The organism is Pseudacidovorax intermedius (assembly GCF_003350475.1).
Taxonomy (GTDB): Bacteria; Pseudomonadota; Gammaproteobacteria; order Burkholderiales; family Burkholderiaceae_C; genus Xenophilus; species Xenophilus intermedius.
The window spans coordinates 333022-386840 of record NZ_QQAV01000004.1; the positions used below are offsets into that span (position 1 = coordinate 333022).

The 53819-nt window shown below is 69.6% G+C and carries 51 protein-coding genes (1 of these 51 running past the window's edge); 28 read left to right on the forward strand and 23 right to left on the reverse strand.

Annotation, left to right across the window (positions count from 1 at the left end):
• The 5 genes from gstA (DFR41_RS13665) to DFR41_RS13685 form a co-directional block, all read left to right on the forward strand.
• Positions 1-277: the 3' end of a glutathione transferase GstA gene (gstA, locus tag DFR41_RS13665; protein WP_017759580.1), read on the forward strand. It extends 350 nt beyond the left edge of the window; only the last 277 of its 627 coding nucleotides appear in the window; the start codon falls outside the window, past its left edge; its stop codon occupies positions 275-277.
• Positions 278-369: 92 nt separating this feature from the next.
• Positions 370-1029, forward strand: a complete 660-nt coding sequence (gene gstA, locus DFR41_RS13670) for a glutathione transferase GstA (RefSeq protein WP_114803073.1) — start codon at positions 370-372, stop codon at positions 1027-1029.
• Between the two features lie 29 nt (positions 1030-1058).
• Entirely contained in the window at positions 1059-2033 is a 975-nt protein-coding gene (locus DFR41_RS13675; protein WP_114803074.1) for a Bug family tripartite tricarboxylate transporter substrate binding protein, read from the forward strand.
• Between the two features lie 27 nt (positions 2034-2060).
• On the forward strand, positions 2061-3050 hold the full coding sequence (locus DFR41_RS13680) for a Bug family tripartite tricarboxylate transporter substrate binding protein (RefSeq protein ID WP_114803075.1): 990 nt from the start codon (positions 2061-2063) through the stop codon (positions 3048-3050).
• Positions 3051-3083: 33 nt separating this feature from the next.
• Positions 3084-4082, forward strand: coding sequence for a Bug family tripartite tricarboxylate transporter substrate binding protein (locus tag DFR41_RS13685; RefSeq protein WP_114803076.1), 999 nt, complete (start codon positions 3084-3086; stop codon positions 4080-4082).
• 68 nt (positions 4083-4150) lie between these two features.
• On the opposite strand, the gene DFR41_RS13690 is transcribed toward DFR41_RS13685, so the two are convergent.
• Complete coding sequence (locus DFR41_RS13690) at positions 4151-4948, reverse strand: IclR family transcriptional regulator (RefSeq protein WP_231394282.1); 798 nt, start codon at positions 4946-4948, stop codon at positions 4151-4153.
• 110 nt (positions 4949-5058) lie between these two features.
• On the opposite strand from DFR41_RS13690, the gene DFR41_RS27390 reads away from it, so the two are divergent.
• The 4 genes from DFR41_RS27390 (at position 5059) to DFR41_RS13705 (ending at position 11192) form a co-directional block, all read left to right on the forward strand.
• Complete coding sequence (locus tag DFR41_RS27390; protein WP_147284357.1) at positions 5059-5478, forward strand: hypothetical protein; 420 nt, start codon at positions 5059-5061, stop codon at positions 5476-5478.
• Positions 5479-5907: 429 nt separating this feature from the next.
• Positions 5908-8859 carry an autotransporter outer membrane beta-barrel domain-containing protein gene (locus tag DFR41_RS13695; RefSeq protein ID WP_170159369.1) on the forward strand — a complete coding sequence of 984 codons (2952 nt, stop codon included), beginning with the start codon at positions 5908-5910 and terminating at the stop codon, positions 8857-8859.
• A 160-nt stretch (positions 8860-9019) separates the two neighbouring features.
• The gene (locus tag DFR41_RS13700) at positions 9020-10021 is read left to right on the forward strand and encodes a YcjF family protein (protein WP_114803078.1); all 1002 of its coding nucleotides are present in this window, start codon (positions 9020-9022) and stop codon (positions 10019-10021) included.
• 187 nt (positions 10022-10208) lie between these two features.
• Positions 10209-11192: a sensor domain-containing diguanylate cyclase gene (locus DFR41_RS13705; protein WP_114803079.1), complete on the forward strand. Its 984-nt coding sequence runs from the start codon at positions 10209-10211 to the stop codon at positions 11190-11192.
• A gap of 37 nt (positions 11193-11229) precedes the next feature.
• Here DFR41_RS13705 and DFR41_RS13710 read toward each other — a convergent pair whose 3' ends face one another.
• From DFR41_RS13710 to DFR41_RS13735, 6 genes are all read right to left on the reverse strand, one after another.
• A complete protein-coding gene (locus tag DFR41_RS13710) occupies positions 11230-12945 on the reverse strand; it encodes a YadA family autotransporter adhesin (protein WP_114803080.1) in 1716 nt (571 codons plus the stop codon).
• A gap of 41 nt (positions 12946-12986) precedes the next feature.
• On the reverse strand, positions 12987-15239 hold the full coding sequence (locus DFR41_RS13715) for a phosphocholine-specific phospholipase C (protein ID WP_114803081.1): 2253 nt from the start codon (positions 15237-15239) through the stop codon (positions 12987-12989).
• A 61-nt stretch (positions 15240-15300) separates the two neighbouring features.
• Complete coding sequence (locus DFR41_RS13720) at positions 15301-15513, reverse strand: hypothetical protein (RefSeq protein ID WP_017760803.1); 213 nt, start codon at positions 15511-15513, stop codon at positions 15301-15303.
• 170 nt (positions 15514-15683) lie between these two features.
• On the reverse strand, positions 15684-16721 hold the full coding sequence (gene phnE / locus DFR41_RS13725; protein WP_114803082.1) for a phosphonate ABC transporter, permease protein PhnE: 1038 nt from the start codon (positions 16719-16721) through the stop codon (positions 15684-15686).
• Positions 16718-17563, reverse strand: a complete 846-nt coding sequence (locus tag DFR41_RS13730; RefSeq protein WP_114803083.1) for a phosphonate ABC transporter ATP-binding protein — start codon at positions 17561-17563, stop codon at positions 16718-16720. The genes phnE and DFR41_RS13730 overlap by 4 nt, the downstream gene beginning before the upstream one ends.
• A gap of 44 nt (positions 17564-17607) precedes the next feature.
• Complete coding sequence (locus tag DFR41_RS13735; protein ID WP_114803084.1) at positions 17608-18543, reverse strand: phosphate/phosphite/phosphonate ABC transporter substrate-binding protein; 936 nt, start codon at positions 18541-18543, stop codon at positions 17608-17610.
• On the opposite strand from DFR41_RS13735, the gene DFR41_RS27875 reads away from it, so the two are divergent.
• On the forward strand, positions 18542-18679 hold the full coding sequence (locus DFR41_RS27875) for a hypothetical protein (protein WP_211322587.1): 138 nt from the start codon (positions 18542-18544) through the stop codon (positions 18677-18679). The genes DFR41_RS13735 and DFR41_RS27875 overlap by 2 nt on opposite strands.
• Positions 18680-18734: 55 nt before the next feature.
• Positions 18735-19565: an HAD-IIA family hydrolase gene (locus DFR41_RS13740; RefSeq protein WP_114803085.1), complete on the forward strand. Its 831-nt coding sequence runs from the start codon at positions 18735-18737 to the stop codon at positions 19563-19565.
• Here the strand turns inward: DFR41_RS13740 and DFR41_RS13745 are convergent.
• Complete coding sequence (locus tag DFR41_RS13745) at positions 19552-20475, reverse strand: MurR/RpiR family transcriptional regulator (RefSeq protein WP_244917743.1); 924 nt, start codon at positions 20473-20475, stop codon at positions 19552-19554. The genes DFR41_RS13740 and DFR41_RS13745 overlap by 14 nt on opposite strands.
• 97 nt (positions 20476-20572) lie before the next feature.
• Between DFR41_RS13745 and DFR41_RS13750 the strand changes: the two genes are divergently transcribed.
• Positions 20573-20770, forward strand: a complete 198-nt coding sequence (locus tag DFR41_RS13750; protein WP_017762369.1) for a hypothetical protein — start codon at positions 20573-20575, stop codon at positions 20768-20770.
• A 73-nt stretch (positions 20771-20843) separates the two neighbouring features.
• On the opposite strand, the gene DFR41_RS13755 is transcribed toward DFR41_RS13750, so the two are convergent.
• Positions 20844-21857 carry a TerC family protein gene (locus tag DFR41_RS13755; protein WP_052383661.1) on the reverse strand — a complete coding sequence of 338 codons (1014 nt, stop codon included), beginning with the start codon at positions 21855-21857 and terminating at the stop codon, positions 20844-20846.
• A gap of 107 nt (positions 21858-21964) precedes the next feature.
• Between DFR41_RS13755 and DFR41_RS13760 the strand changes: the two genes are divergently transcribed.
• Positions 21965-22861, forward strand: a complete 897-nt coding sequence (locus DFR41_RS13760; RefSeq protein ID WP_017762371.1) for a LysR family transcriptional regulator — start codon at positions 21965-21967, stop codon at positions 22859-22861.
• 54 nt (positions 22862-22915) lie between these two features.
• Here DFR41_RS13760 and DFR41_RS13765 read toward each other — a convergent pair whose 3' ends face one another.
• The 4 genes from DFR41_RS13765 to DFR41_RS13780 form a co-directional block, all read right to left on the reverse strand.
• Positions 22916-23269: a VOC family protein gene (locus tag DFR41_RS13765; protein ID WP_017762372.1), complete on the reverse strand. Its 354-nt coding sequence runs from the start codon at positions 23267-23269 to the stop codon at positions 22916-22918.
• Positions 23270-23410: 141 nt separating this feature from the next.
• Positions 23411-24010, reverse strand: a complete 600-nt coding sequence (locus DFR41_RS13770; RefSeq protein ID WP_114803086.1) for a DUF938 domain-containing protein — start codon at positions 24008-24010, stop codon at positions 23411-23413.
• A gap of 31 nt (positions 24011-24041) precedes the next feature.
• Positions 24042-25229 carry an acetyl-CoA C-acyltransferase family protein gene (locus DFR41_RS13775; protein WP_114803087.1) on the reverse strand — a complete coding sequence of 396 codons (1188 nt, stop codon included), beginning with the start codon at positions 25227-25229 and terminating at the stop codon, positions 24042-24044.
• Positions 25230-25268: 39 nt separating this feature from the next.
• Positions 25269-26054, reverse strand: a complete 786-nt coding sequence (locus DFR41_RS13780; RefSeq protein ID WP_114803088.1) for an enoyl-CoA hydratase/isomerase family protein — start codon at positions 26052-26054, stop codon at positions 25269-25271.
• Positions 26055-26251: 197 nt separating this feature from the next.
• Between DFR41_RS13780 and DFR41_RS13785 the strand changes: the two genes are divergently transcribed.
• Positions 26252-27034, forward strand: a complete 783-nt coding sequence (locus DFR41_RS13785) for a transporter substrate-binding domain-containing protein (protein WP_114803089.1) — start codon at positions 26252-26254, stop codon at positions 27032-27034.
• Positions 27035-27210: 176 nt separating this feature from the next.
• Here the strand turns inward: DFR41_RS13785 and DFR41_RS13790 are convergent, their stop codons facing one another.
• The 3 genes from DFR41_RS13790 to clpB all read right to left on the reverse strand — a co-directional run bounded on the left by DFR41_RS13790 (position 27211) and on the right by clpB (position 31732).
• Positions 27211-28557: an amidase gene (locus tag DFR41_RS13790; RefSeq protein ID WP_114803090.1), complete on the reverse strand. Its 1347-nt coding sequence runs from the start codon at positions 28555-28557 to the stop codon at positions 27211-27213.
• Between the two features lie 51 nt (positions 28558-28608).
• On the reverse strand, positions 28609-28956 hold the full coding sequence (locus tag DFR41_RS13795) for a hypothetical protein (RefSeq protein ID WP_234197022.1): 348 nt from the start codon (positions 28954-28956) through the stop codon (positions 28609-28611).
• A gap of 154 nt (positions 28957-29110) precedes the next feature.
• Positions 29111-31732: an ATP-dependent chaperone ClpB gene (clpB, locus tag DFR41_RS13800; RefSeq protein ID WP_114803091.1), complete on the reverse strand. Its 2622-nt coding sequence runs from the start codon at positions 31730-31732 to the stop codon at positions 29111-29113.
• A gap of 232 nt (positions 31733-31964) precedes the next feature.
• On the opposite strand from clpB, the gene DFR41_RS13805 reads away from it, so the two are divergent.
• The 7 genes from DFR41_RS13805 (at position 31965) to DFR41_RS13835 (ending at position 40763) form a co-directional block, all read left to right on the forward strand.
• Positions 31965-32921 carry a Bug family tripartite tricarboxylate transporter substrate binding protein gene (locus tag DFR41_RS13805; RefSeq protein WP_244917749.1) on the forward strand — a complete coding sequence of 319 codons (957 nt, stop codon included), beginning with the start codon at positions 31965-31967 and terminating at the stop codon, positions 32919-32921.
• Positions 32922-33238: 317 nt separating this feature from the next.
• A complete protein-coding gene (locus tag DFR41_RS13810) occupies positions 33239-33742 on the forward strand; it encodes a type IV pilin protein (protein ID WP_269214823.1) in 504 nt (167 codons plus the stop codon).
• Positions 33742-34371, forward strand: coding sequence for a GspH/FimT family pseudopilin (locus DFR41_RS13815; RefSeq protein ID WP_081682259.1), 630 nt, complete (start codon positions 33742-33744; stop codon positions 34369-34371). Before DFR41_RS13810 ends, DFR41_RS13815 begins: the two co-directional genes overlap by 1 nt.
• Entirely contained in the window at positions 34365-34841 is a 477-nt protein-coding gene (pilV, locus tag DFR41_RS13820) for a type IV pilus modification protein PilV (RefSeq protein ID WP_114803093.1), read from the forward strand. The genes DFR41_RS13815 and pilV overlap by 7 nt, the downstream gene beginning before the upstream one ends.
• Positions 34838-36031: a PilW family protein gene (locus DFR41_RS13825; RefSeq protein WP_114803094.1), complete on the forward strand. Its 1194-nt coding sequence runs from the start codon at positions 34838-34840 to the stop codon at positions 36029-36031. Before pilV ends, DFR41_RS13825 begins: the two co-directional genes overlap by 4 nt.
• Positions 36025-36657 carry a pilus assembly PilX family protein gene (locus DFR41_RS13830; RefSeq protein WP_017762203.1) on the forward strand — a complete coding sequence of 211 codons (633 nt, stop codon included), beginning with the start codon at positions 36025-36027 and terminating at the stop codon, positions 36655-36657. Before DFR41_RS13825 ends, DFR41_RS13830 begins: the two co-directional genes overlap by 7 nt.
• Positions 36654-40763, forward strand: a complete 4110-nt coding sequence (locus DFR41_RS13835) for a pilus assembly protein (RefSeq protein WP_147284358.1) — start codon at positions 36654-36656, stop codon at positions 40761-40763. Before DFR41_RS13830 ends, DFR41_RS13835 begins: the two co-directional genes overlap by 4 nt.
• Positions 40764-40826: 63 nt before the next feature.
• Here the strand turns inward: DFR41_RS13835 and DFR41_RS13840 are convergent, their stop codons facing one another.
• Positions 40827-41306 carry a molybdenum cofactor biosynthesis protein MoaE gene (locus DFR41_RS13840; RefSeq protein WP_017762205.1) on the reverse strand — a complete coding sequence of 160 codons (480 nt, stop codon included), beginning with the start codon at positions 41304-41306 and terminating at the stop codon, positions 40827-40829.
• Positions 41307-41658: 352 nt separating this feature from the next.
• Between DFR41_RS13840 and DFR41_RS13845 the strand changes: the two genes are divergently transcribed.
• Positions 41659-42606: a dihydrodipicolinate synthase family protein gene (locus DFR41_RS13845; RefSeq protein ID WP_211322588.1), complete on the forward strand. Its 948-nt coding sequence runs from the start codon at positions 41659-41661 to the stop codon at positions 42604-42606.
• A gap of 86 nt (positions 42607-42692) precedes the next feature.
• Here DFR41_RS13845 and moaD read toward each other — a convergent pair whose 3' ends face one another.
• From moaD to DFR41_RS13875, 6 genes are read right to left on the reverse strand one after another with little or no spacing between them, the layout of a single operon-like run.
• A complete protein-coding gene (gene moaD / locus DFR41_RS13850) occupies positions 42693-42950 on the reverse strand; it encodes a molybdopterin converting factor subunit 1 (RefSeq protein WP_017762208.1) in 258 nt (85 codons plus the stop codon).
• Positions 42947-44242 carry a molybdopterin molybdotransferase MoeA gene (locus DFR41_RS13855; protein ID WP_170159370.1) on the reverse strand — a complete coding sequence of 432 codons (1296 nt, stop codon included), beginning with the start codon at positions 44240-44242 and terminating at the stop codon, positions 42947-42949. The genes moaD and DFR41_RS13855 overlap by 4 nt, the downstream gene beginning before the upstream one ends.
• Positions 44235-44780 carry a molybdopterin-guanine dinucleotide biosynthesis protein B gene (gene mobB / locus DFR41_RS13860; RefSeq protein ID WP_114803098.1) on the reverse strand — a complete coding sequence of 182 codons (546 nt, stop codon included), beginning with the start codon at positions 44778-44780 and terminating at the stop codon, positions 44235-44237. Before mobB ends, DFR41_RS13855 begins: the two co-directional genes overlap by 8 nt.
• Positions 44777-46195 carry a threonine synthase gene (gene thrC / locus DFR41_RS13865; protein WP_114803099.1) on the reverse strand — a complete coding sequence of 473 codons (1419 nt, stop codon included), beginning with the start codon at positions 46193-46195 and terminating at the stop codon, positions 44777-44779. Before thrC ends, mobB begins: the two co-directional genes overlap by 4 nt.
• Before the next feature lie 10 nt (positions 46196-46205).
• The gene (locus DFR41_RS13870; RefSeq protein ID WP_017757302.1) at positions 46206-47528 is read right to left on the reverse strand and encodes a homoserine dehydrogenase; all 1323 of its coding nucleotides are present in this window, start codon (positions 47526-47528) and stop codon (positions 46206-46208) included.
• A 52-nt stretch (positions 47529-47580) separates the two neighbouring features.
• The gene (locus tag DFR41_RS13875) at positions 47581-48804 is read right to left on the reverse strand and encodes a pyridoxal phosphate-dependent aminotransferase (protein WP_017757303.1); all 1224 of its coding nucleotides are present in this window, start codon (positions 48802-48804) and stop codon (positions 47581-47583) included.
• Positions 48805-48872: 68 nt separating this feature from the next.
• Between DFR41_RS13875 and DFR41_RS13880 the strand changes: the two genes are divergently transcribed.
• The 6 genes from DFR41_RS13880 (at position 48873) to DFR41_RS13905 (ending at position 53586) form a co-directional block, all read left to right on the forward strand.
• Entirely contained in the window at positions 48873-49259 is a 387-nt protein-coding gene (locus tag DFR41_RS13880) for an Mth938-like domain-containing protein (RefSeq protein ID WP_114803100.1), read from the forward strand.
• Between the two features lie 153 nt (positions 49260-49412).
• Positions 49413-49889: a peroxiredoxin gene (locus DFR41_RS13885; RefSeq protein WP_017759323.1), complete on the forward strand. Its 477-nt coding sequence runs from the start codon at positions 49413-49415 to the stop codon at positions 49887-49889.
• A gap of 193 nt (positions 49890-50082) precedes the next feature.
• The gene (locus DFR41_RS13890; RefSeq protein ID WP_114803101.1) at positions 50083-51819 is read left to right on the forward strand and encodes a PhoH family protein; all 1737 of its coding nucleotides are present in this window, start codon (positions 50083-50085) and stop codon (positions 51817-51819) included.
• A gap of 173 nt (positions 51820-51992) precedes the next feature.
• Positions 51993-52364 carry a VOC family protein gene (locus DFR41_RS13895; protein ID WP_114803102.1) on the forward strand — a complete coding sequence of 124 codons (372 nt, stop codon included), beginning with the start codon at positions 51993-51995 and terminating at the stop codon, positions 52362-52364.
• A gap of 4 nt (positions 52365-52368) precedes the next feature.
• Positions 52369-52872 (forward strand): EVE domain-containing protein, encoded by a 504-nt coding sequence (locus DFR41_RS13900; RefSeq protein WP_244917744.1) that lies wholly within the window; start codon positions 52369-52371, stop codon positions 52870-52872.
• A 12-nt stretch (positions 52873-52884) separates the two neighbouring features.
• The gene (locus tag DFR41_RS13905; protein ID WP_114803103.1) at positions 52885-53586 is read left to right on the forward strand and encodes a helix-turn-helix transcriptional regulator; all 702 of its coding nucleotides are present in this window, start codon (positions 52885-52887) and stop codon (positions 53584-53586) included.
• Positions 53587-53819: the final 233 nt, after the last annotated feature.

A 53819-nucleotide genomic window follows, 5' to 3' on the forward strand; every position in this document is an offset into this window, starting at 1 on the left:
GCCGCCCGAGTACCGGCCCATCGCCATCGAGAACGTGCAGCGCCGCCTGGCCTGGCTCGACGAGGTGCTGGCCACGCGCGAGTTCCTGCACGGCGAGGGCTTCACCGCCGCGGATGCCCATGCCTATGCCGTCGTGAGCTGGGCCGGGCTGCAGGCCATCCCGCTCGGGGCCTGGCCCCACCTTCAGGCCTATGTGCAGCGCATCGAGGCGCGGCCCAGCGTGCAGGCCGCCCGCGCAGCGGAGCGCGCCGAGATCGCCCGGCGCGCCAGCGCCTGACCCTGACAACGAACGAGCCCGCCCTGCCCGCCCGTCCTGCCGGAACACGCCGGATCCATTCGCACCTTGCGACCCCTTCCACGGAGAACCCCATGAAGCTCTATCACGAAGTCCGCGGCTGTTCGCTCGCGGTCGACATCGTCGCGCGCGAACTGCAGCTGCCCCTGGCACTCGAATGGGTGGACATGAAGACCAAGCGCCTGGAGGACGGGCGCGACTACTTCGGCGTCAACTCCAAGGGCACCGTGCCCACGCTGGAGATGCCCGACGGCCAGCACCTGAGCGAGGGCTGCATCGTGATGCAGTACCTGGCCGACCAGTGCCCCGGCAACACGCTGCTGCCGGCCGCAGGCCTGCCGCGCTACCGCGTGCTGGAGTGGATGAGCTTCATCGCCGCCGACCTGCACAAGGGCGGCTTCATGCCGCTGTTCAAGGCCGTGACGCCGCCCGAGTACAAGGCCATCGCGCGCCGCATCGTCGAGGCCAAGCTGCAGTGGGTGGACGAACAACTGGCCGGGCGCAGCTTCCTCACCGGTGAGCACTTCACCATCGCCGACGCGCACTGCTACACGATCGCCATGTGGACCCGCGCCCATGCCATCGACACGCAGGGCTGGCCCCGCCTGGAGGCCTACCTGGCGCGCTGCGGCGCCCGCCCGAGCGTGCGCGCCGCCGAGGCGGCCGCTGCCGCGCAGGGCGTGCGGGAGCGCGAACGGGCCGCCGCCCGAGCGGCCGCCGCCCCAGCCCATTGATCCGGATTCCACTCCTCCAAGGAACGACCATGCCGTTGTCGCGACGTCTTCTTCTGTCCTGCCTGGCCGCCCTGGCGCCGGCACTGGCCTGCGCCCAGCCGGCCGCCTACCCCTCCGCGCCGGTCCACCTGGTGGTGGCCTTTCCGCCCGGCGGCGGTACCGACGGTGCGGCCCGGCTGATCGCCGAGAAGCTGGCGCCCGAGCTCGGCCAGTCCGTGGTCGTGGACAACCGCGCAGGCGCAGGCGGCACCATCGGCGCGCAGTCGGTCGCACGCGCCCGGCCCGACGGCCAGACGCTGTTCTTCGGCACCGGTGCCGAACTGCTCATCAACCCCGTCACCCGCAAGACCGCCCCCTACGACCTGCTCAAGGACTTCGTGCCGATCACCGAGGTGGGCATCGTGACCTTCGTGCTGGCCGTGCCCGCGGGCTCGCCGGTGCAGAACGTGCAGGAGCTGATCGCCCGGGCCAAGGCGCAGCCGGGCAAGCTCAACTACTCATCCTTCGGCATGGGCTCGACCAATCACCTGATCGGCGAGCTCTTCCTCCACGCCACCGGCACGCGGGCCACGCATGTGCCCTTCCAGGGAAGCCAGCAGGCCATGTCCTCGCTGCTGGCCGGCGACGTGGACTTCACCTTCGACACCACCGCAGTGGCGCTGCCGCAGATCAAGGCCGGCAAGCTGCGCGCCCTGGCCACGCCCTCACCCACGCGGTTGCCCAGCCTGCCGGAGGTGCCCACGTTGCAGGAACTGGGCTACGACGGCCTGGTCGCCGAAGGCTGGATGGGCGTGTTCGCGCCTGCGGGCACGCCCCCGGCCATCGCCAAGACCGTGGGCGCGGCGCTGGACAAGGTGATCCGCACGCCCGACATGGAAGCCCGGCTCAATGCCCGCGGCGTGGTGGTCACGGCCGCAGACGGCGCCCAGTTCCGCATCAAGCTGCAGGCCGAGCTGGACAAGTGGCGCCGCGTGGCCCGCGAGGCCAACGTGTCGCTGGACTGACACCTCCCTCGGTTGCAGGAGTCCGACATGCCCCTTCGTCATGCCACCCGCCGCCGCGCCGGCCTTTTCCTCCTGTTGGCTGCCGCCAGCCTTTTCGCCAGCACCGCTGCCCCGGCCGCCGACAGCTGGCCGGCGCGCGCCATCACGCTCATCGTCTCGTTCGAGCCCGGCGGCTCGACCGACATCTCGGCCCGCGCCGTGGCGCAGGCACTGTCGGTGGAGCTCAAACAGCCGGTGGTGGTCGAGAACCGCACCGGCGCGGGCGGGCGCATCGGCACCAAGGCCGCCGCACTGGCCCGGCCCGACGGCTACACCCTGTTGTGGGGCAGCGGCAGCAGCCTGACCGCCGCGCCGGTGCTCTACCCCGACCAGGGCCATGTGGCAACGCTGGTGCCGGTGAGCCTGGGCGCCACCCAGTCCTTCGTCTTCGTCACCAACCCCTCACTCGGCGTACGCACCGTCCAGGAATTCGTCGCGCTGGCCAAACGGCAGCCGGGCCAGCTCAACTTCGCCTCGGCCGGCATGGGCTCCAGCAACCACCTGCTGGGCGAGATCTTTCTGGCCGCCACCGGTGCACCCGTGGTGCATGTGCCCTACAAGGGCGCGGTGATGGCCAAGGACGCTGTGATCCGCGGCGAGGCCCAGTTGATGGACGAAGTGACCTCGCCCCTGATCGGCGCCTTGCGCGCCGGGCAACTGGTGCCCCTGTTCATGACCGGTGAGCGGCGCGACCCCGCCTTCCCCGACATCCCCACCGCCGCCGAAGCGGGCCTGCCCGAGATGACCATCCAGGGCTTTTTCGGCCTGCTGGCGCCGGCCGGCACGCCACCGGAGATCGTTGCACGGCTCAACGGAGCGATGCGCACGGCCCTGGCCTCAGAGCCCGTGGCCAGGGCCTTCGGCAACCTGGGCTTCACCACGGTCTACAGCACGCCCGAACAGATGGCCGCCCGCATCGCCGAGGGCCGCGCCACCTATGCGCGCATCGTCAAGGCGCGGCAGATCCACGTCGACTGACGGCTCCCCACTCTCCTGTTCTCCAGACCTTCCATGCCTTCTTCACGCACAACCTTCTTGCCGCAGCGCCGCCAGGCGCTGGCCACCCTGGCCGCACTCGCCGCGGCGGGCTGCGGCCTGGCCCGCGCCGCGGCCTGGCCCGAGCGCCCGATCAACCTCGTGGTGCCTTTCGCCGCCGGAGGCGGCACCGACACCGTGGCCCGGCTCATTGGCCAGAAGCTGCAGGCGGCGCTCGGCGGCACGGTGGTCATCGACAACCGCCCCGGCGCCAACGGCCTGATCGCGGCCCGCGCCGTGCTGCAGGCGCCGGCCGATGGCCACACGCTGATGTTCGGCAGCAATTCCACCCATGTGATCGCCGCCCTGGCCTCCAAGCAGTCGGTGGCGCCGGGCAAGACCATGCAGGAGGCCTTCACCATCGTGAGCGTCATGGCCAATGCGCCGCTGGTGCTGGCCGTGCGTACGGACAGCCCGGCCCACGACCTCCGCGGCTTTCTGCAGCGGGCCAGGGCCAACAAGCTCAGCTACGGCAGCTTCGGCGCAGGCTCGTCGGCCCACGTGATGGGCGAAGTGCTGGCCGAATCGGCCGGCATCGATCTGCTGCATGTGCCCTACAAGGGCTCCGCCCCCGCCCTGACGGACCTGATGGGTGGGCAGGTGGATGCGGTGCTCCTCACCGTCGCCGCGGTCGAGGCCATGGTCACGGCCGGTTCGGTGCGACCCCTGGCGGTGACGGGAGTGCGCCGGGTGCGCTCCCTGCCGGCGGTGCCCACTTTCGAGGAACTGGGCGTGCGCGACATGGGCAATGCCGGCTGGTTCGCCGTCTTCGCGCCGGCCGGCACGCCCGCGCCGGTGGTGAGCACGCTCGCCACAGCGCTGCAAGCCATCGCCGCCGATGGCGACGTGCAGGCCCGCATGGTCGCCCTGGGGCTGGAGCCGGTGGTGAGCACGCCGGCCCAGGCGCTGGAGACCTGGCGTCGCTCGCTGGCGGCGGCAGCGCCCATCGTCAAGAAGGCGAACATCGTCTTCTGAGCCTCACGCGGCAGGCCCTGCATCGCGCCAGCGGCCTGGCGATACGAAGCGGGCTGCACCGCGGCCGGCTACAGGTGGCCGTCCGCCGACAACCGCACGCTGATCATGTGGGCCGTTCGCTGCACCAGTTCGGCAATGGCTTCGGCGTCGAACAGCGCCAGCCGCGCATCGCTGCCCAGCGCCGTGACGCTGGCCACCACCAGCCGCCCGCGACCGAAGATGGGCGCCGACACGCCCGTCTTGCCCACATTGAGTTCGCCCGAGGTTCGGCAGTAGCCCTCGCGGCGGATGCGTTGCGCCTCTTCGTAGAAGGCCTCCCAGGGCAGCGTGTCCGGCGATTCGCTCGCCAGCTCCTGGTGCAGCCGCCGCAGCCGCGCCGCCGGGAGAAAGGCCACCAGCGCCTTGGCACTGGCACCGCGCGAGACGGGCACCGGCCGGCCGCGGCCATAGCGCAGATGCGGCAGCGGGTCGTTGAACTCGGTGTGCACCGTGATGATGGAATGGCCGTAGAGCTTGGACAGGAACACGTCCAGCCCCGTCTGCTCGGCCAGCTCGCGCATCGGCGGCGCCGCGGCGCGGATCACGGGGTCGGACTCGCGGATGCAGCGGTCCAGCTCGATGATCCGCGGACCCAGCGTGATGCTGCGGTCCAGGCGCACCAGCAGGCCCACCTTCGACAGCTCCTGGATGTAGCGGTAGGCCGTGCTCTTGGGCACGCCCAGGCGGGCGGCGATCTCCTCGACCGTGAGCGAGGGGGAGTCGGTGGAGAACAGGCCCAGTGTGCCGAGCAGGCGGGACAGGCTGGATTCGCTGGCCGCACGCGATGCGGGCTCGGCGCCGGCCTCGTCCAGAGCATCAGTCTGCACGTGCCGTTCCGGCCCTTCATCTTCATCCATCTGTACCGGGCGCGCGGCCGGCTCGACTGGTTCCTGCAGCGCCTTGCGCCGGCCTTTGTGCGCCATCGACTCGACTTTCCTTGTACATCACTGCTTCACACGATGGTAGCGAAGGCGGCACAGGCAGAGGTTCCACCGCAAGCGCAGCCGGCCGGCCACAGCAGCGGCATCCCGGTTGCGCGGCTGAGCCAGCGCATCGCCGCGCTGCAGCGCCAGACAGCACGCCCCGCCCGGAGGAACGCGAGGTCGTCGGGCGGATTGCCGGCCTGAAATCTTGCGCCGCCCCGCCAGAAATTCCAGATGCAAATTCACCGTTTCAATTAATCACGATCAATTGTGAAATTGACCGTGAACAACAGGCGGGAAAAAATATTTGCCTCCTGCGCGCCGACAACATACGCTATGGCGCTCCCGGATTGAAAGCCGATTTATTCGCTCACCGGGATGCGGGCCGCCAGTTCCGTGGCGGATCCCGACGATCCATGAATCAAAAACAATGAGTCTCCGGAGGGGGCATGAGCCGTCGATCTGCAGTCCTTGAAAGCTGCATCCCACCTCGCCATGAAGCGAGCGTTCTTCCCTGGACGAACACACCCGCCGGTACCGGGGCAGGCACCCCTCGGCCAACCCGGAAAGCGGTGCGCATGGCCGCAGCGCCCCGAGTCGCGGGCCCCGACGCCGCCTGGCAGCGGGGCAATTCCTTTTAAATTCATTTCGCGCGAGCCATTGCCTTTGCGCCACGGCTCGGTGCGCCTGCCAATTCAATTTCCCAGCCAATTGATCGGACCCAACGCCAATGTCCGGTCTTCACCAAGGAGATCACGCCCATGGCCCCACATTCAGCAAAGCGCCCGCCGCAGCCGAAAGGCACGAAATACGCCCTGCGGAAAAAAGTATTCGTGCGGCTGCCAAAACGCCTCGCTCTTCCGTTGCTGCTGGCGTCCATCTGGGGGCTGCCCGCCCATGCCGCCGACATCAGCTGGTCGGGCACCAGCGGCAGCAACTGGTCCACGGCCGGCAACTGGATCGGCGGCGCGGTCCCCGGCAGCACCGACACGGCCGTGCTCAACGGCACGGGCAGCATCCTGATCGCCGACCCATCGGTCACCCTCAGTGCCTTCTCGCTGGCCACCAGCCTCGCGGACACGACGCGCCTCACCATCAGCGGCGGTGGCCGACTGACCGTCGCCCTCGGGGTGATCGGCGCCACGGGGGGCAGCGGCAACGTCGTGGTCAGCGGGCCCGGCTCGACGCTGACCAACACCTCGGAGATGACCATCGGCCGCAACGGCACCGGCTCGCTCACCGTCACCGGCGGCGCGCACCTGGTGTCTCGCCGGCTGGCCCTCGGCACGCCGACCTGGGAGGTGGCCGGCGGCACGCCCGCAGGCGGCTCGGGCTCGCTCACCGTGAGCGGCGCCGGCACGCTGTGGGAGAACACCGCGGGCGTCGACGTCGCGCGCAACGAAAGCCCGGGGTCCACCGGCGCCCTGACCATCTCGGACGGTGCCACGGCACGCATCCGCAGCACGGGCATCTACACCGGCGCGGGGGCCACGCTCAACTTCACGGGCGCCGGTACCCGCGTCGAGATCGGCGACCCCACCGACCCCAACGATCTTCAAGCCACGTCCTCGGGCTGGCTGAGCGCCGATGGCGGCAACATCCAGGTCTCGGGCGGCGCCAGCCTGTACACGAGCGGCACCTACGTCGGTGCGAGCGGCGCCTGGGCCACCACCATGACCGTGACGGGCCAGGGCACCAGCTTCATCGGCGAGCAGCGCATCTATGTCGGCGGGCAGAACGGCTCGCGCGACGTCGATCCGGTCAACGGCAATGGCCTGCTGACCATCGCGGACGGCGCCACCGCCTGGGGCGGCACGGTGGGCGTGGGCATGGACCCCCATTCCAAGGGCGTGGCCGTGGTGACTGGCAACGGCTCGCAGCTCTGGGCCAAGGCCAACACGGCGCTGACCACGCCCACGCGCGGCAACTTCTACGTCGGCTACGCGGGCGACGCGCTGGTCGTGGTTTCGGACGGCGGCACCATCAAGGCCGACAACGAGGTGCGCATCGCCTACGACAGCGGCTCTGGCAAGCTGGTCATCGGCGCCCAGGAAGGCCAGGCCGCGGCCGCACCCGGCAACGTGATCGCCGCCAACGGCATCGTCTTCGGCGACGGCGCGGGCGAGCTGGTCTTCAACCACACGGGCACGGGCCTGCTGTTCGGCAGCACGCTGAGCGGCAACGGCACCCTGAAGGCGCTGGCCGGCACCACGATCCTGAGCGGCGACAGCTCGGCCTTCACGGGCAGCACCGCCGTCAAGGGTGGCGAGCTGCGGGTCAACGGCTCGCTGGCCGGCTCCGCGGTGACGGTGGGCAGCGGCGCGCGCCTGTCGGGCAACGGTACGGTGGGCAGCCTGAGCCTGCAGTCCGGTGCCACCGTGGCGCCCGGCAACAGCCCGGGCACGCTCACCGTCGCCGGCAACTACACCCAGGCCGCCGGCTCCACCTACGAGGCCGAGTTCGTGCCTGGCTCCGGCACCTCCGACCGCATCGCCGTCAAGGGTACGGCCCAGATCGCCGATGGTGCCGTCCTGCGCGTCTCGCGCTACGGCAGCACGGCGCCCTTCAGCCTCACCGACCGCTACACCGTGCTCACCGCCGACGGCGGCGTCGCCGGCCGCTATGTGCTGACCGGCGACACCGGCATCTCCAGCTTCTACGCCCTCACGACCGGTACCGATGGGAAGAGCGTCTACGTCGCCGCCCAGCAGGTGCGGGCCTTCACCAGCGCGGCGCTCACGGCCAACCAGATGACCACGGCCGGCGCGCTGCAGAGCCTGGCTGCCGGCGGCGCCCTGCGCACCGCCATCGGCTACCTGCCGGACGACGCCCAGGCTCGCGTCGCCTTCGACCAGCTCTCGGGCGAGATCCACGCCTCCATCCGTGGCGCAATGGTGGAGGACAGCCGCTTCGTGCGCACGGCCGCCATCGACCGGCTGCGCGCCGCCTCCGGCGCCCCCGCCGGGACGCCGGGCGCCAGTGCCGACGCCAACGGCCTGGCCGTGTGGTCCCACGTCTACGGCACCTGGGGCAAGACGAGCGGCAACGGCAATGCCGGCTCGCTCTCGCACGACACGGGCGGCTTCGTCGGCGGCGCGGACCTGCCCGTCTTCGACACGGCCCGGGCCGGCGTGCTGCTGGGCTATGGCCATGCCTCTTACGACAGCGACGGGCGCAACGCGTCGGGCTCATCCAACGGCTACACCCTGGGCGCCTACGGCGGCACGCAGCTCGGCGGCGTCGGCGTGCGGCTGGGCACGGCCTACACCTGGAGCGACGTGAGCACCCATCGCGACGTCGTCTTCAGCGGCTTCGCCAACGGCCTTTCGGCAAAGTACGACGCCCGGACCTTCCAGGCCTTCGCCGAGGCGGGCTACCGCATCGACGCCGGCGCGGTGGCGCTCGAGCCCTTCGCCGGCCTGGCGCATGTGGCGGTGCGCACCGACGGCTTCACCGAGCGCGGCGGCCTGGCGGCCCTGACCTCCGACAGCAGCAACACCGACGTCAACTTCTCCACCCTGGGCCTGCGCGGCTCGGGCGAGTTCAACCTGGGTGGGCGCACCCTGACCGCCAGCGCCTCGCTGGCCTGGCGCCACGCCTTCGGCGACACCACGCCGCAGGCCAGCTTCCGCTTCCTCGGCTCGGACGCCTTCGGCGTGAGCGGCGTGCCCATCGCGAAGAACGCCGCCCTCGTCGAGGCCGGCGTGTCCACGCAGATCGCACGCAATGCCTCGCTGCGCCTGTCCTACACCGGGCAGTTCGGCAGCCACGCCCGCAGCCAGGGCCTGCGCGGCAATCTGGACTTCCGGTTCTGAGCGGCACCCCGGCGCGCGGTTCGGGCGGCCCGGTCGCCTCCGCCGGGGGCCGGGCGCCAGGGCCGGGCCGCGCGCCCGCAAGGCCCGCCCTTGGCCTGGCGGAAACTTTTCTGCCTGACCATGACCTGACTGGCATTCTTCTCCCAGAAAGGATGCCTTCATGGACACCTCCGCCCTGCGCGCCACCCTGTCGCTCAGCCTGATGGCGGCCTTTGCCGATGGCGACAAGCACGAGCGCGAGCGCGAAGAGATCCGACGCATCGCCGAGGGCCTGGGCGCCGATGGTGCGGTGCACCTGCCCACGCTCTACCAGGATGTGCTGCTGCAGCGCGTGACGCTGGCCGACGTGGCGCGGGCTCTGCCAGAGCGCGGTCCCCGCCAACTGGCCTACGAGATGGCCGTGTGCGTGTGCGACGCCGACGGTGCCGTGTCCCCCCGTGAGCAAAGCTTCCTGGCCGAGGCCCGCCGCGCCCTGGCGCTGGACGTCGCCGCCGAGGCCTTCGAGGCCGAGGCCCGCACGCTGGCCGAGGCACCCCTGGCCGGCCCGACCGCGCTGGCGCCGGCCGCTTCGGCAGCAGCGGTGGCTACGGCCGTTGCACCGGAACCGCCCGACGAAGCCCCCACGCGCCCGGCCGCCACGGTGGACAACGCCGAGATGGACGACCGCATCCTCAAGACCGCCATCACCTGCGGCGCCCTGGAACTGCTGCCCGAAACCCTGTCCACGCTGGCCATCATTCCGCTGCAGATGCGGCTGGTCTACACCATCGGGCAGGCCCACGGCTACGAGCTCGACCGCGGCCACATCAAGGACTTCCTGGCCACCACCGGGGTGGGCCTGACCTCGCAATACCTGGAGCAGGCCGGCCGCAAGCTGATCGGCGGCCTGCTGGGCAGGATGGGCGGCGGCTTGCTCGGCGGCGTGGGCCGGCAGGCCGTGAGCTCGGGCATGAGCTTCGCCACCACCTATGCGCTGGGCCACCTTGCCCGGCGCTACTACGCCGGCGGCCGCAGCTTCTCGCCACAGATGATCAAGGACAGCTACGCCAGCATCCTTGAACAGGGCAAGGGCCTGCAGGGCCGCTACCTGCCGCAGATGCAGCAGCAGGCCAGCCAGATGGACCTGGGCAAGGTGATGGCCCTGGCCAAAGGCTGGCGCTGAGGCGCCCACGCGTGCGGCCGTAAGTAGCGCTTTCGGCTGATCTTGCCGCGTGTGGGACACGGCCCGCAGAATTGTTCGCTTCGTGGCCCGTCCCAGGCCGGCCGCTCCCCCCCCGCTCCTTGGAGACATCACACCGCGCAAAGCCGACGGCGCCTGCCTGCCGTGGCCGCCGCGCGAAGCCGCGCCCATGATTGCAGCCCCGATTCCCCCCGATGACGCCGCCCGCGTGCGCGCCCTCCACGCCCTGGGCGTGCTGGACACGCCGCCAGAGGAACGCTTCGACCGCGTCACCCGCCTGGCACGCCGCATGTTCCAGGTGCCCATTGCGCTTGTTTCGCTGGTCGATACCGAACGCCAGTGGTTCAAGTCCTGCCAGGGTCTCGAGACGCCGCAGACGCCGCGCGACATCTCCTTCTGCAGCCATGCCATCCTGCAGGATGAGGTCATGGAGGTCCCCGACGCCACCTGCGACGAGCGATTCCACGACAACCCGCTGGTCATCGAAGCGCCCCATGTGCGCTTCTACGCCGGGGCGCCCCTGGTGGACAGGCAGGGCCAGCGCCTGGGCACCTTGTGCATCCTCGACCACAAGCCGCGTCGCCTCAGCGAGGAAGATCGCGCCCTGCTGCGCGACCTGGCCGACATGGTGCGCGAGGAACTGATCGCCGCCCACGCGGCCACCACCGACCATCTGACCCAGCTCAGCAACCGGCGCGGCCTGGAACTGCTGGGTGGGCATGTGCTGAAAGTGTGCGAACGGCTGGCCATGCCCGCGCGGCTGCTCTTCCTTGACCTGGACGGCTTCAAGCAGATCAACGACCGCTTCGGCCATGCAGAGGGCGATGCAGCGCTGCAGCGTTTTGCCGAGGCGCTGCGGCGGGTCTTCCGCGCGGCCGACGTGGGGGCTCGCCTGGGAGGCGACGAATTCGTCGTGCTCATGAGCAATGCCGACGACGACGCCGCCGAGGCCGCGCTCGGCCGGCTGCGCGCCGTCATCGACGACTGCAACGCGGGTCGGCCGCCGGCCATGGCCCTGCGCTACAGCGCGGGCCTGGCCCGCTGGTCGCCGCGCGACGGTACCGACATCAACGACCTGCTCCAGGATGCGGACCGGGCCATGTACCGGCACAAGCGGCAGCGCCCGGCATCGGGCAGCGAGCGCACGCACTGAATGCGCGCGCCCCGGGTTGGCGCTCCGCTCGATCCGATCAGTCGAACAGGCCCGTCAGCGCCACCCGGGTCACCACGCCCGAGCTGGTTGCCCCCACGCCCACGGTGACGCTGTAGCGGCCGTCCCGCGTGGTGTGCCGCAGCGAGCCGCCGATGGCGCTCTCGCTGCGGTAGTTGCCCAGACCCACGGCGTAGCTGGTCTTGCCCGGCACGGCGGGCGCGGCCTCCATCGCCGCGACACCGGCGATGCCCGCGTAGGCACGGCGCGCGTTGTCGTCGATCTGGCTCTGCAGGCGGCTGGCGGCCAGATCGGTGTAGGCCCGCGCGGCCCCCAGGCTCTGCGCCGCAGCGTTGTCGGCATGCGCGTTGGCCGCGGCCATACCATCGCCAACCATGCCCTGCACCTGGCCGACGTTGGCCGCGTCGCTGGGCGCGCTGCCCGCAGCCACGCCGGTGACCTGCCGATTGCCCACGGCCACTTCGCCGCTCGACGACTGCGCGTCGGCCAGGCCGGCCGCGGCGTAGCCGGACTGCGCGCCCCGCGTGGTCGCGCTGCCCGCACCCAGCGCCACGCTGCCGGCATGGGCCGCCGTGGCATTGGCGCCCAGCGCCAGGGCGTCGTCGGCACTGGCCCGTGCCGCGGTGCCGATGGAGACCGCCTGGTTGGCGCGCACATAGGCGCCCGCCTCGGCGCCGATGGCGATGTTGTTGGCGCCGCTCACATTGCGGCCGGCACCACTGCCCTGCGCCAGGTTGCCGTCGCCCACGACACCCTGACCCGCGCCGGTGCCCAAAGCCTGGTTGCGGTTGCCCTGCACACCGCCACCGGCCCCCGTCCCCATGGCCAGGTTGTTGCTGCCCGAGACCTGCGCACCGGCCATGGTGCCCGCGGCCTGGTTGCCCGAGCCGCGCACCCCCACGCCCGCGTCCTGCCCCGTCGCCAGGTTGTTGCTGCCATTCACGCCCACGCCGGCACCACCGCCGTAGGCCTGGTTTCCGCTGCCCACCACGTCGCGGCCGGCGTTGCTGCCGTAGGCCTCGTTGTTGCTGCCGGTCACGTTGGTGCCCGCCCAGAAGCCAAGGGCGTTGTTGTAGTCGCCCGTCACGTTCTGGCCGGCGCTGCGGCCCAGCGACTGGTTCCAGCCCCCGTTGACGTTGGTGCCCGCGTAGTAGCCGATGGCCTGGTTGGCGTTCTTGCCCGACACATTGGAGCCCGCGCCCTCGCCGACGGCCAGGTTCCAGTTGGTGCCCACGTTGTTGCCGGCGCCATTGCCCAGGGCCTGGTTGTTGCTGCCGGTGACGGTGCGGCCTGCATTGGTGCCGTAGGCGTTGTTGTACGAGCCGGTCACGCCGGTGCCGGCCCAGAAGCCGGTGGCGTTGTTGTAGTTGCCCGTCACGTTCTGGCCGGCGCTGCGTCCGATGGCCTGATTCCAGCCGCCCAGCACGCCCTGCCCCGCATTGAAGCCGATGGCCACGTTGGCATTGCCGCCGCTCACGTTGGTGCCCGCGGCCTCGCCGATGGCTAGGTTCCAGTTGGTGCCGACGCCGTTGCCGGCGCCCTTGCCGATCGCCTGGTTGTTGCTGCCGGTGACGCCGCTGGTGCCGGCGCCATCGCCAATGCCCAGGTTGCCCTTGGCCGGGTCCCAGGCCACTGGCTGCGCGGCGGCGAGGCCGGTGCCGGCCGCCAGCACCCAGGCCAGGCCCAGCGGTGCTGCGCGGCGCGCCGTGCGCCGTGGGTTGTGTCGCATGTTCATACGCTGCTTCCCCTCTTGTTGTTCCGACGCGATGGCCCGCTTCAGAGCTTGGCCAGGTGCAGCGCCATGGCCGGGTCGCTCACGCTGGGCTTGCCGGTCTCCACGCGGCCGGCGAAGCGCCGCTCCATGCCGGCGGCGGCGACCGTGAAGTCGTACCAGCGGCCGCTGCCGTCCAGGTTCCAGTGCAGCATGCCGGTGGCGCCGGCGTCCACGGCCAGCGTCCACGGCCCGTCGTTGCGGTAGGCGTTGGACGTCACGGTGACGCTGCCGGCCGCCTTGCCGCCGTTGCGCACCTTGACGTAGACCTGCCCGCCTGCGGGCTCGTAGCAGACCTGGACCTCCGGCTTGAAGTCGGCCGCGGCCTGCGCCAGTGCATCGCCCTTGAAGGTGCGCACGAAGCCGTTGCTGCTGTAGACCCACAGCTCGTACTTGCCGCCATCGGTCGCCCCGGCATCCCAGTAGTCCGACAGCTGCTTGCCGGCCTCCACCGTATAGCGGCGCGGAATGCGGTCGAGGTGCAGCTTGTCGTAGACATGGAACACGGCGCCCTGGTTGCCCGTGTTGCTGAAGATCAGCTGCACCATGCCGCGCGACTCCACGCGCGCGCTGGTGTGCAGCTCGTACGGCAACGCGCGCGAGGGACGCGTGCCGGTCTCCTGGTAGAGCGGCTGCGGCGTGGCCGGCGCCGTGGTCACGGGCGAGGTGGGCAGCAGACGCTGCGCGGCATTGATGGCCGCGTAGTTGCTGGTGTCGGGCAGCCTGGGCACCACCGGGTCGTTGGGCGTGGCGAAATCGAAACACGAGGTCAGGTCGCCGCACACCGCACGGTGCCAGGGGCTGATGGCGTCCACGCTGATGCGGAAGCGCTGCTCCAGGAAGCGGGCCACCGAGGTGTGGTCGAACACCTGCGAGTTGACCCAACCGCCCTTGCTCCAGGGCGAGACCACGTACATCGGCACGCGCGAACTCAGGCCCCAGGGGCGGATCTTGCCGCTGGTGGTGTCCTCGGCCTTGAGGTAGCTGCCGACCGAGGCGTCGAAATACTCGCCCTCCAGCGACACGGTGGACTTGCCCATCAGGTTGCCATTGGCGTCGTACGACGGCACTGCCGGCATGGCCGCATGGTCGAAGAAGCCGTCGTTCTCGTCGAAGGTGACGAACAGCACCGTCTTGCTCCACACGGCCGGGTTGGCGGTGAGCGCGTCCAGCACGTCGGCGATGAAGTCGGCGGCACCGGCCACGCCTTCGCTGCTGCCCGGGTGCTCGGCCAGGGCCTGCGTGGGCAGCACCCACGAGACCTGCGGCAGCGTGTTGTTGATCACATCCTGCTTGAGCTGGGCCAGGAAGTTGGTGGCGCCGTCGGCGGTGGCCGGGCCACCCGTGAGGCCGTGCTCGTAGATCGGCGAGCCCGGCTGCGCGGTGCGGAAGCTCTGGAAGGCCAGGCAGCCGTGCATGGCCCCGGTCCAGTTGTTGTTCATGTTCTGGTAGATGTGCCAGCTGATGCCGGCCCTCTGCAGCACGTCGGGCAGCGTGTCCCACTTGAAGGCGGTGTTGACGTACTTGTAGTTGTAGGCGCCAGTGCCCGGATCGACCTGGCCGGAGCCGTCCGCCTGCTGCGCGCGGCCGGCGACCCAGTTCGAGGGGCTGGGCCAGCAGCGCGAGTTGACGGGCTCCGAATCGGCATCGGTGCTGTTGATGCCCTTCTTGCGCAGCTCAGGATTGAAGTTGGAGCCCGACCAGAAGATGATCCGGTTGGGATCGGTGCCGGTGAGGATGGAGCAGTGATAACCATCGCACAGCGTGAAGGCATCGGCCAGTGCGAACTGGAAGGGGATGTCGTCGCGCAGGTAGTAGCCCATCGTGGCCTGGTTCTTGAACTGGATCCAGCGGTCCATCTTTCCCTGGTTCCAGGCCGCCTGCTGGTCGGGAAAGTTGTGCGGCGTGCCCGAGCCGATCAGCGCGTTGGCGATGCGCGAGTCGCGACGGAAGGGCGGGATGTCCGCGCCGCCGCTCGGATTGGGTTGGTAGAACACCGGCTTGCCGGTGGACAGCGGCAGCGGGAAGCGATCGCCGAAGCCGCGCACCCCGCGCAGGGTGCCGAAGTAGTGGTCGAAGCTGCGGTTCTCCTGCATCAGGATGACGATGTGCTTGACGTCATCGATGGTGCCTTTGTCGACCGCGGCCTCGACGGCCAGGGCCTTGCGGATGGCGGGCGGTAGCACGCTCAGGGCCGAGGCTGCGCCGAGCGCGCCGGCCGACTTGCGGAAGAAATCGCGACGGGAAGAGGGGTTCATGGGGTTCTTTCAACGCCAGGGACGACAGGGGGTTCGGTGAAGAAGGCGGTGCGCCAGGGGCTCAGGGCGCGCACTTGAGTGCAGGCTCGGCGGCCGTGCCGCCGCCCGCGGCGGGCGGCGTGCCACTGCCGTTGCCATTGCCGGCAGGCGCGCCCTGCCCGGGCAGGAAGGCCAGGCCGCCACCACCGCCGCTGCCACCGCCGCAGGCGCCGAGGGCCAGGCACAGGAGAAGGCCCGCCGCAGCGAGGCCGTATCGGGAAGATGCTGTCTTCATGGGGTTTCCTTTGGGATCGAAGGACACGAGGGGGAGGAAGGGGCACGCGCAGGGCGCGGCCAGGGCCGATCCGCAGTGCCGGGGTGGCCATGCGCAATCGGGCAGACGCAGAAGAGAAGGCGTGGAGCGGTGTGGCGCGCAAAGGCACCGCACGCAGGCGGCGTCAGGGCTCAGCCATAGCGGCTGCGCAGCCGGGCGGCGACGCGGTCGAGCACGAGCACGGTCAGGAAGATCGCGATCAGGATCGTCCCGACGTGCGCGTAGTTGTACATGTCGTAGCGGCCCTTGAGCTCTTGCCCGATGCCGCCCGCGCCCACCAGGCCCACCACGGTGGCCATGCGCACATTGCGGTCCAGTACGTAGAGCGTGTAGGCGATGAAGCCCGGCATCACCTGCGGCAGCACGGCAAAGCGCATCACGGCCAGCGGGCCAGCGCCGATGGCACGCAGCGCCTCCTGCGGGCGGTCGTCGGCGGTCTCGATGTCCTCGGCGTAGAACTTGCCGAGGAAGCCGGCCGCGTGCAGGGCCAGCGCCAGCACACCGGCGATGGGACCGAAGCCGTAGGCCAGCACCAGGAAGAGCGCACTCACCAGCTCGGGGACTGCGCGCAGCAGGCCGACCACGGCCCGCGCGGCGCCGTAGACAAGCCGGTTAGGCGCGTAGTTGCGGGCGCTGCACCAGGCCAGCGGCGCGCTCAGCACGATGGCGATCAACGTGGCCCAGACGGCGATCTCGAAGGTCTCCAGCATCTTGGCCGCCACATGCCACAGGTAGCCCAGCGGCTCGACCAGCACCTCCTGGCGCACCACGCGGTCCTCCATGGCGAGAGTCTGCGGGTTGAGCCGCGGCTCGTGCATCTCCACCGTCTCGATGTGCGAGAACCAGGGCAGCCGCTGGCGGTCGAAGCCCTCGATGCGGGCGACTTCGGTGCGCTCGGAAATCTGCGGCGGAAAGAGCGAGCGGGCGATGGTGCCCAGCCCATTCAGCACCTGCGACTGCTCGCGCAGGCCGACGGCGGCGAGCACGCCTTCTCCCGTGAGCGAGAGCATCCGGCCCAGTTCCACACGCTGCCCGGCCCAGAGCCCGCCGGCGAGCACCAGCGCCAGGACCAGCAGCGTGCGCAGGCCGAAGGGCCGCGGCAGGGCCCACTGCGCCGCGGGGCGCACGGGCGCCGGCGCGCCAGTCGCGAGGGAGGCGGGGACGGTCATGGCGCAAGCTCCAGAAGACCGGCGGGCAGCGGAGGCTGCGGCTGCGGCGATAGGGCCGGTGCAGGGGACGAGCGGCTGCCCACCGGTGACGCAGCGGTCGCCGAAGCCTCGGCCATGCGCCCGTACACCGCCTCGAAGGCGGCCGGCCCGAAGGCCTGTGGCGCGCCGTCGAACACCACGCGTCCTTTGCGCAGCGCCACGATGCGGTCGGCAAACTCCCGCGCCAGATCGAGCTGGTGCAGGCTGCACAGCACCGTGGCGCCGCGCTCGCGCGCCTGGCGGCGCAGCAGGTCGAGCACGTCGTGGCTGGTCTGCGGGTCCAGGCTGGCGACGGGCTCGTCGGCCAGCACCAGCGGCGGATCGAGCATGAAGGCGCGCGCGATGCCCACGCGCTGCTGCTGCCCGCCGGAGAGCTCGCTCACCCGGCGCAGCAGATGCTCCTCGCCCAGGCCGACGGCCTCGATCAGGGCACAGGCCTTGCGCCGGGCTGTGTCGGTGAACAGGCCCGGCAGCATGCGCCAGAGCGGCATGGCCGGCAGCGCGCCGCACAGCACGTTCTGCGCCACCGTGGCCCGCGCCACCAGGTTGAACTGCTGGTGGATCATGCCGATGCGCGGTCGCAGGCGGGCCAGGTTGCGCGGCGCCACCGGTGTGCCCTGCACGCGCACCGCGCCCGTGGTGGGCCGGGCCAGGCCGTTGACCGTGCGCAGCAGCGTGGACTTGCCCGCTCCCGAAGCCCCCAGCACCACGCAGAACTGGCCCGCGGGCACGTCGAGCGAGACACCGTCCAACGCCCGGGTGCCATCGGCATGGCGCAGGGCGACCGAGTCGAAGCAGAGCATGGGTGGGCCTTCGGCAGCGTGGATCGTGGTGCGGGCGCCAACGCTCAACGCTCGGCGGCCTTGGCGAGGATGCGGCCCTTGAGGTCGTCGGTCAGCAGGCCCAGCTTCTCGGCCGCCACGTTGAACTCGTCTTCCGAGAAGCGGGTGTCGTAGCCGTCGATGCGCGCGCCGCCGTAGCCGCGGATCATTTCCGGCGTCACGCCCGGCGCCTTGTTGACGGTCTGGAAGGCCTCCTTGAGCCGGGTCTTCATCGCCTCGGGCAGGCGGGCGTTGAGGGCCAGCGGCGGATAGGGAATGGCCATGCTGCGGGCGACGACCTTGATGGTCTTCGGGTCGACGGCGCCTTGCTTGACCGCCTTCTCATAGGAATCGAAGGAGAGCGAGGCCACGTCCACCTGGCCCTGGACCAGCGCCGCCAGGCTGCTGGCATGGCTGCCGGTCATGCGGATGGCCGCCAAGTCGCGCGCCGGATCGATGCCCGCATCGAGCAGCATCGCAACCTGGAAGGTGAAGCTGGAGGCCGAGTTGACATCGCCGAAGGCCACCCGCCGGCCCTTGACGTCCGCGATGGTGGCGATGGGCGCATCGGCCTTCGCGAACATGCCGGCGTAGTAGACCGAGGCGCCCTTCTCCACGCCCACGGCCAGCAGTTGCGCGCAGCCGCGCTTGTGGGCCTGCACGTACGACACCGGGCCGAAGAAGGCGATGTCGGCCAGCTGGTTGCACATGCCTTCGACCACGGCGCCGTAGGACTGGCCCACCTTGAGGTCGAAGTTCAGGCCGGTGGCACGGCTCACCGCATTGAAGACCGGCGCGTAGTCGGCCTTGGTGCCCGATTCGGTACCGCCGTCGGCGGGGATCAGCAGCACGCGCAGCGGATGCTCGCGCGAGCCGTCGGCGACGGTCTGCGCTGCTGCGGGCAAGGCCAGCACGGCGGCGAGCGAGACGGCGGCAGCCGCAAGGGCCAGGAGCTTCTTCATGGTGGATTCCTTCGTTGCTGAGACGGGGACGAGGGCCAACGCCGCTCGGATGCCGGTGAGCTTAGAAATCCAAGATGACAGAGAAATGAAATTAGCTCACTTCAAAAAATCAAAATCACTGAGCTTTGCTCAATAGAATCGCGCCCCACGCCGACGCCCTCTCCGCTCGCCGCCTGCCCTCACGACGATTCATGAACATCTTGGCCTCCCTCGCCCACCCGCCGCAGCGCAAACAGAAAGAGAACATCGCATCCGCCTGGGACACCCTGGCGCAGGCCAGCCACCTGCTGCTGGACCTCGACGGCACGCTGGTGCGGCAGAACGAGGCCGTCGATGGCGCGGCCGAGCTGCTCGCACGCTTCGAGGGCCGCTTCGCGATCGTCTCCAACAACTCCACGCACACGGCCCAGGGCCTGTCGCTTCGCCTGCGGCGGCTGGGCCTGCGCGTGCCGCCCGGGCGCATCGTGCTGGCCGGCGAATGCGCCGTGGAGCTGCTGGCGCGTCAGCAGCCCGGCGCGCGCGTGATGGTGGTCGGCAGCGCGGCCCTGCAGCGGCTCGCGACGGGCCGCGGATTGCGGCCGGTGACCGCCGAAGCCGAGGTGGTGCTGCTGGCGCTGGACCTGCGCTTCAGCCATGCCCGGCTGTCGGCCGTGGTGCACGAGCTGCGCAGCGGCGCTCGCCTGCTGGTGGCCAATGCCGACACCAGCCATCCGGGCCCGCAGGGGCGGCTGGTGCCGGAGACAGGCGCCCTGCTGGCCGCCGTGGAGGCCGCCAGCGGCGTGCGGCCCTGGTACGTCGTGGGCAAGCCCGAGCCGCTTCTCTTCGAAAAGGGGCTGCGTTGCCTCGGCGCCGATCCGGCCCGCACGCTGGTGGTGGGCGACAACCCCGCCACCGACGCCGCCGGCGCGGCCCGGCTCGGCCTGGCCTGCGTGCTGGTGGGCGATGCCGCCGGCGCCCAGGCCGCCTCCGTGGCGGAGCTGGCGGCCCTTCCGGTGCCGACTGTGCGGCTCAGTAGCGCTTGAGCGACAGCACGTCGAAGGTCTGGCGCAGGGTACGCACGGCGGTGTCGTAGTCCGACAGCGCCAGGCACGCGATCAGCACGTCGATGATCGCCAGCTGCGCGAGCCGGCTGGTCATGGCCTCGGTGCGGAAATGGGTCTCGCGCGCCATGGTGAACAGCACCACGTCGGCAAAGGCCTGCAACGGCGACTTGCCGAAGTTGGTGATGCACACGGTGGAGGCGCCGGCCTCCTTCGCCAGCCGCGTGGCCGTCACCGTCTCGTGCGTGCTGCCGGAATGCGAGATGGTCAGCACCGCCACCTTCGCATCGGTGAGCGAGGCGCAGATCGCCTGCACATGCGAATCGACCACCACCTTGGCATTCAGGCCGATTCGCAGCATGCGGTAGTGCGCATCCTCGGCAATGGTGGCCGAGCTGCCGATGCCGTAGATCTCGATGCGCTCGGCCCGGCGCAATAGCCTGACCGCACGCTCCAGCGCCGCCGCGTCGAGCGAGGCCTGCGTGTCGTGCAGCGTCTGGATGTTGCTCTGGAAGATCTTGCGGATCACGGCCGCGGCCGTGTCCTGCGGGTCGAGGTCCTCATGGATGAACTGCACCGGCCGCACGATCTCCTGCGCCAGCGCGATCTTGACCTGCTGGAAGCCGGTCGCGCCCAGGTTCTTGCACAGGCCCACCACGCTGCCTTCGCTGGAGCCGGTGCGCTCGGCCACCTCGCTCACCGACATGTGCACCACCTCGCGCGGATGGCTGGCGATGAAGCTGGCGATGCGCTGGCCCACCGGCCCGAGCGAGGACCACAGCGTCTCGATGCGCGCGAGCACCGCCAGGGCCTGCCCGCCCGCTGCGGCCGGCTGGGGCACAGGCGCAGGCGTCTTGGCGTTGGACGGTCGGGCGGGGCTGCTGCGCTTCATGGGGCGCGAGCTTACCCGGCGGACATGGCGCTCCCGGCTACAGGGCCCCACCCGCGCCTTCATGAGGCCGACTTGAAAGCCCGCCAAGCTGCCGGCCATGTCGCCTTCCCAGCCGTTCGCCGTCCTCGCCACGCAGACGCCCCCGCCCTACCGCCGCTATGCCTGGCTGATCGTCGAACGCCTGGACGAGGAGGACGTGCCACTGTGCGAATCGCTGGGCACCTTCCCGACCCTGATGTCGGCGCTCCATGCGGGCCAGCAGGCGCTCCATCAGATGCAGTCCGAGACCCGTTGAGCCCTACGCCGCGCACAGGAAAAAAAGCGGCCGGGGCGCCAACCCCGGCCGCTTGTCGCGGGCCTGCCGACGGTCAGCGCGCGGCCGACTGGTCGGGCAACGACGGCGTCTCGGCCTGCTGACCGCGGGTGCGGTAGAGCGAGTACAGCACGCCACCCGCGATCAGCCCGAAGGTCACGGCCAGCGAGATCACCGGCGGGAACTTGCCGATGAAGTTCACCAGGAAGATCTTGGTGCCGATGAACACCAGCACCAGGGCCAGCGCGTACTTGAGGTAGTGGAAGCGGTGGATCATCGCGGCCAGCGCGAAGTACAGCGCACGCAGTCCCAGGATGGCGAAGATGTTGCTGGTGTAGACGATGAACGGATCGGTGGTGATGGCGAAGATGGCCGGCACCGAGTCGACGGCGAACACCAGATCCACGATCTCGATCAGCACCAGGGCCAGCAGCAGCGGCGTCGCGAAGCGGGCCACGCGGCCGGTCTTGGGGTCCACCTCCTTCACCGTGAAGGCATTGCCGCGCAGGCCCTCGGTCACCCGCATGCGGCCGCGAAGGAAGCGCAGCACCGGGTTGCTGGCGATGTCGGGCTCGGCGTCGGCCATGCGCCACATCTTGATGCCGGTGAACACCAGGAAGGCGCCGAAGAAGTACAGCACCCAGCTGAAGTTCGTCACCAGGGCCGCGCCTGCGCCGATGAGCAGCGCCCGCAGCACGATCACGCCCAGGATGCCCCAGAACAACACCCGGTGCTGGTACTGCCGCGGAATGGCGAAGAAGCTGAAGATCAGCGCGATGACGAAGACGTTGTCCATCGACAGCGACTTCTCGATCATGAAGCCGGTGAGGTATTCCATGCCGCTCTGCGCACCCAGGCTCCACCAGACCCAGCCGCCGAAGAGCAGCGCCACGCTGATGTAGCCGCCCGAGAGCAGCAGGCTTTCGCGCACGCCGATCTCGCGGTCGCCCTTGTGCAGCACGCCCAGATCGAGCGCCAGCAGGGTGACCACGATGGCCATGAAGGCCAGCCAGAGGCCGGCGGGCCGGCCGAGGAAGTCGGCCGCCAGGAAGGAGAGCAATGTTTCCATGTTGTCGGTGGGTGGAGTGGAACTGGCGGCGATGATGCCCAGCCTTTCACCTAAGAAAAACCAGCCGGAAGTGGACGAACCCTTCGGTTTTTTCGAAACTTGAAGGCATGGCCTCCTACGACTTCAACTACCGTCACCTGCACTACTTCTGGACCGTGGCGCGCGAGGGCGGCTTTTCCAAGGCGGCCGCGCGGCTGGGCGTCGCGGTGCAGACAGTGAGCGCCCAGGTGCGCGAGCTGGAGAAGTCGCTGGGTCACCAGCTGCTCAAGCCCGAAGGCCGCAGCGTCGCGCTGACCGAGGCGGGCATGGCCGCGCTGCAGCGGGCCGAGGAGATCTTCCAGCTCGGCCAGGAGCTGCCCGAGCTGGTCCGCCAGGCCGCCACCGAGCCGGCGGTGCGCCTGGCCGTCGGGCTGTCGGACGGCATCTCCAAGCTCGCCGCGCATGCGATGGTGGAGCCGGTGTTGCACACCCCGGCCCTGCGCCTGGTCTGCCATGAGGGGGAACTGGAGCAACTGCTGGGCGAGCTGGCCATGCACCACCTCGACATGGTTCTGGCCGGCCAGCCGGCGCCCTCCAGGCCGGCCCTGCGGCTGAGCAGCCATCGCATTGCCGAGGCACCCGTCGACTGGTGGGGGCCGGCGGCGCTGGTGCGTGCGGCCGCCATGCGCCAGTTTCCCCAGAGCCTGGCCGACCTGCCCGTGCTGCTGCCGACCGCGCATTCGGCCCTGCGACCACAACTGGAGCGCTGGTTCGACCGGCATGGCCTGCGCCCGCGCGTGGCGGGCGAGTTCGAGGATTCCGCGCTGCTGGCGGTGTTCGCGGCCCGTGGGCTGGGAGTGTTTCCGGTCAGCCGGCTCGGGGCCGGCGACCTGGGGCTGATGCGCGGGCTGCGGCTGCTGGGCCGCAGCGACGACCTGCAGGAGGAGATCCACCTGATCCGGTCACGGCGGGGCCAGCATCATCCGCTGGTGCAGCAGATCGAAGCCCACGCCCGCGCACGCTGAGCGCGCACGCCGGCGACGCGAAGGGTGACCGGAACAGGCGAGGGCGGGAAGAAGTCAGCAGGCGAGCGCCGCGCTCAGTACCTGCGCCAGCACCAACTGATTGCCATCGGGATCACGCAGGAAGGCGATGCGCACGGCATCCGCATCCTGGCGCCGGGTCGGACGCAGGCCGGCGCCGTCCATCTGTTCCAGCTGCTGGTCCAGGTCGTCGACCACCATCGTGACCGACGCACCCGCCGCACCCCGCGTCTGTCGCATCAGCCGAAGGCAACAACCACCTTCGAAGCGCCATTCGGCGACTTCGGCATCGCGGCGCACGGGCGCGCTGCCGATGAGCAGCGCATACCACGCGATGGATTGGTCCAGGTCCTTCACGGCCACGCCGGCCAGCATGTTGGTGATGCGCATGGGTGTCTCTGCAGTTTGCGCGCTCAATATGCGACCGAGCCGGGCGGGGGATCGAGAGACGTCGGCGTAGGACTACGTAGGATCGCAGCCCGCCTTATCGCACCGACCCTGGCCCTACCGGGTTGCGGCCGACGGGCGCCCTCAGGCCCGGCGAACGAAGACCAGCAGCAGGTTGTTGGCCGGCATGTCCACGCGCTCCATCGCGTCGAGCCCGGCCTCGGCGGCCTTTGCAGCGACCTCGGCCAGCGTCCGCAGCCCCCAGGCGGGATTGCGGCGACGCAGGTCGGCATCGAAGGCCGCGTTGCTGGGGGCCAGGGGCTCGCCTTCGACCACATAGGGGCCATAGAGCACCAGCAGCCCGCCCGGCCGCAGCGCCCGGCCCGCGCCCCGCATCAAGCCTTCTGTGCAGTCCCAGGGCGAGATGTGGACCATGTTGGCGCAGTACACGGCGTCCAGGCTGGCGGGTGCGACGGGCCAGGCCTCGCGCACATCCAGCGCCACCGGCGCCAGCACCTGGGGCAGGTTGGCCGTGCGCGCCGCGATGGCGGGCAGCAGGGTGGCGTCGGGCTCGGTGGGCAGCCAGGTCCATTCGGGCAGCGCCGCCGCAAAGTGCGCCGCATGCTGGCCGGTGCCGGCCGCCACCTCCAGCATGTGGCCGCGCACCGGCAGCAGGCGCAGCAACTCGGCCAGGATCGGCCCCTTGTTGCGCTCGGCCGCCGGGCTGGTGATCAGGCCCGGCACCGCGTCGGCCTCGTTCTGAAGTGCATGCGCCTCACACGCGCTCGAAGATGGCGGCGATGCCCTGGCCGCCGCCGATGCACATGGTCACCAGCGCATAGCGGCCCTGCACCCGGTGCAGCTCGGCCAGCGCCTTGACGGTGATGATGGCGCCCGTCGCACCCACCGGATGGCCCAGCGAAATGCCCGAGCCGTTGGGGTTGACCTTGGCCGGGTCGAAGTCCAGCTCCTTCATCACGGCACAGGCCTGGGCGGCGAAGGCCTCGTTGGACTCGATGACGTCCAGGTCGCTCACCTTCAGGCCGGTGCGTGCCAGCACCTTGCGCGTGGCCGGCACCGGGCCGATGCCCATGTAGGCCGGCTCCACGCCCGCATGGGCATAACCGACAAGGCGCGCCAGCGGCTTCAGACCCAGGGCCTTCACCCGCTCGCCCTCGGCCAGCACCACGGCGCCGGCGCCGTCGTTGATGCCCGACGCGTTGCCAGCGGTCACCGTGCCACCCTCTTTCTTGAAGGCAGGCTTCATGCCGGCCAGCACCTCGACGGTGGTGGACGCCTTGACATGCTCGTCGGTGTCGAAGACGACCACGCCCTTGCGGGTCTTGATCTCGACCGGGACGATCTGGTCCTTGAACCGACCGGCAGCGATTGCGGCGGCCGCGCGCCGATGGCTCTCAGCAGCCAGCGCGTCCTGCTGCTCGCGCGTGATGCCGTGGCGCTCGGCCACGTTCTCGGCCGTGATGCCCATGTGGATCTTCTGCCAGGGGTCGTGCAGGATGCCCAGCATGTAGTCCACCAGCTGCACGTCGCCCATGCGGGCGCCGTAGCGGGCGGCGGTGTCGAAGTAGGGGCCGCGGCTCATCGACTCGGAGCCGGCGCCGATGGCGATGTCGCAGTCGCCCAGCGCAATGGCCTGCGCCGCCGAGACGATGGCCTGCAGGCCAGAGCCGCACAGCCGGTTGACGTTGAAGGCCGGCGTCTCGATGGGGCAGCCGGCGTCGATGGCGGCCACGCGGCTGAGGTAGGCGTCCTTGGTGTCGGTGGGGATCACGTTGCCCATCACCACATGGCCGATGGCGTCCGGCGCCACGCCGCTGCGCGTCAGCGCGGCCTTCACGGCGGTGGTGGCCAGCTGGGTGTTAGGGACGTCCTTGAGCGCGCCGCCGAAGGTGCCGATGGCCGTGCGGGCGGTGCCGACGACGTAGATGTCGCGTGGGGTCATGGTGAAGTCCTCGTCGTAAAAAAAGGGGGGGTGCCGCGTTCAGCGGCCCTGGAAGGCGGGCTTGCGCCGGGCGAAGAAGGCGTCCACGCCCTCGCGGAAGTCGGCCGTGGCGGCACAGACCTGGAAGGCCTCTTCCTCGGCCGCCAACTGTGCCGGAAGATCACGCTCGACGCTGCCGCGCAGGAGACGCCGCAGCTGGCCAAGCGCCCGCGTGGGGCCGGCCGCCAGCCGCTGGGCCAGCGCCAGGGCCTCCGCCGGCAACGCGTCGGCCTCGACCACGCGGTTGATCAGGCCCATGCGCTCGGCAGCCTCCGTGTCGAGCATGTCGCCCAGCAGGGCGATCTCCAGCGCACGGCGCAGGCCCACCCATCGCGGCAATGCCCACGACGCACCGACGTCGCAACTAGCGCCGATGTTGACGTAGGCCAGGTTGAAGCGGGTGCCCTTGGCCGCCAGCACGAAGTCGGCCTGCAGCATCAGACTCAGGCCGGCGCCCGCGGCCACGCCGTGCACCTGGGCGACGACGGGCAAGTCCAGCGTCGCCAGCAACTGCAGGGCCTCGTGCAGCGGGCCGATCAGCGCCGCCGCACCGCCCTGCGGATCGGCCGAGAGCACGCCCAGGTCGCCACCCGCCATGAAGCCCTTGCCTTCGCCGCACAGCAGCAGGGCCCGCACGCCCGGATCGGCGGCCAGCCCCCGCACGGCCGCCAGGAAGGCCTGGGCCATCGGCACGTCGATGGCGTTGAGCGCCTGGGGCCGGTTGAATCGCAGGATGGCCACAGCGCCTTCGCGCGAGGTCAGCAGGGGGGATGCGTCGTCGCTCATGCTCGTTTGTCTCCAATGAAGGACGCCCGCCGCCGGCGATGGACGGGCGGGCCGCCGGATTCTAGGGACGGCCTCCTGCGGCGCGCGCCCCGGCGCCGCGCCGGTCGCCGATGCCGCCCACGCGCCACCCATGCCGGCGCGCGGCGGGAGCGCCGCACAATGCGCGCACTTCCACTTCCCCCAAAGAGCCACCGCCCATGCTCACCCGTCGTTTCTTCTCCTTCGCCGCCACCGCCCTGGTCGCCGGCCTCACGCTGATCTCGACCGCCCACGCCGGCCCGCGCCTGGACCGCGTGCTGGACACCAAGGTGCTGCGCGTCGGCACCCCCGGCGACTACCGGCCCTTTGCCATCAAGACCGACAGCGGCTATTCCGGCCACGACATCGATCTGGTCGAGCGCATGGCGAAGGAACTGGGCGTTCGCATCGAATGGGTGCCCACCACCTGGCCCAACCTGCTCAAGGACATGCAGGCCGACAAGTACGACCTGGCCGTGGGCGGCATCACCCGCAACGTGACCCGCATGCGCGTGGTGGCCATGCTCCCGGGCTACGCGCCCTTCGGCAAGGTGGCACTGGTGCGGGCGGCCGACAAGACCAGGTTCACCACGCTCGAATCGCTCAACCAGCCCGGCGTGCGCGTCATCAAGAACCCCGGCGGCACCAACGAGGCCTTCGTGCTGGAGAACCTCAAGGCCGCCCAGGTCAGCACGCACGAGAAGAACGCCGAGATCCCCGCGCTGATCGCCGAGGGCAAGGGCGACGTGATGATCACCGAGACTTACGAGGCGCTGGTCTATGCCAAAGCCGACCCGCGCCTGCATGCCGCCTTCATCGACACGCCGCTGACGCCGCCGAGCAAGCTGGGCTTCATGCTGCCGGCCGACGACACCGACTACCTGCGCGTGATGAACTTCGTCTGGGACCAGCTGGAGACGCGCGGCGCGCTCAAGCAGGCCGCAGACAAGTGGTTGAAATAAAGATCGCCCCCAGGCTGCGCGCTTCGCGCTCCGCCAACCCCCTCGCGGGGGCACATCCAGCGGCCCAGCACAGCCGGTTCCGCGGATGTCTGCGCATGGCCTGCTCCGCGGCCTTCTGAACGGCCAGCGCCGGGGTGCCGTCGGCGGCGACTTCCTGAGCCGCCAGGCGATCCGGGTCAGGCCAGCGCCGCCTCCACCGCCAGCGCGGCCGCCGCCAGCCGCGCATCGTCGCCGCGCACCGAGGCCAGCATCAGCCCCACCGGCAGTTCGCCCGGCGCCTGGCAGGGCAGGCTGAAGGCGCAGCCGTCGAGGAAATTGATGGCGAAGGTGTTGCGCAGCAGCAGGCCATTCGCCTTGAAGAAGGCCTCGTCGCTGGCCAGCAGTTCGTCGATGGGCGGCGCGGTGATCGGCACGGTGGGGCAGACGAGCGCGTCGAAACCCTGCAAGGCCGCCTCCATGCGCGCGATCCAGCCCCGGCGGCCGTCCTGCATGGCGATGTAGTCGGCCGCCCCCACCGACATGCCCAGGTCGATGCGGGCCGCCACGCGGGGGTCGTACTCGGCACGCCGGGCTCCGATGCGATGGCGGTGCACCGCCGCGGCCTCCACCGGCGAGAAGCCCCCGGGCGCGTTGATGCGGGCGATCTCGGTCAATTCCTCCAGCGGCAATTCGGTCACCAGCGCCCCTGCAGCCGACAGGCACGACAGCGCGCGGTCGAAAGCGCGGGCCACGGCAGGCTCGACGCCGTCGAACATGAGCGAAGTCGGCACGGCCAGGCGCAAGCCCGCCACGCCGTCGCGCCGACGCACCACGAGCGGCGTGTCGGCGATGGCAGCGTCCAAGGCCAGGCAATCCTCGACCGTGCGCGCCATGGCGCAGACGGTGTCCAGCGAGCGGGCCAGCTCGAAGGCCCCGTCGCGCGGCGTGCGCGACTGCGTGCTCTTGAAGCCCACCAGCCCGCAGAGCGCGGCCGGGATGCGGATGGAGCCGCCCGTGTCCGAGCCCAGCGCGCCCACCGACAGCCCCAGCGCCACCGACACCGCGGCGCCGCTGGAGGAGCCGCCGGGAATGCGCGCCACCTGCGCATCCGCCGGATTGCGCGGCGTGCCGTAATGCGGATTGATGCCCACGCCGGAGAAGGCGAACTCGGTCATGTTGGTCTTGCCGACGATGGCGGCGCCCTGAAGCCGCAGCCGTGCCACGGCCGCTGCATCGCGGGGGGCTGGCGGCTCGCCCTGGCAGGCCACCGAGCCGGCCAGCGTGACCTCGCCGGCCACGTCGTACAGGTCCTTGATCGACACCGGCAGCCCCGCCAGCGGGGGCATCGGCACGCCCGCGGCCTGCATGGCATCGGCGTGGCGCGCGGCCGCCCGCGCGGCGTCGGGATAGAGGCGGGTGAAGACGTGGCCAGCGGCCGGCGCCGAAGCGCCTTCGAGCACCTGCTCGATCAGCGACGCATGCGTCAGGGCGCCGCCAGCAATTCGCTGGCGCAGTTCGGGAATGGGAGGAAGCGCGGAGGTCATTCGGGCGTTTCTAGCACGCCCCGGCGGCGGGCCGCGCGCCCGCAAGAATGCTCAGTCGTCGCGGCCGACCGGACGGGCGCTGACGTCGCTCACGTCGGCGTTGAAGCCGCGACGGCCGGCGGGCACCAGCTCGCCGCGGGCCCGCGCGGCCATCTCGTCGGCCGCGGTGCGCTCGGGCTTGCGGGCCTCGGCCGCGGCGCGGAAGCGCTCGAAGCCGGCGCGCGGATCGAAGCGGCTGCCGAACACCGCCGCCCCCAGGGGCGACACCGGCTTGCCCGTCAGCCGCGCCCACAGGCTCCGAACCATCAGCACGGCCGCCAGCAGCAGGGCTGCGACGGCGAGGCTCGCCGCAAAGACGAGGCCAATGAGCACGAGGACGATTCGGATCAGGAAGTTCATCATGAAAGCTTAGGCGAAGGCGGAAACCTGCAGTTCCCGCATCGATACGAATTGAAAAGAAGCAGCAGGAGACCCGCGTGCGCGCAGGGCGCAGATGCACGAAGGCCTGCGCCTTCAAAAGGCGCAGGCCTCGTGTGGGCGCCAGACGCTGCGATCAGGCAGCCGCCTCGGCGCTCTCGCCCGCCTTGGCGAAGTGGAAGGCGCCCGGCTCGCGGATCGGGTCCACGGTGACGCGCACCTCGTCCTTCGGCCCGAAGCGGCCCTCCAGCAGCAGCTTCGACAGCGGGTTCTCGATGCGCTGCTGGATCGCCCGCTTGAGCGGCCGCGCGCCGAACACCGGATCGAAGCCCACCTTGGCCACTTCGGCCAGCGCGGCCGGCGCCACGTCCAGGCCGATCTCCAGCTTGGCCAGGCGCGCCTTGAGCACCTGCAGTTGGATCTCGGCAATGGCCTCGATGTTCTTCGCGTCCAGGCCGTGGAACACCACCGTCTCGTCGATCCGGTTCAGGAACTCGGGTCGGAAGTGGTTGCGCAGTTCGTCCCACACCGCGTCCTTCACCTCCTGCTGGTCGCGCCCCGCCATCGCCTGGATGATGGGCGAGCCGATGTTGCTGGTCATCACGATCACCGTGTTCTTGAAGTCCACGGTGCGGCCCTGGCCGTCGGTCAGGCGGCCGTCGTCCAGCACCTGCAGCAGGATGTTGAACACGTCCGGATGGGCCTTTTCCATCTCGTCCAGCAGCACCACGCTGTAGGGCTTGCGGCGCACGGCCTCGGTCAGGTAGCCGCCTTCGTCGTAGCCCACGTAGCCGGGGGGCGCGCCGATCAGCCGGCTCACCGAATGCTTCTCCATGAACTCGCTCATGTCGATGCGTATGAGGTGGTCCTCGCTGTCGAAGAGAAAGCCCGCCAGCGCCTTGCACAGCTCGGTCTTGCCCACGCCCGTGGGGCCCAGGAAGAGGAAGGAGCCGGTCGGCCGGTTGGGGTCGGACAGGCCCGAACGCGAGCGGCGGATGGCATTGGCCACCGCGGTGATGGCCTCGTCCTGGCCCACCACGCGCTCGTGCAACTTGTCTTCCATGCGCAGCAGCTTCTCGCGCTCGCCCTGCATCATCTTGGACACGGGGATGCCGGTCGAACGCGACACCACCTCGGCAATTTCCTCCGCGCCCACCTCGGTGCGCAGCAGGCGGTTGCCACTGCCCTTGCCGTCGGCGCCGGCTTCCTTGGCCTGCGCTTCCTTGAGGCGCTTCTCCAGCTCGGGCAGGCGGCCGTACTGGATCTCGGCGACCTTGTTGAAGTCACCCTTGCGGGTGGATTCCTCGATCTGGAAGCGCAGCTTGTCGATCTCTTCCTTGATCTGGGCCGAGCCCTGGGCCGCGGCCTTTTCGGACTTCCAGATTTCCTCCAGGTCGGAATACTCCTTCTGCACCTTGGCCACTTCCTGGTCGAGCAGTTCGAGCCGGCGCATGGAAGCCTCGTCGGTCTCCTTCTTCATGGCCTCGCGCTCGATCTTGAGCTGGATCAGGCGCCGGTCGAGGCGGTCCATCTGCTCGGGCTTGGAGTCGATCTCGATCTTGATCTTGGCCGCGGCCTCGTCGATCAGGTCGATGGCCTTGTCGGGCAGGAAGCGGTCGGTGATGTAGCGGTTGGACAGCTCGGCCGCCGCGACGATGGCCGCGTCGGTGATCTCCACGCCGTGGTGCACCTCGTACTTCTCCTGCAGGCCGCGCAGGATGGCGATGGTGTCCTCCACGCTCGGCTCGCCCACCAGGATCTTCTGGAAGCGGCGCTCCAGCGCGGCATCCTTCTCGATGTACTTGCGGTATTCGTCCAGCGTGGTGGCACCGATGCAGTGCAGCTCGCCGCGCGCGAGGGCGGGCTTGAGCATGTTGCCGGCGTCCATGGCGCCCTCGGCCTTGCCGGCGCCCACCATGGTGTGGATCTCGTCGATGAAGACGATGACCTGGCCTTCTTCCTTCGCCAGCTCGTTGAGCACGTTCTTGAGTCGTTCCTCGAACTCGCCGCGGAACTTGGCACCGGCCAGCAGCGCCGCCAGGTCGAGCGACAGCACGCGCTTGCCCTTGAGCGAGTCCGGCACCTCGCCCGCCACGATGCGCTGGGCCAGGCCTTCGACGATGGCGGTCTTGCCCACGCCGGGCTCGCCGATCAGCACCGGGTTGTTCTTGCTGCGACGCTGCAGCACCTGGATGGCGCGGCGGATTTCCTCGTCGCGGCCGATCACCGGGTCGAGCTTGCCGATGCGGGCGCGCTCGGTGAGGTCCAGCGTGTACTTCTTGAGGGCCTCGCGCTGGCCCTCGGCGTCGGCGCTGTTGACCGACTGGCCGCCGCGCACGGCGTCGATGGCCGCTTCGAGCGACTTGCGGGTCAGGCCGTTCTGGCGGGCGATGTCGCCCACACTGCCCTTGGCGTCGGCGACGGCCAGCAGGTAGAGCTCGCTGGCGATGAATTGGTCGCCGCGCTTGATAGATTCCTTCTCGGTGGCCTGCAGCAGGCGGCCAAGCTCGGGGCCTACCTGCACGCCGTCGCCGCCCTGCACCTGCGGCAGGTTCTTGACGGCCTGCTCGGCCGCCTGGCTCAGGCCGGGCACGTTGACGCCGGCGCGCTCCAGCAGCGGGCGCGGACCGTCGCTCTGGCGCAGCATGGCCAGCAGCAGGTGAGCGGGTTCGATGTAGGCGTTGTCATTGCCCAGGGCGAGCGATTGGGCGTCGACCAGGGCTTCCTGGAACTTGGTGGTGAGTTTGTCTTGGCGCATGGTGGTGAAAAACCTCCGGGTTGACGGGGAGATTGGGCTGGCCGCGGACGATTCAAGACCAGCGCGGGCACATCTCTTGCGTTGGCTCAAACCTCTCACATGATCCATTGGTGAAACCATGGATCATTCCTTCAACAAACGAGTCAGTCCCCTGTCCCTGTTGCGGGTACGCTCGCTTTTTTCCTCGGAGTTCTTCCCCATGTCCCTGCCTTCTGTCTTTCGTCCGGGCCTGATGCGCCGCACCTTCGCACTGGGCGCGCTGCTGGTCGCCGCCGGCCTGGCCCAGGCCCAGTCGACCGGTCCGATCCGCCTGCTGGTCGGCTTTCCGGCTGGTGCCGGCACCGACGCGCTGGCCCGCACCATCGCCGACAAGCTCAAGGACGAGCTGGGCGCTCCCGTGGTGGTGGAGAACCGCGCCGGCGCGGGCGGACAGATCGCCGCGCAGTACCTGAAGACCGCGCCGGCCGACGGCCATGTGTTCTTCGTGTCGCACGACCATACGATCTCGATCCTGCCGGCCGTGACCAAGAACCCCGGCTTCAATCCCGCCAGCGACTTCACGCCGGTTGCCGGCATCGCCACCTTCTCCAACGTGCTGGCCGTCTCGGGCGGCACGCCCGCCAAGACGATCCAGGAATACGTCCAGTGGGTAAAGACCAAGAAGGACGGCAAGGACTCCATCGGCGTGCCCGCGCCGGGCTCGATCCCGGTCTTCCTGACGCAGCTGATCGGCAAGAAGTACGGCATCGACGTGCAGGCCGCGCCCTACCGCGGCGGCGCGCCGCTGCTGGCCGACATGATGGGCAACCAGATCGCCGCCGGCATCGCGGGCGTGCCCGACCTGATGGAACTGCAGCGCACCGGCAAGGTCCGCGTGGTGGCCGCCATCGGCGCCAAGCGCGATCCGCTGCTGCCCCAGGTGCCCACCTTCACCGAACTGGGCTTCGACAACCTGGACGACTATCCCTGGTATGGCGTCTTCGCACCCGTGGGCACGCCCCAGCCCGTCATCGACAAGTTCAGCGCCGCACTGCAGAAGGTGCTGGCGCAGCCCGAGACCAAGAAGAAGCTGGTCGACATGGGCCTGCATGTGAACTACGAGCCGCAGGGCCAGTTCGCCGGCCGCGTCCGCAGCTACACCCAGACCTGGGAACGCATCATCAAGGACAGCGGCTTCCAGCCGCAGTGAGTCGATCTCGGACACGCCCCCGCGGCCGCCTGTACGTCCGCATCCACACGCCCCGCGGCTTCCGGCCCCGGGGCTTTTTCATGACCGGTCCTTGCCAGGACAGGCGCGTGGCTGCGGGCCTGTCCGGCGCGCCGACCCACGCGCCGGGACGCCGCCCAGCGCATCGGCCACCGGACGGCGCTTGGCGCCACTCGTCGCGCCATGAAAACCGCTCGTCGGAAATGTCAATTAGCGTCAACCGAAAGCGTTAACACCCACCTGACACCACGTTAAGTTCGAGGAATATTGCATTTATTTGCAATATGAAGAATCTTGATGTGACCTACTCCCACTGCTTCCCCTCCCCCTCCGGCCGCGCCCGAAGCCCCGCGTCGGCGGGCTTCACTCTCATCGAGGTGATGATCGTCGTGGCCATCGTCGGCATCCTGGCGGCGATCGCCCTGCCGGCCTACTCGGACTACATCCGTAGGGGACGCATTCCCGAGGCGACCTCGAACCTCGCGGCCTATCAGGGTCGGATGGAGCAATGGTTCCAGGACGCCAAGACCTACTCCGCGCCCGGCTCCGCCACGGTCTGCGGCGCGATGCAGGCGGCGGTCACGCTCAAGTATTTCGGCCTGAGCTGCACGCCTGGCGCGGCCAATGCCAACGGCGGCACCACCACCTACACGCTCACCGCCACGGGGACCGGCGCCATGACCGGCTTCACCTACACCGTGGACCAGGACGGCAACAAGACGAGCACCATCACCGGCGTCTCCGGCTGGACGGCCGCCACGCCCAACAACTGCTGGGTCACCAACAAGGGCGGGATCTGCTGATGCAGCGGGGGCGTCGGCGGGGCGCGGGGGGCATGAGCCTGATCGAGCTGATGGTGGGCGTGGCCCTGCTGGCCATCCTGCTGGCGCTCGCGGTGCCCGCCTTCGGCGACTGGATGCGCAACGCCCGGGTGCGCACCACGGCCGAGTCGCTGCGCGCCGGGCTGCAGCAGGCGCGCGCCGAAGCCATCCGCCGCAACGCCAACGTGCGCTTCCAGCTGGTCACCACCCTGGACAACGGCTGCGCGCTGAGCACCAGCGGGCCTTTCTGGGTGAGCAATGCCGGCGCCTCCGTGTCGCCGGCCTCGGGCTGCGCCGGCGCCATCAGCACGACCGTCTCGCCCTTCCTGATCCAGAAGAGTCCGGTGGTGAGCAATGCGACCAGCGACATCACCCTGACCGCCAGCGGCAGCGGCGTGATCGCCTTCGATCCGCTGGGCCGCATGACGGGCACCACCAACCCCACCATCGCGACGCCGGCGCAGTTCACGGTCGACCTGGGCAGCAGCGGCGGCAGCTGCATCGCCCAGGGCGGCAACGTGCGCTGCCTGCGCATCGCCGTGAGCGTCAGCGGCGACGCGCGCCTGTGCGACCTGACCCGCACCACCACCAACGACCCCATGAAATGCTGACCCCGGTGCACACCCGCGCCCGCCGCGCCCGGCCGCAGCAGGGCGCCACCATCATCGAAGTGCTGGTCGCGCTGGCCATCTTCGCCATCGGCATGCTGGGCATCGCCGGCCTCTATGCCACGGCCGTGCGCCAGGCCTCTGGCGCCGAGTACCGCACCACCGCGGCCATGCTGGCCAACGACCTGATCGGCCGCATGTGGATGAGCGACCGCACCGCCGGCACGCTGCAGGGCAACTACGGCAGCAGCGGCAACGGCGCCGGCTATGCCAGCTGGCGCGCCGCGGTCACCAACTCGGGCCTGCCCGGGGCGGACAGCAGCACGCTGGCCCCCACCGTCACCTTCAGCACCGTGAGCGGCGGCGGCACATCGCCCGTCAGTACCAGCCTGGCCACCATCACCATCTTCTGGAAGGGCCCGGGCGATGCCACCGCCCACCAGTACGTCGCCCTGGCGCAGATGAAGCCATGACCGCCACCCGCCTTCCCCTCCCTGCCCCCCGCACCGGGCGCCGCAGCCGCCTGGGCGGCTTCAGCCTGGTCGAGATCATGGTGGGCATCCTCATCGGCATGTTCGCCGTGCTGGTGATCCTGCAACTGCTCTCCTCCACCAGCACGCAGCAGCGGCTGGCCGGCAGCAGCGGCGACGCGCAGATCAACGGCGCCATCGCCTCGCACCTGCTCAGCCGCGAACTGACGCAGGCCGGCCTGGGCCTGAGCGCCTACACGCTGCTGGGCTGCTCGCTGGGCTACACCACGACCGGCGATGGCGCGGCCGTGACGCTGGGCGCGCTGGCGCCCGTGACGGTCAATCCCGCCACCTCACTGGTGCCGGCGGGGGACGCGAACACCGACACGCTGCTGGTCATCGGCGGCGCCTCCGGCAGCCCGTCCGAGGGCGATGCGACCCTGGCCGTGAGCACATCGACCAGCCTCACGGTCAGCACGCCCACCAGCTTTGCCGTCGGCGACTGGGTGGTGGCGGCCGGCACCACGCGCGACAGCAGCTCGGCCTGCGCGCTGCGCCTGGGCCGGGTGACGGCCATCTCCGGCTCGGCCCTGACACTGACCTCGGCCACCGCCAGCCTGCCGCTGAACAGCGGCGCCTACAACCTGGGGGCCCGGCCGAACATCCATGCCTTTGCCGTGCGCAACGGCAATCTGACCATGTGCGACTACCTGGTCAACAACTGCGGCAGCAGCAGCGCCACCGGCAACAGTGCGGTGTGGGTGCCGATCGCCAGCAACGTGGTGAGCCTGCGTGCCCAGTACGGGCGCGATACCAGCGGCCTGGCCGCATCGACCATGGATGGCGTGGTCGACAGCTTCGACCAGACCACGCCGGCGAGCGGCGGCACCGTGCCGCTGTACTGCGGCTGGCTGCGCGTGATCGGGCTGCGCCTGGCGCTGGTGGCGCGCAGCCAGCAGTACGACAAGGCGCTCGTCACCACGGCCGCACCGACCTGGTCGGGCGCCACGGCCAACACCAGCACCACCACCGCCCTCACCACCGTGACGCCCACGGCCGCCCCCATCGACCTGAGCGGCAACAGCGAATGGCAGCACTACCGCTACAAGACCATCGAGGTGAGCATCCCTTTGCGCAACATCATCTGGAACGGCAACCAGCAGAGCTACCAGGGGGGCAACGTCAAATGCTGAGTCCGCGCCGCCCATGCCGTGGCCAGCGCGGCTTCATCATGGTGATCGCGCTGGTGGCCCTGGTCATCATGACGCTGGCGGCCCTGGGCCTGATGCGCACCGTCTCCACCTCGGCCACCATCGCAGGCAACCTCGCGTTCGAACAAGCGGCCGCGACGTCGGCCGACCGAGCCGTCGAGGCGGCCATCGCGTGGCTGGAGAACAGCACGGGCAAGGCCAGCGTGTCGGGCCTGGGCACCTGCAGCACCGGCACCACCGTGCTCGCCTGCGACCAGAAGGCCGCCGGCTATGCGGCGGTGCGCACCGACCCGGCCAGTGGCCAGACCTGGACCACGGTCTGGAGCAACCTCGTCGCGGCCGGCTATACCGCCGTTACGCTGAGCCCCGCGCAGGACAGCGCGGGCAACACGCCCGCCTACCTGATCCAGCGCATGTGCAGCGCCGCCGGCGATGCCTCCAGCACCAACGGCTGCAGCGCCTCGCCGCTGGCGCTGGACACCTCCAGCAGCCGCAAGGCCGGCAGCTTGGCGCCTCCGACCAACGCCCAGGTGTACTACCGCATCACCGTGCGCGTGGCGGGGCCGCGCAACACCGTCTCCTTCATCCAAGCCATGGTGGCGCTATGAATGCATCCCTTCGCCGTCACGTCGCGCGCGCCCGCAGTTGGCGGGTGCAACTGGGCCTGCTGGCGCTCGGCCTGGTGGCGCCGGCGCTCGGCGCGGTGACCGACCTGGCCACCGCCCCGCTGGAGACATCGAGCGCCACGCTGGTCAAGCCCAACATCCTGTACGTGCTCGACAACTCCGGGAGCATGGTGTGGGACTTCATGCCCGACTGGGCGGGCGACAGCGACTACCGGAACAACGATTCGCTGGTGCGCAACAGCCGCTTCAACGGCGTGTACTACGACCCGGCCATCACCTACTCGCCACCGCTTTACTACGACGGCAGCAGCTATCCCAGCATGACGGCGGCCAATACGTCGACCTGGACGCGGGTTCCCTACGACGGCTTCGGTGCCATGTCGACGAGCAACATCCCGAACACCGGCACCAACAACCTCTTCACCAACTCCAATTCGGGCAGCACGCAGAACCTCACCAGCCAGGCCTACTACTACACCTTCGTGCCCGGCGAGTACTGCACCGCTGCCAACCTGCGCACCTGCAACACGCAGAGCGCGCCCTCGACGACCTACCCCTTTGCGGCCTACCTGCGCTGGTGCACCTCGGCGTCGCTAACCAACTGCCAGGCCTCGCGCATCGACAGCAGCAGCGCGCCGGCCACGTACACCTACGAGCGCCCGGCAGGCCTACCGACCACTGCCACTCTCTCCGTCTCAGGCCTGACCTTTCTGACCGGCACCAGCGTGAGCAGCATCAAGGTCAACGGACTTGAGATCCTATCCGCAACCACTTCGAGCAGCACCAGCACCTCGACCGTGGCGGCGCGCATTGCCGCCAACATCAACAGCTGCACGACGGCCACCACAGGCAACTGCCAGGTTGCCGGTTTCAGCGCAAGCGCCAGCGGTAGCACGGTGACCGTGAGCGCGCCAGACGGCAATACAACGGGCACGCCGGTGGTCACACGCTCCGGCAACTTTTCGGTCACACCCACCGCCTTCAGCGGCGGCACGCCAGGCAGCAACCTGCTAACGACGATCACCTCCAGCACGGCCACCTACACCTACCCCGGCAGTACGACCCGCGCGAGCACCCGCACAGACTGCACCACCAACACCACCACCTGCACCTATGCGGAGGAGATGACCAACTTCGCCAACTGGTGGGCGTACTACCGCACGCGGATGCAGGCCATGAAGAGCGCCACCAGCATCGCCTTCAACACCCTGACGGCCAACTACCGCCTGGGGTACATGAGCATCAACAACAGCAGCGGCACGACCAACTTCCTGAACGTGGCGGACAACAACGCGGGCAGCGGCGGGCAGAAGCAGCTGTGGTACAGCCGCCTGACCACCGCCCTGCCCGGCGGCGGCACGCCGCTGCGCTTCGCGCTGTCGCAGGCCGGCCAGTACTACGCGGCCAAGGTGAGCAGCATCAACGGCGTGACCACGACCGACCCGATGCAGTACGCCTGCCAGCGCAACTACACCCTGTTGTCGACCGACGGCTACTGGAACGCTTCGACCGCCACCGGGCAGCTGGGCGTGACCGTCACCGGCGGCGCCATCGGCGACCGGGATGGCGCCGAGTCGCGCCCCTTCCTCGACGGCAATGCCATCGCCGACACGCTGGCCGACGTGGCCGAGTACTACTACGTCACCGACCTGCGCGCCTCGGCCTTCGGCAACACCACCAACAGCGCCGGCACCGACGTCTCGAGCAACGCCTATTCCAACAAGTTGCAGAACATGGTCACGTCCACCATCGGGCTGGGGGCCTCGGGCTTCATGCTCTACGACCCGGACTACGCCAACGCCACCAGCGGCGATTACTTCGCCGTGGCCAACGGCACGCTCACGAGCAGCAGCACCCAGACCGCCGGCACCTGCATCTGGCAAAGCTCGGGCCGCTGCACCTGGCCCACGCCGGTGGGCGACACGCAAACGGCCATCGACGACCTCTGGCACGCCGCCGTCAACGGCCGCGGCACCTACTACAGCGCCGCCAACGCCGCCGACATCAAGGCCGGACTGAGCAACTTCCTGAACACGGTGGACGCCACCACTGCCAGCTCCGCGGCCGTGGCGCAGAGCGCCCAGGTGCTGAGCACCAGCACCAGCAGCTACACCTACTCGGCGACCTTCTGCTCCGGCAAGTGGTTCGGGGACCTCGCACGCTACCCCGTGGATGCCACCACGGGCGCGACCGGCACCACGCCAGACTGGTCGCTGTCGGGCGTGGGCAGCGACTGCGCGAGCAACTCCGGTGCCCTCACCACGGCGCCGCTGCTGGACAACACGGCCTACACCGCCCGCACCCTCTTCACCTATGACGCGGCCAACAACGCGCGCGTGAGCTTCGACTGGAGCTCGCTCACGCCGACGATGCAGGGCTATTTCCAGATCGCGTCCATCTCGTCGATGTCCCAGCTGTGCACGGCCGGCACCAGCTGCCTGCCGGCGGACCAGCGGGTGGACAGCACGCAGGCCGGCACGACCACCGGCGCCGGCGGCCTCAACCTCGTCAACTACCTGCGCGGCGACCGCAGCAACGAGGGCACGCCGCGCACCCGCTACTACCGCTCGCGCACGCATGTGCTGGGCGACATCGTCAACTCGGCCCCGGTGTACGTGCAGGCGCCCATCCGCAACTATGCCGACACAGGCTACGCGGCCTACAAGTCCGCCCAGGCCTCGCGCACCGGCATGGTCTACGTGGGCGCCAACGACGGCATGCTGCACGCCATCAATGCCAGCACCGGCGCCGAGGCCTGGGCCTACATCCCCTCGGTGCTGCTGCCCAACCTGTACAAGCTCGCCGACAAGAACTACGCGGCCAATCACAGCTATTTCGTCGATGGCCAGATCACGCAGGCAGATGTGTACGCCAACGGCAGTTGGCGCACGATCCTGGTGGGCGGGCTGGGCGGCGGCGGCCGGGCCTATTGGGCACTGGACGTGACCAACCCGGCCTCGCCGTCGGTGCTGTGGGAATTCGGCAGCAGCAGCGTGCTGCCGTCCAGCCGCCGCGACGACGACGTGGGCTTCACCTACGGTGCACCGGTGGTGACCAAGCTGTCGGACGGCACCTGGGTCGCCATCGTCAGCTCGGGCTACAACAACCTGTCGCCCGGCAGTGGCCAGGGCACGATCTGGGTGCTCAACGCCGTGACCGGCGCGCTCATCAAGAAGATCGGCAACGGCCTGGGCACCAGCGGCACCGGCACGGTCACCGGCTGCTCGGCGGCCCCCTGCCCGAGCGGCCTGTCGCAGATCAGCGCCTGGACGGACAGCACCGTCGACAACACCGCCACGCAGGTCTACGGCGGCGACCTCTACGGCAATCTCTGGCGCTTCGACCTGCGAAACCTGACCGCCAGCGGCGGCACCGCGCCCGTGCAGCTTCTGGCCGTGCTGACCGATGCCTCGAACGCGCGGCAGCCCGTCACGACCACGCCCGAACTGGGGCTTGCGGCCGGGCAGCATGTGGTCTTCGTCGGCACTGGCGCCTACCTGGGCGTGACCGACGTCACCACCACGCAGGCGCAGACCATGTACGCCATCAAGGACCCGCTGACCACGAGCACCAGCGCCCTGTTCAACACGCCCCGCACCAACGCCTGCACCACGGGTGCCACCACCAACTGCTTCATGCCGATCACGCTGACCGACAACGCCGGCACGCGCACGGCCAGCAGCCTGGCGAACACGACGATGGACTTCCGCACGATGAACGGCTGGTATGCCGACCTGCCGCGCTCCGGCGAGCGGGTGGATGTGGATCCGATCCTGTACGCGGGCACGCTGGTCTACGTGTCGAACACGCCCAGCAATGCCGGCGCCTGCACCACGGGCGGCTCGAGCTTCATCAACTACGTGAACTTCGCCACCGGCCTGGCAGTGACAGGGACCACCAACGTGGGGGCGCTGCTGTCGAGCGCCGGCGTGTCGAGCGCGGCGACGCTCTCGATCACGCCTTCGGGCCGGATCGTAGCGACCACCAAGGATTCGACCGGCGCGGTGAAGATCACGACGGTGCCCACCTCCACCACCGCAACCGGCACGCGCCGCATCTCCTGGCGGCGGCTGCAGGACGGCTCTTGAGAGGCGTGGACGCGGACAGGCGACCCGGGCCGGTCCGTTGCACGACCGACGCCCGCGTGGCGCTCAGGCGTTCGGCAGGTCCAGGCCCCAGCGCGACAGCGCGCGGTCGTCGCTGACGCGGGCGTCGACCCAGCGGGCGCCATCGGGCGTCGATTCCTTCTTCCAGAACGGCGCCTGGGTCTTGAGGTAGTCCATCAGGAACTCGCAGGCCTCGAAGCTCTGGCCCCGGTGGGCCGAGACCACCGCCACCATCATGATCTGGTCCGTCGGCTGCAGCGGACCGACCCGGTGCACCACCCGTGCGCCGAGGATGTCGAAGCGCCGATGCGCCTCGTCGATCATGGCCTCGATGGACGATTCGGTCATGCCGGGGTAGTGCTCCAGCTCCATGGCCGCCACAGCGGCGCCGTCGCTGTGGTCGCGCACGGTTCCGATGAAGGCGCAAACGGCGCCGACGCCGGCATTGCCCGCACGCAGCAGGGCCACCTCGGTGGACAGGTCGAAGTCCTCGGTCTGGATGCGAACGCGTGGGGCAACAGTCATGCGCGCATTCTGCCGTCGACGGCATAGCCGCCTCCGGCGCGGAGTGGATCGCCCCCCGCGCTCAACCTGTCCTCGCGCGCAAGCGGACCCGTCACCTACACTCGCTCCCCATGGCGATCCGTATCCTGCACATCCATTCCGCCCCGCATCGCGCCCGGGCGGCCGGCGTGCAGACCGCGGTCGTCGCCAAAGCCAAGAAAGTCCAGCTCATCTGACCGGAGCTGCGGCTGCCGTCGTCGGATGAGCGACACGGCAGCCTCCGGGTGGCAGCAGCCGCCCTTGCGTTTCCCCTGTTGCATGCATCCGCCGGCGGCCTCGTCGTCGGTCGAAGCCTGTTGTTCAAGGAAAACGCGTGTCCTCTTCCCCGTCCCTCCTCTCCACCGATCCGGCATCGGACGCCGTCCGCACGTCGCCGAATGTCTCGCCGAGCCGCGACTTCTCCGGCCTCTGGGTGCCGCTCGTCACGCCCTTCCGTGACGGTGCCGTGGACCATGCGGCCCTGTCAGCGCTGGCCCTGCGCCTGGCCGCCGAGCCGATCGCCGGCTTCGTGGTCTGCGGCTCGACCGGCGAAGCAGCGTCCCTGGGCGATGCGGAGCAGCAGGCCGTGCTGGCCACCATCGCCGGCGTGGCACCCGGCGTGCGTCGGGTGCTCGGCATCTCCGGCTACCACCTGGGCGACACCGCGAAGCGGCTGCGCGCACTCGTCGACGCAGAGCTGGCCGGCGTGCTGCTGCCAGCACCGCTGTACATCCGTCCTTCGCAGGCCGGCCTGCTCGACTGGTTCCAGCAGCTGGCCGATGCCAGCCCCGTGCCGGTGCTCGTCTACGACATCCCGTATCGCACGGGCAGCACGCTGGCCCGCGACACGCTGCTGGCCCTGGCCGCCCACCCGCGCATCGTCGGCATCAAGGACTGCGGCGGGGACTTCGGCAAGACCCGCGCCCTGATCGCCGACGGCCGGCTGCAGGTGCTGGCGGGCGAGGACGCCCAGATCTTCCCCACCGTCGCCGAAGGCGGCTGCGGCGCCATCGCAGCCTGCGCCCACGTGCAGACCGCACGGCTGGCCCGCGTCATCACGCTGCTGCGCCAGGGCCGGCTGCTGGAGGCCCGGGCGCTGTGGCAGCCGCTGCTGCCGCTGATCGAAGGGCTGTTCGAAGCGCCCAACCCGGCACCGATCAAGGCGCTGCTGAGCGGCCGTGGCGAGATGGCCGGTGAGCTGCGCGCACCGATGACGGACGCCGGCGCGGCGTTGACGGCGCGCCTTCTGGCGTTGGATGCGGCGCTGTCCAGCGGCGACTGAGGTCGATCAGCATCATCGGGACACGACAGCGCCGGGCCGACGACGCAGAGGGACGGCGGCAGACGCCCAGGGGGCGTTGACCGACCCTAGCCGCCTGTCACGGGCGGAAAGAAGGCGACCTCGGCGCCGTCGCGCAGCGCGGCGTCGTCCTTCGCCATCACCTGGTCCACCGCCAGCCGCACGGCGCGGCCGCGGGCCAGGGCGGCGGCATGCGGCCCACCCCGTGCGATGAGTTCGTCGCGCAGGGCGCCGAGCGTCTCGGCCTGGGTCGTGATGGCTTCTTCGCCCGTGCCCAGGGCCTCGCGGATCGAGGCGAAATAGCGGACGCGGATCGTCTTCGTCATGCCAGCCAGGCGCCGAAGGGGATGAAGCGCACCGTGTCGCCCGCGGCAATGGCCTGGCCACCGGGGTTGTCGATCACGCCGTCGCCCCACACGGTGGAGGTCAGCACGCCCGAGCCCTGGTTGGCGAAAAGTTCGAGACGACCGTCCGCGCCGATGCGCGCGCGCAGGAACTCGCGCCGCCGGTCGGGCCGCGGCCAGTCGAAGCCCGCCGTCATCTGCACCGCGGCCGGCACGGCCTGGGTGGCGCCCAGCAGCGCCATCAGGAAGGGCCGCACCAGCAGCAGGAAGGTCATGAAGCTGGAGACCGGATTGCCCGGCAGTCCGCAGACATGGCACAGCTCGATGCCGCCCTCTTCGAGCGCCGGCCGCGCAATGGTGCCGTACGCGAACGGCTTGCCCGGCTTGATGGCCAGCGCCCAGTGCTCCAGCGTGCCGAGCGACTGCACGGCGGCCTTCACATGGTCTTCCTCGCCCACCGACACGCCGCCGGTGGTGATGATCAGGTCGTTCTGCGAGGCCGCGGCGCGCAGGCCGTCGATGGTGGCCTCCAGCCGGTCGGGCACCAGCCCGAGGTCCTGCACCTCGCAGCCCATGCGCAGCAGCAGCGCGCGCAGGAAGAAGCGGTTGGAGTTGTAGATGGCGCCGGGCGGCATGGCCTCGGGCGCGATGGTGCCGGGCATGACCAGCTCGTCGCCTGTGGAGAGCATCGCCACCCGCGGCCGGCGGCGCACCGGCAGGCTGGCGAAACCGATACTGGCGGCCAAGCCCAGGGCCTGCGGCGTGAGGCGCTGGCCGGCGGCGAGCACCACGCTGCCGCGCTCGACATCCTCGCCGGCGCGGCGGATCCATTGCCCGGCCTGCGGCACGGTCGTCACGCGCACCCGGCCCAGGCTGCCCTCTTCGGGCAGAGCCTCGGTGTCTTCCTGCATGACCACGGCATCGGCACCGGGCGGGATGGGCGCGCCGGTGAACATGCGCGCCGCCGTGCCGGCCGCCAGCGGCTCGCCCGTGCTGCCGGCCGGGATGCGCTGCGCCACGCGCAGCACCGCCCTCGGAGCGGCGCAGTCGGCAGCACGCACCGCGTAGCCGTCCATGGCGCTGTTGTCCGCCGGCGGCACGGTGAGCGCCGCGACCAGATCGCGCGCCAGCACGCGGCCATCGGCGTCGAAGGTGTTGCAGTCTTCGATGCCCGCCAGCGGCTGCGCCTGGGCCATCAGCCGGGCCAGGGCGTCGTCCAGGGGCATCAGCGGGCGGCGCGCAGCTGGCGCCGGGGCAGCGGTTGCGTCAGACATGGTGCTCGGGGTGGTAGACAAAGCGTTCGCCGCTCTGCAGCAGCCACTGCGCCACGCCCGCGGCATCGTCCAGGTCGAAGACTGGCAGGCCCGTAGGTTGGGGCAGGTTGTCGGCCGTGTCGGTGGCGATGGCGCAGACGTGGTCGTCCAGCGGATACAGCGCCGGACGTGGTTCCTGGCCCGGCTCGATGCGGCGCATGACCTCGACCTTGTGCAGGTCGCAGTGCTTGAAGCCCTCGACCAGCACCCAGTCCACGCCGTCCCACAGTTCGGCCAGCAGGTGGTGCACGTCGGGCTCAGTCGGCTGCTCGAACTCGCGCATCAGCGCCATGCGCCGGTCGGAGGCGACCACCACCTCGAAGGCGCCCGCCTGGCGATGGCGCCAGCTGTCCTTGCCGGGATGGTCGATGTCGAACTTGTGGTGGGCATGCTTGATGACCGACACGCGCTGGCACTGCCCCCGCAGCTCGGCGATCACCCGCTCGACCAGGGTGGTCTTGCCCGCCCCGGAGTAGCCGGCAAAGACCACGACCTTCATGCGGCGCAGTGCTCGGCGATGTAGCGCTTGACCTGCTCGGCGTCGGCCGGCATGCGCACCACGCGCTTGGGCAGCGACTCGATGCCCTCGAACCTGGCCGGCCGGTCGGGCTCGCGGCCCAGGGCCTCGACGATGGTGGCGGCGAACTTGATGGGCAGCGCCGTCTCCAGCACGACCATCGGCACGCCGGGCTCGATGTGCTCGCGCGCCACCTTCAGGCCGTCGGCCGTGTGGGTGTCGATGAGCACGGCGAAGCGCTCGTCGGTGTCGCGGATGGTGGCCAGGCGGTCGGCATGCGTGCTGCTGCCCGAGCGGAAGCCGAAGCGGCCCGCCGCATCGGCGAAGACCGGGTCGGCGCTCAGGTCGAAGCGGCCCTCGCGCACCAGGGCGTCATGGAACAGCGCCTTGGTGCGCGCGCCGTCGCGGCCCAAGAGGTCGAACACGAAGCGCTCGAAGTTGCTGGCCTTGCTGATGTCCATGGACGGGCTGGAGGTCTCGTGCGTGTCGGCCGCACCGCGCACGCGGTAGACGCCTGTGCGGAAGAACTCGTCGAGCACGTCGTTCTCGTTGGTGGCCACCACCAGCTTGCGGATCGGCAGGCCCATCATGCGCGCCACGTGGCCGGCGCAGACGTTGCCGAAGTTGCCGGAGGGCACGGTGAAGCTCACTTCGCCGCCTTGCGGGCCGGTGGCCTCGATCCAGCCCTTGAAGTAGTAGACGACCTGGGCGAGAAGGCGCGCCCAGTTGATCGAATTGACGGTGCCGATGCGGTACTGGCGCTTGAAGGCCAGGTCGTTGCTCACCGCCTTGACGATGTCCTGGCAGTCGTCGAACACGCCGGTGATGGCGATGTTGTGGATGTTGGCGTCCTGCAGGCTGAACATCTGCGCCTGCTGGAAGGGGCTCATCCGGCCGTCGGGCGAGGTCATGAAGACGCGCACGCCCTTCTTGCCCTTCATGGCGTACTCGGCGGCGCTCCCGGTGTCGCCGCTGGTGGCGCCCAGGATGTTCAGCTGCTCACCGCGGCGACCCAGTTCGTACTCGAACAGATTGCCCAGCAGTTGCATCGCCATGTCCTTGAAGGCGAGCGTGGGGCCGTTGGACAGACCTTCGAGGTAGACACCGTCTTCCAGCTCGCGCAGCGGCGTGATGTCGGCCGTGCCGAAGACCTCTTCGGTGTACGTCTTCGCGCACAGGGCGCGCAGGTGGTCGGCCGGAATGTCGTCGATGTAGAGCGAGAGGATCTCGAAGGCCAGCTCGTGGTAGGCCAGCGTGCGCCAGCGCGCGAGCATGGCGGCATCGACCTGCGGATAGCGCTCGGGCAGGTACAGGCCGCCATCGGGGGCCAGGCCTTCGAGCAGGATCTCGCAGAACTTGCGGGGCGTCGGATCGCCTCGGGTCGAGAGGTAGTTCATCGCGGCGTCTTCAGCGCAGTTCTTCCTTGCGCAGGCGCACCACCGGGGCGAGCACCGTCGGCAAGGCCTGCAGTTCGGCGATCACGCTGTCCACGGCACCTTCGCGCGCGTCGTGCGTGAGGATGATCAGGTCGGTGTCGGTGGAGCCTTCGCCCCCCACGTCCTCGGCCTCGCGCTGCAGCACGGCGTCGATGCTGATGCCGGCCGTGGCCAGCAGGCCGGTCACCTTGGCCAGCACGCCGGCCTGGTCGGCCACGCGCAGGCGAAGGTAGTAGCTGCTGGTCACCTCGCTCATGGGCAGCACCGGCAGGTCGCTCATCGACTGCGGATGGAAGGCCAGGTAGGGCACGCGGTGCTGCACGTCGGCCGAATGCAGGCGGGTGATGTCGACCAGGTCGGCGATCACGGCGCTGGCCGTGGGCTCGCTGCCCGCGCCCTTGCCGTAGTAGAGCGTGGTACCGACGGCGTCGCCGTGCACGACCACGGCGTTCATCGCGCCCTCCACATTGGCCAGCAGGCGCTTGGTGGGCACCAGCGTGGGGTGCACGCGCAGCTCGATGCCCTTGGCCGTGCGGCGCGTCACGCCCAGCAGCTTGATGCGGTAGCCCAGCTGCTCGGCGTACTTGATGTCCTGCGCGGCCAGCTGCGTGATGCCCTCGACATAGGCCTTGTCGAACTGCACGGGCACGCCGAAGGCGATGGCGCTCATCAGCGTGAGCTTGTGGGCGGCGTCCACGCCTTCGATGTCGAAGGTGGGGTCGGCCTCGGCATAGCCCAGGCGCTGCGCCTCCTTGAGGACGGTGGCGAAGTCCAGGCCCTTGTCCCGCATCTCCGACAGGATGAAGTTGGTGGTGCCGTTGATGATGCCGGCGATCCACTCGATGCGGTTGGCCGTCAGACCTTCGCGCAGGGCCTTGATGATCGGGATGCCGCCAGCCACTGCGGCCTCGAAGGCCACCATCACGCCGCGCTGGTGGGCGGCCGCGAAGATCTCGGTGCCATGCACGGCCAGCAGCGCCTTGTTGGCCGTGACTACATGCTTGCCGGCGGCGATGGCTTCGAGCACCAGCGCCTTGGCGATGCCGTAGCCACCGATCAGCTCGATCACGATGTCGATCTCGGGATTGGCGATCACCTCGCGGGCATCGCCCACCACCTTCACGCCCTCGCCCACCACGCGACGGGCACGTTCGGTGTCGAGGTCGGCCACCATGGCGATCTCGATACCGCGGCCGGCGCGGCGGCGGATTTCTTCCTGGTTGCGGCGCAGCACCTCGAAGGTGCCGCTGCCCACGGTGCCGATGCCGAGCAGGCCGACCTGGATGGGTTTCATGGATTCAGTCGTCATAGCGGATCACTCGTCAGTCAATCGGGATGCTCGGGAATCAGGCGTGGCGCTGGCGGTAGCGCGCAAGGAAGCGTTCGATGCGGGCGATGGCCTCTCGCAGGTCGTCCTCGTGCGGCAGGAAGACGATGCGGAAGTGCTGCTGGTCGGGGAAGTTGAAACCGGTGCCCTGCACCAGCATCACGCGGGTTTCCTTGAGCAGTTCGAGGAAGAACTGCCGGTCGTCCGCGATGGGATAGACCTTGGGGTCGAGCCGCGGGAACATGTACAGCGCCGCCTGCGGCTTGACGCAGCTCACGCCGGGGATCGAGGTGATCAGGTCGTAGGCCAGGTCGCGCTGGCGGCGCAGCCGGCCGCCGGGGCCGACCAGCTCGTTGATGCTCTGGTAGCCGCCCAGCGCGGTCTGGATAGCCCACTGGCCCGGCACGTTGGAGCACAGCTTCATGTTGGCCAGCATGTTCAGGCCTTCGATGTAGTCGCTGGCGGCGCGCTTGTCGCCCGACACCACCATCCAGCCCGCGCGGTAGCCGCAGGAGCGGTAGCTCTTGGACAGCGAGTTGAAGGTCAGCGTCAGGACGTCGGTGGACAGGCTGCCCAGCGCCGTGTGCTTGACGCCGTCGTACAGCACCTTGTCGTAGACCTCGTCGGCCAGCAGCACCAGCTCGTGCTCGCGGGCGATCTCGACCAGGCCCTTGAGCAGCGCGTCGCTGTAGACCACGCCCGTCGGGTTGTTGGGGTTGATCACCACGATGCCCTTGGTGCGCGGCGTGATCTTTGCGCGGATGTCGTCCAGGTCGGGCATCCACTGGTTGGCCTCGTCGCACAGGTAGTGCACGGGCTTGCCACCGGACAGGCTGGTGACGGCGGTCCACAGCGGATAGTCGGGCGCGGGCAGCAGCAATTCGTCGCCGTCGTCCAGCAGCGCATTGGTGGCCATGGCGATCAGCTCGCTCGCGCCGTTGCCCAGGTAGATGTCCTCGAGCGTGACGCCCGCGATGCCCTGCTGCTGGGTGTAGTGCATCACCGCTTTGCGCGCGGCGAAGATGCCCTTGCTGTCGGAGTAGCCCGCCGACGCCGGCAGGTGGCGGATCATGTCCTGCTGCACCTCTTCGGGCGCATCGAAGCCGAAGGGCGCGAGGTTGCCGATGTTCAGCTTGATGATCTTCTGGCCCTCTTCCTCCATCTGCTTGGCCGCGTCCATGATGGGACCGCGGATGTCGTACAGCACATGGGCCAGCTTGGCCGATTTCTTGATCGCTTTCAAAGTCCCTCCGAGGGGCGCCGCCAAAAGGGGAAACCTACAATTGGAACACAGATGAAAGCCCCCTCCCGATGAAGCTCCAGCCCGACAAACACGACGTCCAGACCGTCACCGCGACGGGGCCTGGGTGGGTGGCCATCAATGGCCAGCGGGTGGATGCGAGCGTGGTCGTCGGCTCGCGCAACGAGCGTTTCGACTGGCCCTGCAACCGGTTCGAGGCGCTGACGCCCGCGCACTTCGCACAGCTGGCCGAGTTGAAGGCGGAGGTGGTGATCTTCGGCAGCGGGGAGCGGATCCGTTTTCCCAAGCCTGCATGGCTTGCCCCGTTGATCGCGGCGGGTACCGGGGTGGAGACCATGGACACTGCTGCCGCCTGCCGCACCTACAACATCCTGGCCGGCGAAGGGCGCCATGTGGTCGCCGCCCTCCTTTTGGAAGCACGGACGGCTATCCGCTGATTGGCAATCGGGATAAAATCGGCGGTTGCAGACCGGACCGCGTTCCCTCGAAGAATTTGCACATGCTTGCGTCGTGGAACGCAACCACGTTGCATCAAGGGATCCCGGTTTCGCGTCATTTCTCGGGAACCCAGAGCGGAGATTACAAGTTTCATGGCGATCGTTGTCAACAAACCCATTCCCGAATTCGATGCCAGCGCCACCGGCGGAATCAAGGTCTCGAACACGTCCCACCTCGGTCAGACCGTCGTGCTGTACTTCTACCCCAAGGACAACACGCCTGGCTGCACCACCGAGGCCATGCAGTTCCGCGATCACTACAAGGATTTCGTGAAGGCTGGCGCGGTGGTCTTCGGGGTGTCGCGCGACAACATGAAGTCCCATGACGAGTTCAAGGCCAAGCTCGAGCTGCCCTTCGAACTGATCGCCGACACCGAAGAAAAGATGTGCCACATGTTCGGCGTGGTCAAGAACAAGATCATGTACGGCAAGAAGGTCAAGGGCATCGAGCGCAGCACCTTCCTGATCGGCCCCGACGGCGTGCTCAAGGCCGAATGGCGCGGACTCAAGGTACCCGGCCATGTGGACGAGGTCCTCAAGGAAGTCAAGGCGCTCAAGAAGGCCGCCTGACGCCCTGGTGGCGTTCATCGCCAAGCGGCGCTGTCCGTCACGAGAGGGAGCCCAGTCGGTGTGCATAATGGCCCCATGCCGTTGAGCCCGACGACAGCATCCCCCGAAAGAAGCCGCCCTGGTCTCCAGGCGGCTTTTTCGTTTTTCGGCCCCTGCGCCTTTGCGCGCGACTTTTCAGCGAGCCTGTTCCTCCATGCCCCTGCCCCCCGCCCCGACCAAGCGTGCAGCCCTGCTTTCGCCGGAAGCGCTCGACGCACCGGCGCGCGCCGCCCCCAAGGCGCGCCGTACTTCGGCTGAACGGCAGACGGACGCGCGGAAAGAATCCCCCACGCTGTTCGACGACCGCCAGTTGCCCGATGCAGGCGGTGCCTCGCCAGCCGTGGCGCTCGCGCCCGTCGCGGCGCCGATCACGGCCCGCCAGGCGGAGCCCGTCGTCGCCCCGCTGCCCCCGGCACCCCTCGCCAGCCGTGCCGCCGAGGAGCCGGCCCCGGATCGCCGCAAGCGCAGCGTGAAGAAGACCGGCCCCAAGCGCCTGTTCGTGCTCGACACCAACGTGCTGCTGCACGACCCGACCTGCCTGTTCCGCTTCGAGGAACACGACATCTACCTGCCGATGATCGTGCTGGAAGAACTGGACGGCCACAAGAAGGGCACGACCGAAGTCGCGCGCAACGGCCGCCAGGCCAGCCGCACGCTCGACGCCCTGGCGGGCGCGCAGGGCGCCGACATGGGCGAAGGGCTGAAGCTCGACACCACCGGCCACAAGGAAGCGGGTGGCCGGCTGTTCTTCCAGACCCAGCCGCTCGATTACCAGTTGCCGACCAGCCTGCCGCAGGGCAAGGCGGACAACCAGATCCTGGGTGTGGTGCAGGCGCTGCGCGCACTGCACGAAAAGAACAAGGGCGCGGACCGGCGCGAGGTGGTGCTGGTGTCCAAGGACATCAACATGCGCGTCAAGGCGCGCGCCCTGGGCCTCGCCGCCGACGACTACCAGAACGACAAGGCGCTCGAGGACGGCGACCTGCTGTATTCGGGCTCGCTCGCGCTGCCGCCCGACTTCTGGACGCGCCAGAGCAAGGCAGTGGAAAGCTGGCAGTCGGGCAGCAGCACCTTCTACCGCGTCACCGGCCCGATGGTGCCCAGCCTGTACATCAACCAGTTCGTCTACTTCGAAGCCCCCGGCGAGCCGAGCATGTACGCCCGCGTGACCGAGGTGCGCGACAAGACGGCGGTGCTCAAGACGCTGAAGGACTACAGCTCGGGCAAGAACGCTGTCTGGGGCGTGACCACGCGCAACCGCGAGCAGAACTTCGCCATGAACCTGCTCATGGACCCGGACATCGACTTCGTCACCCTGACCGGCACGGCAGGCACGGGCAAGACGCTGATGGCCCTGGCCTCGGGCCTGACGCAGGTGCTCGACGACCGGCGCTACACCGAGATCATCATGACCCGCGCCACCGTGAGCGTGGGCGAGGACATCGGCTTCCTGCCCGGCACCGAGGAAGAGAAGATGGGCCCCTGGATGGGCGCGCTGGACGACAACCTGGAGTTCCTGGCCAAGGGCGACAACGGCGGCGCCGGCGAATGGGGACGCGCGGCCACCAATGAACTGATCCGCTCCAAGATCAAGATCAAGAGCATGAACTTCATGCGCGGCCGCACCTTCCTCAACAAGTACGTGATCATCGACGAGGCGCAGAACCTGACGCCCAAGCAGATGAAGACGCTGATCACCCGCGCCGGCCCGGGCACCAAGATCATCTGCATGGGCAACCTGGCGCAGATCGACACGCCCTACCTCACCGAAGGCTCCTCGGGCCTCACCTTCGCGGTCGACCGCTTCAAGGGTTGGCCGCACAGCGGCCACATCACGCTGGCGCGCGGCGAGCGCTCGCGGCTGGCCGACTTCGCCAGCGACGTGCTCTGACGCGGCCGTAGACGCTCGCATCGCCGTCAGCCCGGGCCGCCGCCAGGCCGCGCGGGCTTTTTCTTGGGCGATCGAAGGCCGAATGCGGACTGCCGCCGCCTCCTGACAACACGCTGTCAGGAGGCCCGGCGCAGCATCACGCTCCTGTTCATCACCACCGGAAGGAGCTTTCCATGCGCAACGCCAATACCTGGTTCGAGATCCCCGTCACCGACCTTGCTGCTGCCCAGCGCTTCTACGAACGCATGCTCGACCGCGCGATGCGCGGCACCGAGGACGTGGGCGGCGACATCATGGCCGTGTTCGACCACGACAAGCCCGGCGCCGGCGGCTGCCTGGTGCGCCGCGAGGGCCACCGCCCGGCCGAGGGGGGCACCGTCGTCTACCTCGACTGCGAGCCGGGCGTGCAGGGGGCCCTCGACCGTGCCGTGGCCGCCGGCGGCGAGGTCGTCGCGCCGCGCACCCTCATCGCGCCCGGCATCGGCTATTTCGCCCTGGTGCGCGATCCCGAGGGCAATGTGGTCGGCCTGCATGCCCTGGACTGACGCCATGCCGCCCCCACCTTTCGGCCTGCTCATGCCGCCGTGCAGCGCGTCCGCCCGGCCGGCCCGCCACTGGATCGCCGTGGCCAGTGCCGAACATGCCCGCCTGGGCCGCGATCACCGGCCCGCCGGCTTCATGCAGGTGTGCCATGGCCGCGTCGCGCCGCTGCGGCGCCTGGCGGCGGGCGACTGCGTGGCCTACTACGCGCCATCCGAGCGCTTCGGCACGCGCGACCGGCTGCAGGCTTTCGTCTCGGTGGGCACGGTGGCGCCGTCGGCCCCGTACCAGGCCGACATGGGCGCCGGCTTCGTGCCCTGGCGGCGCGACATGCACTACGCCGAGGCCTGCGAGGTGCCCATCGCCGGCGTGATGGACGAACTGGACTTCACGCGCGACCGCCGCGGATGGGGCTATAAGCTGCGCTTCGGCCTGTTCGAGATCAGCGCAGACGACATGCGCCGCATCGCTGACGCCATGCAGGCCCGCCTTCCCATCGCCGATGCAGCCTGATCCGTTTGCCCCATGCGCCGTGCCGACCGCCTGTTCCAGATCGTCCAGCTGATCCGCGGCCGTCGGCTGACCACCGCCGCCTTCCTGGCCGGGCGGCTGGAGGTTTCCGAGCGCACCGTCTACCGCGACATCGCCGACCTGCAGCGCCAAGGTGTGCCGCTCGAGGGCGAAGCCGGCATCGGCTACCGGCTGGGCCGGGGTTTCGACCTGCCGCCGCTGATGTTCACACAGGACGAGGCCCGGGCGCTGGTGGCGGCGGCACGGCTGGCGCAAAGCTGGGTCGATCCGGCGCTGGGCGACAACATCGACGGCGCGCTGGGCAAGATCCTGTCGGTGCTGCCGCCAACGGCGCGCGCGGCCGCCGAGTCGCTGGCGCTGTACGCGCCCGCCATTGCCCTGGACGACGTGACCCGCGTCCACTTGCGCACCCTGCGCGAGGCAGTGCAGGCGCGCCGCAAGCTCTGGCTCGACTATCGCGACGAGGGCGGCAAGCCCAGCGAGCGCCAGGTACGTCCGCTGGGCTGCTTCTATTGGGGCAAGGTCTGGACGCTGGCCGCCTGGTGCGAGCTGAGGCAGGACTTCCGCGCCTTCCGCATGGACCGGATCCGCGATGCGCGGATGCTGGAGGAAGGCTTCAGGGACGAGCCCGGTCGCACACTGGCCGACCTGCGCCGCCGGATCGAAGCCAACTGCGCGGACGACCGCAGCATCTGAGCGGCCGAGCGGCGACGCTCAAGACATAGAGCATGCCGATTGCCACGACGGCACGCTACACATGCAGCATCGGGCGCGCCTCCAGCCACGCCGGCTCCCGCCGTGGCGCATTTACCAGCGGGTCGGCGGTCGCTCCTACTCTCAAGAAACAGAACTGAAGACAGCTGACTTCATGCAGCGGCCTCCACGGGGTGGATCTGGAAGCCCAGCGCAGCGGCGCGGCGCTTGAGGGC

Coding starts and splice junctions, on each gene's coding strand:
- DFR41_RS13755 (WP_052383661.1), bottom strand. CDS start 21,857: ATGGAAACATTGCTCTCCTTCCTGGCGGCCGACTTCCTCGGCCGGCCC.
- gstA (WP_114803073.1), top strand. CDS start 370: ATGAAGCTCTATCACGAAGTCCGCGGCTGTTCGCTCGCGGTCGACATC.
- DFR41_RS13720 (WP_017760803.1), bottom strand. CDS start 15,513: ATGAAGACAGCATCTTCCCGATACGGCCTCGCTGCGGCGGGCCTTCTC.
- clpB (WP_114803091.1), bottom strand. CDS start 31,732: ATGCGCCAAGACAAACTCACCACCAAGTTCCAGGAAGCCCTGGTCGAC.
- DFR41_RS13730 (WP_114803083.1), bottom strand. CDS start 17,563: ATGCTCTGCTTCGACTCGGTCGCCCTGCGCCATGCCGATGGCACCCGG.
- DFR41_RS13885 (WP_017759323.1), top strand. CDS start 49,413: ATGGCGATCGTTGTCAACAAACCCATTCCCGAATTCGATGCCAGCGCC.
- DFR41_RS13750 (WP_017762369.1), top strand. CDS start 20,573: ATGTCGCCTTCCCAGCCGTTCGCCGTCCTCGCCACGCAGACGCCCCCG.
- DFR41_RS13790 (WP_114803090.1), bottom strand. CDS start 28,557: ATGACCTCCGCGCTTCCTCCCATTCCCGAACTGCGCCAGCGAATTGCT.
- DFR41_RS13795 (WP_234197022.1), bottom strand. CDS start 28,956: ATGAACTTCCTGATCCGAATCGTCCTCGTGCTCATTGGCCTCGTCTTT.
- DFR41_RS13685 (WP_114803076.1), top strand. CDS start 3,084: ATGCCTTCTTCACGCACAACCTTCTTGCCGCAGCGCCGCCAGGCGCTG.
- DFR41_RS13715 (WP_114803081.1), bottom strand. CDS start 15,239: ATGAACCCCTCTTCCCGTCGCGATTTCTTCCGCAAGTCGGCCGGCGCG.
- DFR41_RS13780 (WP_114803088.1), bottom strand. CDS start 26,054: ATGAGCGACGACGCATCCCCCCTGCTGACCTCGCGCGAAGGCGCTGTG.
- DFR41_RS27875 (WP_211322587.1), top strand. CDS start 18,542: ATGGTGGATTCCTTCGTTGCTGAGACGGGGACGAGGGCCAACGCCGCT.
- DFR41_RS13765 (WP_017762372.1), bottom strand. CDS start 23,269: ATGCGCATCACCAACATGCTGGCCGGCGTGGCCGTGAAGGACCTGGAC.
- DFR41_RS13775 (WP_114803087.1), bottom strand. CDS start 25,229: ATGACCCCACGCGACATCTACGTCGTCGGCACCGCCCGCACGGCCATC.
- DFR41_RS13675 (WP_114803074.1), top strand. CDS start 1,059: ATGCCGTTGTCGCGACGTCTTCTTCTGTCCTGCCTGGCCGCCCTGGCG.
- mobB (WP_114803098.1), bottom strand. CDS start 44,780: ATGAAGGTCGTGGTCTTTGCCGGCTACTCCGGGGCGGGCAAGACCACC.
- phnE (WP_114803082.1), bottom strand. CDS start 16,721: ATGACCGTCCCCGCCTCCCTCGCGACTGGCGCGCCGGCGCCCGTGCGC.
- DFR41_RS13740 (WP_114803085.1), top strand. CDS start 18,735: ATGAACATCTTGGCCTCCCTCGCCCACCCGCCGCAGCGCAAACAGAAA.
- DFR41_RS13880 (WP_114803100.1), top strand. CDS start 48,873: ATGAAGCTCCAGCCCGACAAACACGACGTCCAGACCGTCACCGCGACG.
- DFR41_RS13710 (WP_114803080.1), bottom strand. CDS start 12,945: ATGAACATGCGACACAACCCACGGCGCACGGCGCGCCGCGCAGCACCG.
- DFR41_RS13805 (WP_244917749.1), top strand. CDS start 31,965: ATGCGCCGCACCTTCGCACTGGGCGCGCTGCTGGTCGCCGCCGGCCTG.
- DFR41_RS13705 (WP_114803079.1), top strand. CDS start 10,209: ATGATTGCAGCCCCGATTCCCCCCGATGACGCCGCCCGCGTGCGCGCC.
- DFR41_RS13760 (WP_017762371.1), top strand. CDS start 21,965: ATGGCCTCCTACGACTTCAACTACCGTCACCTGCACTACTTCTGGACC.
- DFR41_RS13870 (WP_017757302.1), bottom strand. CDS start 47,528: ATGAAACCCATCCAGGTCGGCCTGCTCGGCATCGGCACCGTGGGCAGC.
- DFR41_RS13700 (WP_114803078.1), top strand. CDS start 9,020: ATGGACACCTCCGCCCTGCGCGCCACCCTGTCGCTCAGCCTGATGGCG.
- DFR41_RS13825 (WP_114803094.1), top strand. CDS start 34,838: ATGACCGCCACCCGCCTTCCCCTCCCTGCCCCCCGCACCGGGCGCCGC.
- moaD (WP_017762208.1), bottom strand. CDS start 42,950: ATGACGAAGACGATCCGCGTCCGCTATTTCGCCTCGATCCGCGAGGCC.
- DFR41_RS13900 (WP_244917744.1), top strand. CDS start 52,369: ATGCCGCCCCCACCTTTCGGCCTGCTCATGCCGCCGTGCAGCGCGTCC.
- DFR41_RS13855 (WP_170159370.1), bottom strand. CDS start 44,242: ATGTCTGACGCAACCGCTGCCCCGGCGCCAGCTGCGCGCCGCCCGCTG.
- DFR41_RS13785 (WP_114803089.1), top strand. CDS start 26,252: ATGCTCACCCGTCGTTTCTTCTCCTTCGCCGCCACCGCCCTGGTCGCC.
- DFR41_RS13680 (WP_114803075.1), top strand. CDS start 2,061: ATGCCCCTTCGTCATGCCACCCGCCGCCGCGCCGGCCTTTTCCTCCTG.
- DFR41_RS13735 (WP_114803084.1), bottom strand. CDS start 18,543: ATGAAGAAGCTCCTGGCCCTTGCGGCTGCCGCCGTCTCGCTCGCCGCC.
- pilV (WP_114803093.1), top strand. CDS start 34,365: ATGCTGACCCCGGTGCACACCCGCGCCCGCCGCGCCCGGCCGCAGCAG.
- DFR41_RS13890 (WP_114803101.1), top strand. CDS start 50,083: ATGCCCCTGCCCCCCGCCCCGACCAAGCGTGCAGCCCTGCTTTCGCCG.
- DFR41_RS13835 (WP_147284358.1), top strand. CDS start 36,654: ATGAATGCATCCCTTCGCCGTCACGTCGCGCGCGCCCGCAGTTGGCGG.
- DFR41_RS13895 (WP_114803102.1), top strand. CDS start 51,993: ATGCGCAACGCCAATACCTGGTTCGAGATCCCCGTCACCGACCTTGCT.
- DFR41_RS13745 (WP_244917743.1), bottom strand. CDS start 20,475: ATGAAGCGCAGCAGCCCCGCCCGACCGTCCAACGCCAAGACGCCTGCG.
- DFR41_RS13830 (WP_017762203.1), top strand. CDS start 36,025: ATGCTGAGTCCGCGCCGCCCATGCCGTGGCCAGCGCGGCTTCATCATG.
- DFR41_RS13815 (WP_081682259.1), top strand. CDS start 33,742: ATGCAGCGGGGGCGTCGGCGGGGCGCGGGGGGCATGAGCCTGATCGAG.
- DFR41_RS13840 (WP_017762205.1), bottom strand. CDS start 41,306: ATGACTGTTGCCCCACGCGTTCGCATCCAGACCGAGGACTTCGACCTG.
- thrC (WP_114803099.1), bottom strand. CDS start 46,195: ATGAACTACCTCTCGACCCGAGGCGATCCGACGCCCCGCAAGTTCTGC.
- DFR41_RS13905 (WP_114803103.1), top strand. CDS start 52,885: ATGCGCCGTGCCGACCGCCTGTTCCAGATCGTCCAGCTGATCCGCGGC.